The sequence below is a fragment of the Vibrio sp. 10N.261.55.A7 genome, from assembly GCF_002877365.1.
In the GTDB taxonomy this organism is placed as follows: domain Bacteria; phylum Pseudomonadota; class Gammaproteobacteria; order Enterobacterales; family Vibrionaceae; genus Vibrio.
Window position 1 is genome coordinate 2,129 of record NZ_MCWZ01000235.1, and the last position, 56,453, is coordinate 58,581.

52 protein-coding genes and 1 tRNA gene are annotated in these 56,453 nt (G+C 44.3%); 16 read left to right on the top strand and 37 right to left on the bottom strand.

All coding sequences use genetic code 11. From position 1 onward, the window contains the following. Both BCU12_RS10980 and BCU12_RS10985 read left to right on the top strand, forming a co-directional pair. Positions 1-1,926: copper-translocating P-type ATPase (locus BCU12_RS10980; protein WP_102404308.1), on the top strand; the 1,926-nt coding region annotated here is incomplete at its 5' end. Positions 1,927-1,934: 8 nt separating this feature from the next. After that, on the top strand, positions 1,935-2,375 hold the full coding sequence (locus tag BCU12_RS10985) for a DUF411 domain-containing protein (RefSeq protein ID WP_102404309.1): 441 nt from the start codon (positions 1,935-1,937) through the stop codon (positions 2,373-2,375). A 104-nt stretch (positions 2,376-2,479) separates the two neighbouring features. Here the strand turns inward: BCU12_RS10985 and BCU12_RS10990 are convergent, their stop codons facing one another. Next, positions 2,480-3,166, bottom strand: coding sequence for an oligogalacturonate-specific porin KdgM family protein (locus BCU12_RS10990; protein WP_102404310.1), 687 nt, complete (start codon positions 3,164-3,166; stop codon positions 2,480-2,482). 504 nt (positions 3,167-3,670) lie between these two features. On the opposite strand from BCU12_RS10990, the gene BCU12_RS10995 reads away from it, so the two are divergent. Next, positions 3,671-4,537, top strand: a complete 867-nt coding sequence (locus BCU12_RS10995; RefSeq protein ID WP_102404311.1) for a TraB/GumN family protein — start codon at positions 3,671-3,673, stop codon at positions 4,535-4,537. Positions 4,538-4,685: 148 nt separating this feature from the next. Here the strand turns inward: BCU12_RS10995 and BCU12_RS11000 are convergent, their stop codons facing one another. Together BCU12_RS11000 and BCU12_RS11005 are read right to left on the bottom strand one after the other, a co-directional pair. Next, a complete protein-coding gene (locus BCU12_RS11000) occupies positions 4,686-7,337 on the bottom strand; it encodes a beta-N-acetylhexosaminidase (protein WP_102404312.1) in 2,652 nt (883 codons plus the stop codon). 657 nt (positions 7,338-7,994) lie between these two features. Then, positions 7,995-8,071: transfer RNA gene (locus tag BCU12_RS11005), tRNA-Pro, on the bottom strand. 256 nt (positions 8,072-8,327) lie between these two features. On the opposite strand from BCU12_RS11005, the gene BCU12_RS11010 reads away from it, so the two are divergent. From BCU12_RS11010 to rluF, 3 genes are all read left to right on the top strand, one after another. Next, complete coding sequence (locus BCU12_RS11010) at positions 8,328-8,468, top strand: DUF3149 domain-containing protein (protein ID WP_102404313.1); 141 nt, start codon at positions 8,328-8,330, stop codon at positions 8,466-8,468. Positions 8,469-8,676: 208 nt separating this feature from the next. Further along, positions 8,677-9,258, top strand: a complete 582-nt coding sequence (gene smrA, locus BCU12_RS11015) for a DNA endonuclease SmrA (RefSeq protein ID WP_102404314.1) — start codon at positions 8,677-8,679, stop codon at positions 9,256-9,258. Positions 9,259-9,350: 92 nt separating this feature from the next. Continuing rightward, complete coding sequence (rluF, locus tag BCU12_RS11020; RefSeq protein ID WP_102404315.1) at positions 9,351-10,424, top strand: 23S rRNA pseudouridine(2604) synthase RluF; 1,074 nt, start codon at positions 9,351-9,353, stop codon at positions 10,422-10,424. Between the two features lie 100 nt (positions 10,425-10,524). On the opposite strand, the gene upp is transcribed toward rluF, so the two are convergent. Then, a complete protein-coding gene (upp, locus tag BCU12_RS11025; RefSeq protein ID WP_102404316.1) occupies positions 10,525-11,151 on the bottom strand; it encodes a uracil phosphoribosyltransferase in 627 nt (208 codons plus the stop codon). Between the two features lie 177 nt (positions 11,152-11,328). Between upp and purM the strand changes: the two genes are divergently transcribed. After that, on the top strand, positions 11,329-12,369 hold the full coding sequence (gene purM, locus BCU12_RS11030) for a phosphoribosylformylglycinamidine cyclo-ligase (RefSeq protein WP_102404317.1): 1,041 nt from the start codon (positions 11,329-11,331) through the stop codon (positions 12,367-12,369). A 2-nt stretch (positions 12,370-12,371) separates the two neighbouring features. Continuing rightward, complete coding sequence (purN, locus tag BCU12_RS11035) at positions 12,372-13,007, top strand: phosphoribosylglycinamide formyltransferase (protein ID WP_102404318.1); 636 nt, start codon at positions 12,372-12,374, stop codon at positions 13,005-13,007. Positions 13,008-13,089: 82 nt separating this feature from the next. Here purN and BCU12_RS11040 read toward each other — a convergent pair whose 3' ends face one another. Further along, positions 13,090-13,932, bottom strand: coding sequence for a class II glutamine amidotransferase (locus BCU12_RS11040; protein ID WP_102404319.1), 843 nt, complete (start codon positions 13,930-13,932; stop codon positions 13,090-13,092). A 36-nt stretch (positions 13,933-13,968) separates the two neighbouring features. Further along, positions 13,969-14,544, bottom strand: a complete 576-nt coding sequence (gene lpcA / locus BCU12_RS11045) for a D-sedoheptulose 7-phosphate isomerase (RefSeq protein ID WP_102404320.1) — start codon at positions 14,542-14,544, stop codon at positions 13,969-13,971. 298 nt (positions 14,545-14,842) lie between these two features. Between lpcA and fadE the strand changes: the two genes are divergently transcribed. Then, complete coding sequence (gene fadE, locus BCU12_RS11050) at positions 14,843-17,290, top strand: acyl-CoA dehydrogenase FadE (RefSeq protein WP_102404321.1); 2,448 nt, start codon at positions 14,843-14,845, stop codon at positions 17,288-17,290. Between the two features lie 188 nt (positions 17,291-17,478). On the opposite strand, the gene BCU12_RS11055 is transcribed toward fadE, so the two are convergent. Together BCU12_RS11055 and dnaQ are read right to left on the bottom strand one after the other, a co-directional pair. Continuing rightward, positions 17,479-18,732, bottom strand: a complete 1,254-nt coding sequence (locus tag BCU12_RS11055) for a TIGR03503 family protein (RefSeq protein WP_102404322.1) — start codon at positions 18,730-18,732, stop codon at positions 17,479-17,481. Positions 18,733-18,756: 24 nt separating this feature from the next. Further along, positions 18,757-19,491 (bottom strand): DNA polymerase III subunit epsilon, encoded by a 735-nt coding sequence (gene dnaQ / locus BCU12_RS11060; protein ID WP_102404323.1) that lies wholly within the window; start codon positions 19,489-19,491, stop codon positions 18,757-18,759. 56 nt (positions 19,492-19,547) lie between these two features. Between dnaQ and rnhA the strand changes: the two genes are divergently transcribed. After that, positions 19,548-20,009: a ribonuclease HI gene (rnhA, locus tag BCU12_RS11065; RefSeq protein WP_102404324.1), complete on the top strand. Its 462-nt coding sequence runs from the start codon at positions 19,548-19,550 to the stop codon at positions 20,007-20,009. A 15-nt stretch (positions 20,010-20,024) separates the two neighbouring features. Here the strand turns inward: rnhA and BCU12_RS11070 are convergent, their stop codons facing one another. Beyond that, complete coding sequence (locus BCU12_RS11070; protein ID WP_102404325.1) at positions 20,025-20,765, bottom strand: class I SAM-dependent methyltransferase; 741 nt, start codon at positions 20,763-20,765, stop codon at positions 20,025-20,027. 36 nt (positions 20,766-20,801) lie between these two features. Between BCU12_RS11070 and gloB the strand changes: the two genes are divergently transcribed. From gloB to BCU12_RS11085, 3 genes are all read left to right on the top strand, one after another. Further along, positions 20,802-21,560, top strand: coding sequence for a hydroxyacylglutathione hydrolase (gene gloB, locus BCU12_RS11075; protein WP_102404326.1), 759 nt, complete (start codon positions 20,802-20,804; stop codon positions 21,558-21,560). Between the two features lie 70 nt (positions 21,561-21,630). Then, complete coding sequence (locus BCU12_RS11080) at positions 21,631-23,223, top strand: LysM peptidoglycan-binding domain-containing protein (RefSeq protein ID WP_102404327.1); 1,593 nt, start codon at positions 21,631-21,633, stop codon at positions 23,221-23,223. After that, positions 23,220-23,906, top strand: coding sequence for a YIP1 family protein (locus BCU12_RS11085; RefSeq protein ID WP_102404328.1), 687 nt, complete (start codon positions 23,220-23,222; stop codon positions 23,904-23,906). The genes BCU12_RS11080 and BCU12_RS11085 overlap by 4 nt, the downstream gene beginning before the upstream one ends. 4 nt (positions 23,907-23,910) lie before the next feature. Here BCU12_RS11085 and BCU12_RS11090 read toward each other — a convergent pair whose 3' ends face one another. The 21 genes from BCU12_RS11090 to rpsB all read right to left on the bottom strand — a co-directional run bounded on the left by BCU12_RS11090 (position 23,911) and on the right by rpsB (position 46,652). After that, complete coding sequence (locus tag BCU12_RS11090) at positions 23,911-24,750, bottom strand: endonuclease/exonuclease/phosphatase family protein (protein WP_102404329.1); 840 nt, start codon at positions 24,748-24,750, stop codon at positions 23,911-23,913. A 101-nt stretch (positions 24,751-24,851) separates the two neighbouring features. Next, positions 24,852-25,190 (bottom strand): nitrogen regulatory protein P-II, encoded by a 339-nt coding sequence (gene glnB / locus BCU12_RS11095; protein ID WP_198599315.1) that lies wholly within the window; start codon positions 25,188-25,190, stop codon positions 24,852-24,854. 121 nt (positions 25,191-25,311) lie between these two features. Further along, positions 25,312-25,623: a cytochrome c gene (locus tag BCU12_RS11100; RefSeq protein WP_102404331.1), complete on the bottom strand. Its 312-nt coding sequence runs from the start codon at positions 25,621-25,623 to the stop codon at positions 25,312-25,314. A gap of 61 nt (positions 25,624-25,684) precedes the next feature. Further along, a complete protein-coding gene (tilS, locus tag BCU12_RS11105) occupies positions 25,685-27,034 on the bottom strand; it encodes a tRNA lysidine(34) synthetase TilS (RefSeq protein WP_102404332.1) in 1,350 nt (449 codons plus the stop codon). A 157-nt stretch (positions 27,035-27,191) separates the two neighbouring features. Next, on the bottom strand, positions 27,192-28,151 hold the full coding sequence (accA, locus tag BCU12_RS11110; RefSeq protein ID WP_102404333.1) for an acetyl-CoA carboxylase carboxyl transferase subunit alpha: 960 nt from the start codon (positions 28,149-28,151) through the stop codon (positions 27,192-27,194). A 44-nt stretch (positions 28,152-28,195) separates the two neighbouring features. After that, positions 28,196-31,675 (bottom strand): DNA polymerase III subunit alpha, encoded by a 3,480-nt coding sequence (dnaE, locus tag BCU12_RS11115; protein WP_102404334.1) that lies wholly within the window; start codon positions 31,673-31,675, stop codon positions 28,196-28,198. A 122-nt stretch (positions 31,676-31,797) separates the two neighbouring features. After that, complete coding sequence (gene rnhB / locus BCU12_RS11120; protein WP_102404335.1) at positions 31,798-32,418, bottom strand: ribonuclease HII; 621 nt, start codon at positions 32,416-32,418, stop codon at positions 31,798-31,800. 41 nt (positions 32,419-32,459) lie between these two features. Continuing rightward, positions 32,460-33,623 carry a lipid-A-disaccharide synthase gene (gene lpxB / locus BCU12_RS11125; RefSeq protein WP_102404336.1) on the bottom strand — a complete coding sequence of 388 codons (1,164 nt, stop codon included), beginning with the start codon at positions 33,621-33,623 and terminating at the stop codon, positions 32,460-32,462. A gap of 79 nt (positions 33,624-33,702) precedes the next feature. Further along, positions 33,703-34,491, bottom strand: a complete 789-nt coding sequence (gene lpxA, locus BCU12_RS11130) for an acyl-ACP--UDP-N-acetylglucosamine O-acyltransferase (protein ID WP_102404337.1) — start codon at positions 34,489-34,491, stop codon at positions 33,703-33,705. 1 nt (position 34,492) lies between these two features. Then, on the bottom strand, positions 34,493-34,945 hold the full coding sequence (fabZ, locus tag BCU12_RS11135) for a 3-hydroxyacyl-ACP dehydratase FabZ (RefSeq protein ID WP_198599316.1): 453 nt from the start codon (positions 34,943-34,945) through the stop codon (positions 34,493-34,495). A 109-nt stretch (positions 34,946-35,054) separates the two neighbouring features. Further along, positions 35,055-36,086 carry a UDP-3-O-(3-hydroxymyristoyl)glucosamine N-acyltransferase gene (lpxD, locus tag BCU12_RS11140; protein WP_102404339.1) on the bottom strand — a complete coding sequence of 344 codons (1,032 nt, stop codon included), beginning with the start codon at positions 36,084-36,086 and terminating at the stop codon, positions 35,055-35,057. Between the two features lies 1 nt (position 36,087). Then, positions 36,088-36,588 carry an OmpH family outer membrane protein gene (locus BCU12_RS11145; RefSeq protein WP_198599318.1) on the bottom strand — a complete coding sequence of 167 codons (501 nt, stop codon included), beginning with the start codon at positions 36,586-36,588 and terminating at the stop codon, positions 36,088-36,090. 23 nt (positions 36,589-36,611) lie between these two features. Further along, positions 36,612-39,026: an outer membrane protein assembly factor BamA gene (bamA, locus tag BCU12_RS11150; protein WP_102404341.1), complete on the bottom strand. Its 2,415-nt coding sequence runs from the start codon at positions 39,024-39,026 to the stop codon at positions 36,612-36,614. A 45-nt stretch (positions 39,027-39,071) separates the two neighbouring features. Beyond that, positions 39,072-40,430 carry a sigma E protease regulator RseP gene (gene rseP, locus BCU12_RS11155; RefSeq protein WP_102404342.1) on the bottom strand — a complete coding sequence of 453 codons (1,359 nt, stop codon included), beginning with the start codon at positions 40,428-40,430 and terminating at the stop codon, positions 39,072-39,074. Continuing rightward, complete coding sequence (gene ispC, locus BCU12_RS11160) at positions 40,427-41,635, bottom strand: 1-deoxy-D-xylulose-5-phosphate reductoisomerase (RefSeq protein ID WP_102404343.1); 1,209 nt, start codon at positions 41,633-41,635, stop codon at positions 40,427-40,429. Before ispC ends, rseP begins: the two co-directional genes overlap by 4 nt. Positions 41,636-41,694: 59 nt before the next feature. Next, entirely contained in the window at positions 41,695-42,540 is an 846-nt protein-coding gene (locus BCU12_RS11165; protein WP_102404344.1) for a phosphatidate cytidylyltransferase, read from the bottom strand. A 13-nt stretch (positions 42,541-42,553) separates the two neighbouring features. Beyond that, on the bottom strand, positions 42,554-43,309 hold the full coding sequence (locus BCU12_RS11170; RefSeq protein ID WP_102404345.1) for an isoprenyl transferase: 756 nt from the start codon (positions 43,307-43,309) through the stop codon (positions 42,554-42,556). An 85-nt stretch (positions 43,310-43,394) separates the two neighbouring features. Continuing rightward, positions 43,395-43,952 carry a ribosome recycling factor gene (gene frr, locus BCU12_RS11175; protein ID WP_102404346.1) on the bottom strand — a complete coding sequence of 186 codons (558 nt, stop codon included), beginning with the start codon at positions 43,950-43,952 and terminating at the stop codon, positions 43,395-43,397. Between the two features lie 98 nt (positions 43,953-44,050). Continuing rightward, a complete protein-coding gene (gene pyrH, locus BCU12_RS11180; RefSeq protein WP_102404347.1) occupies positions 44,051-44,782 on the bottom strand; it encodes a UMP kinase in 732 nt (243 codons plus the stop codon). A gap of 162 nt (positions 44,783-44,944) precedes the next feature. After that, positions 44,945-45,790, bottom strand: a complete 846-nt coding sequence (gene tsf / locus BCU12_RS11185) for a translation elongation factor Ts (protein ID WP_102404348.1) — start codon at positions 45,788-45,790, stop codon at positions 44,945-44,947. A 130-nt stretch (positions 45,791-45,920) separates the two neighbouring features. Further along, entirely contained in the window at positions 45,921-46,652 is a 732-nt protein-coding gene (gene rpsB / locus BCU12_RS11190; protein WP_102404349.1) for a 30S ribosomal protein S2, read from the bottom strand. A 418-nt stretch (positions 46,653-47,070) separates the two neighbouring features. On the opposite strand from rpsB, the gene map reads away from it, so the two are divergent. From map to BCU12_RS11205, 3 genes are all read left to right on the top strand, one after another. After that, complete coding sequence (gene map / locus BCU12_RS11195) at positions 47,071-47,949, top strand: type I methionyl aminopeptidase (RefSeq protein ID WP_102404350.1); 879 nt, start codon at positions 47,071-47,073, stop codon at positions 47,947-47,949. A gap of 113 nt (positions 47,950-48,062) precedes the next feature. Continuing rightward, positions 48,063-50,687 (top strand): bifunctional uridylyltransferase/uridylyl-removing protein GlnD, encoded by a 2,625-nt coding sequence (glnD, locus tag BCU12_RS11200; protein WP_102404351.1) that lies wholly within the window; start codon positions 48,063-48,065, stop codon positions 50,685-50,687. A gap of 117 nt (positions 50,688-50,804) precedes the next feature. Then, the gene (locus BCU12_RS11205; RefSeq protein ID WP_102404352.1) at positions 50,805-51,188 is read left to right on the top strand and encodes a DUF3461 family protein; all 384 of its coding nucleotides are present in this window, start codon (positions 50,805-50,807) and stop codon (positions 51,186-51,188) included. Positions 51,189-51,271: 83 nt separating this feature from the next. Here BCU12_RS11205 and pgpA read toward each other — a convergent pair whose 3' ends face one another. From pgpA to BCU12_RS11240, 7 genes are all read right to left on the bottom strand, one after another. After that, entirely contained in the window at positions 51,272-51,772 is a 501-nt protein-coding gene (pgpA, locus tag BCU12_RS11210) for a phosphatidylglycerophosphatase A (RefSeq protein WP_102404353.1), read from the bottom strand. After that, complete coding sequence (gene thiL, locus BCU12_RS11215; RefSeq protein ID WP_102404354.1) at positions 51,769-52,743, bottom strand: thiamine-phosphate kinase; 975 nt, start codon at positions 52,741-52,743, stop codon at positions 51,769-51,771. The genes pgpA and thiL overlap by 4 nt, the downstream gene beginning before the upstream one ends. 107 nt (positions 52,744-52,850) lie before the next feature. Beyond that, entirely contained in the window at positions 52,851-53,321 is a 471-nt protein-coding gene (nusB, locus tag BCU12_RS11220) for a transcription antitermination factor NusB (RefSeq protein WP_102404355.1), read from the bottom strand. Continuing rightward, a complete protein-coding gene (gene ribE / locus BCU12_RS11225) occupies positions 53,321-53,791 on the bottom strand; it encodes a 6,7-dimethyl-8-ribityllumazine synthase (RefSeq protein ID WP_102404356.1) in 471 nt (156 codons plus the stop codon). Before ribE ends, nusB begins: the two co-directional genes overlap by 1 nt. A gap of 218 nt (positions 53,792-54,009) precedes the next feature. Continuing rightward, a complete protein-coding gene (gene ribBA / locus BCU12_RS11230) occupies positions 54,010-55,119 on the bottom strand; it encodes a bifunctional 3,4-dihydroxy-2-butanone-4-phosphate synthase/GTP cyclohydrolase II (RefSeq protein WP_102404357.1) in 1,110 nt (369 codons plus the stop codon). Positions 55,120-55,236: 117 nt separating this feature from the next. Continuing rightward, positions 55,237-55,893 carry a riboflavin synthase gene (locus BCU12_RS11235; protein WP_102404358.1) on the bottom strand — a complete coding sequence of 219 codons (657 nt, stop codon included), beginning with the start codon at positions 55,891-55,893 and terminating at the stop codon, positions 55,237-55,239. A gap of 1 nt (position 55,894) precedes the next feature. Continuing rightward, positions 55,895-56,453: dihydrofolate reductase family protein (locus tag BCU12_RS11240; RefSeq protein WP_198599317.1), on the bottom strand; the 559-nt coding region annotated here is incomplete at its 5' end.

Consider the following 56,453-nt stretch of genomic DNA (forward strand, 5'->3'; position numbering starts at 1 on the left):
CCATTAATGGTTTGGGGAATGTTCGGTGGGAATATGATGATTCGACACACTGGTGACCAATATGCTTGGGGGGTAATCGGCTTTTTGTGTCTGCTGTTAATGTCAACTTCAGGACGCTTTTTTTACATTAACGCGTACCAAGCTTTTACCCATCGCCGCGCAACAATGGACAGCCTAGTCTCTTTAGGTACTGGCGCCGCTTGGATTTATTCCATGTTGATGGTTTTACTGCCCAGCGCATTCCCTGAAAGTGCACGCCATGTCTATTTTGAAGCCACGGCGATGATTTTGGGCCTCATCTCACTCGGTCACTACATTGAAGCCAAAGCCAAGGCCAAAACAACGCAATCGCTACAAGCCTTGATTAATCTGCAACCACAATCGGCCACGATCATTACTGAATCAGGTGACCAAGAAACCAAGCTCAGTTTAGTTGAAAAAGGGATGAAGCTAAGGATTCGACCAGGAGAAAAAATTCCCGTCGATGGAATCGTCATAACTGGCCATTCATTTGTGGATGAGTCAATGCTCACTGGCGAACCTATCCCTGTAGCAAAAGAGCCGAATAACGAACTGTCCGCAGGAACACTCAATCAAGATGGTAGCCTAACGATGGAAGCCACCGGGGTTGGTCAGCAAACCATGTTAGCGCGAATCATTCAGATGGTTCGTCGAGCTCAAAGCAGTAAACCAGAGATCGCCAAAATGGTGGATCACGTGGCTTCAATCTTCGTCCCTATTGTTATAGCCATTGCATTGCTCGCTACCACGATTTGGTACTTTGTCGGGCCTGAACCCAAACTAAGCTATATGCTGATCGTGGCAACCACGGTACTCATTATTGCTTGTCCGTGTGCGCTTGGCTTAGCCACCCCTCTTTCCATTACCGTCGGCGTCGGTAAAGCTGCCGAAATGGGTATTCTTATTAAAGATGCGGATGCACTCCAAACCGCGAGTAACATTACGACTGTCGTATTTGATAAAACAGGCACGCTCACTCAAGGCAAACCTCAGGTTCAGCACGTGTTTTCCTTTGGAATAGAGGAAGAAAAGCTCCTTCAATACGCTTACAGTGCAGAACTGCATTCAGAGCACCCACTGGCCAAATCAATTTGTTTGTTTGCTCAAGAAAAGAGCATCATTGCACTGCAAACCGATGGTTTTATAAACCTAAAAGGGAAAGGCGTTGAACTTCAATGTGATGGACACACACTCATGGTCTCATCTCTCGCTCATCTTAAATTTCTAGACATAGCAAAACATAACGCAAATAGCGCTATAGAACAGTGTCATCAAAACGCTTGGACACCGATTGCAATAACGTTAGATAACACATTGATTGGTATCATTGCCCTTTCCGACACCATCAAGCCAAGCGCAAAATCGGCCATTGCCGAACTTAAAAGACGAGATATCACTACCGTGATGCTCACCGGTGATAATGAATCCGTGGCTCACGCTATCGCCGAAGAACTGGATATAGATAAGGTCATTGCTCAAGTCCTCCCCGATGAGAAAGCTCAGCACATCATCGAACTTCAAAAAAATGGCGCTACCGTTGCCATGGTTGGCGACGGTGTCAATGACGCACCGGCTTTAGCTCAAGCTGAGCTTGGGATTGCCATGGGCAGTGGCAGTGATGTGGCCATCGAAAGTGCCCAAATGACATTATTGAATTCGTCCCCGTTAGCGGTAATCAATGCCATCGATTTATCCAAAGCAACGGTGACCAACATCAAACAAAACCTATTTGGAGCATTTATCTATAATTCTCTCGGAATTCCAATTGCGGCGGGAGTCTTATTCCCCGTTTTTGGCTTTCTATTAAGTCCAGTTGTTGCCGGCGCAGCTATGGCGCTGTCTTCTATCACAGTTGTTAGCAATGCAAATCGCTTACGACTTTTTAAATCCAAACTCAACCAGTAGAGGTCATCATGAAACTAAACACTCTGGCTATTGTTCTAGCCTCAAGCTTCTCTGCAAATGTACTTGCAGCAGATGTCATAAACCATAAGTCCCCTTATTGTGGATGCTGTGGAGATTGGACAAAACACATGATTGAAGCAGGCTATACCGTTAAAGAAGAACTCCATAAGAATATGAATCCAATAAAGGAAAGGTTTGGTATTACGCCTGAACTCGCATCTTGCCATACGGCCGAAATAGACGGGTACGTTTTTGAAGGACATATTCCTGCGGAGGACATTACCGCGTTTTTAGAAAACCCACCTAAAAATGCCAAAGGGCTTGCAGTACCAGGAATGCCACTGGGCTCACCAGGAATGGTGTACGGAGAGGAACGCGATGAATACTCGGTCTATGCGTTCAATGAGAAAGGGCAGGTCTTCGAATACCGTCACTACGAAGGAAAGTAACCAACGGATATCATAGACAGAAAAGCAGATTAAAAAAAGAGCCTAGCACATTGCTAGGCTCTCTTGTTTGAACTTTAGTTTGGACAAACTAAACTCAGGCTTGATTAGAAGCCGTAAGAAGCACCGAATACGAATGCTGTGTTTTCTTTCTTATCTGAACCATCTTCGTTCTTAGCACCGTGACCTTGGCTACGTAGCTCGAAGTATGGTTGAACGCCAGTGCGAGTCCATGTAGCGCGGAACTCGTGATCCATCGTGTTATCGCTGTTATCAACAGATACGTATACGTTGTTGTACGCTAGCGCTACTGGAGCGTCTTCTAGTGTGTAACCGATACGGTTGTCAAAACGAAGTTGATCGTTGTCGCTGTCTTTGATGTTGTGGTAACGAGTACGATTGCTGATTGCAATACCGTTATCGAAGTTGTAGCCAATCTTAACTAAAGGACGGTTTTGAACAGTTTCACCGTTGTTCAGTAGGTGGTGGTAACCAACAGCAACCCAAAGATTATCATTGAATGAATAGCTTTGCTCTACACCCAAAGTAATGTAAGGCGTTGTACCAGCACCTTCGTTAAACTCACCTTCGTAGCTGCCTAGAGAGATACCATCAAACTCAGTCAGTAGCGTTGTACCTGTTTCGAAAGTGTGGCCAGCTTCTAGAGTCGACGTCGCATTAGGGTTTTTGTTTTCGCTGTGGAATTGCACATTACCTGTAACGTAAGAAGAACCAGCGAATGCGCTTGAAGCGAAAGCAAGAGAAAGTGCGCTTAGAGCGATAATTTTTTTCATGTTTAACTGCCTTAATATTTTGTACGACTATCTCGGTATTTCACTTACCACTAGCCGTAATTATTTGGATGCCTTCCTAGCTTGGGGTGGATAATTGCAATATTTAATTCGGAAGTAAAAATAAACACATCAACACAGTGATCTTGATCACCTTCTTAATACGCAGAAATAATTAATATCAGAGAATCAACGAGTTAACGGAGCAGCAATACAACAAGGAAAAACACAAAGTGATTTAGATCGACTTAAAGGTAATTCAAAGACCACAAAACAAGGTCTAAATCACACCGCTTTTAGCTTATTTTTGTTTAATAATAATAATTGAGGGTAGGCATTGGATCTTAATCACACATTTACTCGATCAATGCATGGGTCTGAATCGTGGTTTCAGTTGACTTTGTCGCACAAGCCAGTTAACACGGCCCTCGTTTTGCTGCATTGCTTGGCATCCAGTTCGAGCACCGCTATTCTTTAGAGCTCCTCTATCTCTGACTCGGTATAATCATGCGATTTCTTCAATTTCTTTTTCTCTTCATCATCTATAGTCCGTTAGCCCTGAGCGAACCGTTACATTGGCTAGCAACAAAGGGAGATAAACAGTTGATGATTTTAGGGTCTGTCCATGTGGGGAATGAAAACATGTACCCACTTCCTAAGCGCATAACTGACTTTTTAGAAAGCAGTGACGGGCTTATTCTTGAAGCGGATACGCGAAAAACGCACGATATCCAATACCCTCAGTCAGATTATTCCGTCCAGGATGTTCTCAATGACATTCAACTCAACCAACTTCGGAATATAGAAAAAGAGCTGAATATCAGCCTAGCGACCTTAGACGCCCTTCCACCCTGGACGGCGGCTTTGGCAATTCAGGTTGGAAAGCTAGACCAACTGGGTTATCAAGCGAGCCAAGGCGTTGACCATATACTGTTGTACGACGCGTACTTTAAAGAAATAGACATTATTCCGTTGGAAACGATGCAATTTCAGATCGACTTAATTGCCAATTTACCCAACGATGGAGAAGACTTATTACTCGCTGCGATAAAGGAATACCATCAAACAGAAAAGATGACATCTTGCTTAACTGAAAGCTGGATTGCTGGTGATATAGACAAGCTCAATGAGTTTGCTGAAGCGAGTGAATTCTCAGAAGACTTTTCAAAACTCTTCATCACCGACCGAAATAGTGACTGGGCGACGAAACTCAATAGTCAAGAATTTCTAACCGACACATCCGGACAATACTTAGTCGTGGTGGGCACATTGCACCTTGTAGGCAACAACAGCCTTATAGATGAACTAAAAGATCAAGGGTTTTCAGTTGAGAAGCTTTCCAAAAGTCGTTCCGTAAACTGTGACTTTTACTAACATCGGTTTCATCTAATTTCGACGTTTACTCATATCTACTTCAACTAGCGTCAACTTCACACTTACACAGACGATAAAGCCAACCCGCGGCAGAAGAAATAAAGCCTCCCAACTTCGGGAGGCTTTATCGTTAAACGCTCATATACGTTTATTGCACACTGGTCACTCGGCTAGAGCGCTCACCCGATGCGGATACCGAACGAATAAACACTGTGCCTTCAACACTCGGACGTTTCTCATCTGAGTAGGTCATCCAGTTTTCCTCATCGAATGAGTATTCCAACGCCACGCCAGGGAATGACGAGTTCATTGCAAGCTCGCCATCGGTCACCAAACCACCAGGCACCGGTAAGCGATAATCAATCCCGGATTTTTCAAGCTTAGCCAGCTCTCTCTGACCGAGTAGGTTCGCAAAACGTGTCCAATCGTCGTGAAGATTTGCTTGATCCACAAGCTGAGTGTTTTGCGAATATTCTACGCCAACTTTATAGTCATTTTCCCACTCAGCTCGGTGCCATGCACGCTCAGCGGCGGCAAGCACTCGAGGAAAGACCATGTATTCGTATTGTTCATCTGTTCGAACTGTTTCAGACCAAAGCTGAGCAGATAACCCATAGAATGGTTTGGCTTCAACTTCGCCTTTACCAGTGAAGCCATTGCCATCACGATCTAACGATGTTTCAGCGTTTTGCGGCATATTCTCAGGTGCAAAAGCAAACATCTTACGCGTATCCGTTGCGCGGGTTGCCCAGTAGTACCCTCGCTCTTTGGCATCGACTTCATATGGGAAGTCCATGTAGAGGTAATCAGGGTTAGAGACAATAACGTCATACCCTTTCAAGGCTTCCTCGTACACGGAAGCGCTTCCTCCCCAATACAGTGGATCCCAGAAATTGACACGGGTATTCTCAGTCGCAAATACATCGGCACCCTCGCTGTATTTCAATCCGTCTTGCCACGCTTGGAAATTTGGAATGCCTTTCTCCGCGACAATTTTTGACACTTCTTCAGCAAAATGGCTCGGTAAGTGACCAAAGTCGCTAACGACGCCTTCAGCAATCAAATTCTGACACTGAGGGGATTTCGCAAATGGTTTGTCTTGTTGACTAAGATCGATATTACCTTTCCAGTCGATTTTTTCTTCCACATTGATGTCTTGGAAGCCTGCGCCTAACTTGATGTTCTTTGCTTCGTCACCACCAAAGTGCCAGGTGCTGAGTGGCGTACCAACTTCCGCATGCATGGCAGCGACTTCACTGATCACTTTATCAACAAAGCGCGTTGACGAATCTAAGCAAGGGTTAATGAAGCTTTTCTTGTCGTAAAACTGCACCGTTGTGACGTTTGACGTATCTTGCGGGTCCATCAATCGATATTCGTTCGCCGCTTGCTCGTTACCTTCGCTCATGAAACGTTCATAACGCGCTTCCATTGAGACTACGGCAGCTCTTGCGTGAGCCGGCATATCTAGCTCTGGAATGACTTCAATGTTACGCGCTTTTGCGTATTTTAAGATGTCGATATAGTCAGTACGTGTAAAGTGACCCGATCCAAAGTTGTCCGATGTCGGTCCTGAACCTAGCTGAGGCAACAGGCACGTTTTTTCATCTAAGTCGAAACAACGTTTCGCGCCAATGTCCGTGAGTTCTGGTAAACCAGGGATTTCAAGTCTCCATCCTTCGTCATCCGTTAGGTGAAGGTGAAGCTTATTCATTTTGTACGCCGCCATTTGGTCAAGCGTGGCAAAAATCGCTTCCTTTGTATGGAAATTACGCGCAACGTCAACCATGATTCCACGGTAATCAAAACGCGGGGCATCTTGGATGATTAACTTAGGAAGCGTTTGGATATTCTGGCTATCGATGAGACCAAAGACGGACTGAATCGCGTGGAACGAGCCAGCTTTATCAAACGCTTTGATCGACACACCTGAGTCATTGATCTCTAACTCATACGCACCCTTTACCGCAAGCTCTGTCGGAAAGTGCTCTGGTACTACCGTCACATCAACAGGTAACTCACCACTCACATTTAAACCCAACACTTCGGCGCGTGTTTTCAGGGCATCATATTGGTCTGCTTCGAAGCTGCTTTCTGGCAAAGCAATACCATTTGAAATATTGACTTCGCCACCTGTCGCCTCTACATGAAGTGGAGAAGGCAATAGTGTTGTTGATACATCTTGAGCAGCAACGTCAGCATTTTTTTCAAAACGAGAAATGGCAGTGGCAATAACATTGTTGTCTGTTGGCGTACGTTTAACATTCTCGCCTTCAAGACCTGTAACGAATGAAGCGACGTCTTCAGTATTCAGCGATGCAATCAATTTTGGCTCACTGTTAGGCGCAGTGACAAAAGCTCCTGGCATAAAGTCCGTTTCAAATAGCTGCCAGAACTCACCAATCATTGGAATGACCACTTCTTCGTCTGCCGCGAAGCCTTGGAATTTTTCAGTTGGCTCAAGCTTGTGTAAATCGCCCGTCACTCGAGTCACTTTGAATTGCTCGTTGTCTACATCAAGTACAAGTCGGATACTGTGGAAATAAATCGCCCAATCTTTTGAATCGATTGCTTTTCCATCATTGTGAAGGGTCATGTTGACTTTATTACATGAAGCAAACTCCGCTCCTAAGTCCTGACAGGCTAACCCATCCACCGCACCGTGGTTCGTTAATACGTGATATTGAATATCAAGATTATTCGCAAGCGAATCAACGACCTTCTGCTCTGACGTTTGAAAAGAAGAACAACCTGATAAGGTCGCTAGTACTGACGCTGCAATAATAGAATGTTTTAACATCTTACTTACCCTAAAGTGGATCAAACATGGGAAATCAAATCGCTTTCCCTAAAAGTTACCGTCAAATTATCAGAACTTATTTCTAGCCGTAAAATAAATAAATCACCAAAATGATCCACTTCACAATTCATTTGATTTTAGGGAAATAAAAACAATAAAAATCAACACCATAACTTCACCGTCAAATTCAACAATTTACTATTGACGTTTTTTTCCGGTGATATTTATCACAGAAAAACACCCACTCTGAACATTAGGATTTGTCCAAGATCACAGTAAAAAAATATCGAAAACGATACTGAATCATAACCCAAACAATAATTGGGAGATTGGTCACTAAAATGTGCTCGTTAAATAACGTTAATCCGGTGGTTTTTAACGTTTTTGCAGCGCTGTATTTAACAAGCACTCATTGGAGAGTTCTGCCCACAAATGGGCGGCAAGGGTGATGAATAAGAGAAGTCGGTTACTAAAAATGAACTTGTGTGGAATATAGAGACAAAGCCAAGCAGTTCGTTAGACATTTGCAGAGGTTTAAACCACCTTATAGATTGGCTTCATATTAAGCCGATTCTATTTTCGATCTCGCATGCCCTTAATATTGGAAACGCCGAAAACGCAAAAGGCCGTAGCATTTCTGCTACGGCCTTTCTAATGTGGTCGGTGAAGAGGGATTCGAACCCCCGACCCTCTGGTCCCAAACCAGATGCGCTACCAAGCTGCGCTATTCACCGAGATGTTAATCAGCTATTCGCTGTCAACGGATGCGTATATTACTCATTATCTAGGTTAACGCAAGCCATTTGACGCTTTATTTTCTAATTAAACAATCGTTCGATTAATAACTATTCAAATCGGTAATAATGTGATGAAAAACACATCACTCCATTTAAAGTATTCATTGCCGTTATAGGTGTTGATCTAGATCAGTAACGAGCAATTAACCTCTGCGTAACATTGAACCCATGTATCCACGCTAGGAAATTAATTATGGATTTTTGGCTTCAACTTCTATTTGGAAACGCAGTCGGCTTATCTTCAATGATCGTCATCTTTATCACGATTGGCCTGATGGTATTTTTTAGTGGCTTCTTCTTATATAAGATACTAAAAGCAGAAGCTCCTCAATAGCGTGAAAAGTGCTTCATTCGATCCTACACAAACTCACATGTAGGTTATTCGCAAATGAAAGCAAACCAGACACAGCGAATTTGAAACATACACTGCAGTGAAGCGGAGTCGGAATTCTATCCACTCCGCTTTTGCCATTTAAAATTTTATAGACACCCTCCGCTATCCCAATTAATCTTCTCTGTACCTAGATTAATTGGAAATCACTATGCCTCAAGATGACGATTTTTCTCTTTTTCAAGAAATGATGGGAGATGTAAAGCCCATCACTCACGACACCGCTGAACTCAAAAAAGAACATAAGATTTCGGCAGGACAAGAAGCCAGACAACAAGCAGCCATGTGGCTTACCGAAGACGACCCAGAATACCTTTCTATCGACTACGCGCCCATGCTGAAACCTGAAGACATGGTTGAATACAAGCAAGATGGTATTCAGCACGGTGTTTACAAAAAGCTAAGGCTTGGAAAATACCCGATTCAAGCCAAACTGGACCTTCATAAGAAATCGCTAAAAGAAGCACGCGAAGAAGTGATCAAATTTCTTAAGCAATGCTTGCGCCTCGACATCCGTACCGTTCTCATTGTTCACGGTAAAGGCGCGCACTCTAACCCTCCCGCCTTAATGAAGAGCCATTTGGCTAACTGGGTGACACAGATTAGAGACGTTCAATGCGCGCACAGTGCTCAACAATTTCACGGCGGCACAGGTGCAATGTATCTAATGCTCAGAAAAAGCGACGAGAAAAAAGCCGACAATCGAGAGCGCCATCAAAAACGAATGGGATAAGCGAAGCGTAAGTGCTACACTCCGCCCAAATAATAAGCAGCTTCCTGCTTCACTGTCATCAAATCCGTTGTGAAACGTAACGAGGTATTCAAATGTCTACACACCACGATCCATCTTCAAGTCAAACTCAAGCATCCACCAACGGGAAACGCTTGAATAAGTTCATCAGCGAAACAGGTTTTTGCTCTCGCCGTGAGGCTGACCGACTGATCGAACAAGGCCGAGTCACCATCAATGGCCGAAAACCAGAAATGGGCACAAAAGTTCTTGATGGCGATGATGTTTGTATCGATGACAAGCCAGTTCGTTCAAAAGAAAAGCCTATCTATATTGCTCTCAACAAACCAACCGGTATTACTTGCACCACAGAGCGTGATATTCCAGGTAATATCGTCGACTTCATTGGCCATCACAAGCGTATATTTCCTATCGGACGTCTAGATAAACCATCTGACGGTTTGATTTTCCTGACCAATGACGGCGACATCGTCAACAAAATCTTGCGTGCGGGTAATAATCACGAAAAAGAGTATGTGGTTCGTGTCGATAAGCCGATCACTGAGAAATTCTTAACGCACATGGCGGCAGGGGTTCACATTCTTGATACCGTGACGCTACCGTGTAAAGTGACCAAAGAAACCAAGTTCTCTTTTCGCATTGTCTTGACGCAGGGCCTTAACCGCCAAATCCGTCGTATGTGTGAAGAGTTAGGCTATGAAGTCTTTAAACTTCGCCGTGTTCGTATTATGAACATCTCAATCGATGACATTCCAAACGGTAAGTGGCGCTATCTTAGCGATGCGGAAGTCAGTGAAATTCATGCGATGTGTGAGGATTCAAGCGGTACGGAAGATGCGTCTAAGAACGATGCTAAAGGTGTTCGCATACGCCGAGCCACCGATGCAAAACTCTTTGATAGCCGAGAAGAGAACCAAACAAGCACGGCAAGACGTAACCAAAAAACGCGCACGTTCAAAGGCAACAATGCAGATGAGTTTCGTCGTGGGCCGAATGCCAAGCGCGGCTCTAACGAAAGCAAAAATAAGAAAAGCTATCATGGCAAAGCGCCCGTTCGACCTGATCAGGGCAATCAAGATCACTCGAACCAAGCCTCAAATGGCGCACCGAAAAGACGTAAGCCGGGTACGTTAAGCCTGAATAAGTAATTCATCCTCTTCAAGCGACATTGCAGATAATAAAAAAGGGAGCATCCGCTCCCTTTGTCGTTTTGGTATCAATTTTTATTATTAAACAAAGACTTAACGTCTACTTTGTACCAAAAATCTTATCACCCGCATCCCCAAGACCAGGAACGATATAACCTTTATCGTTAAGCTTCTCATCAATAGCAGCAGTGTAAAGCTCTACATCAGGGTGTGCTTTCTTAAGCGCTTCAATGCCTTCTGGAGCAGCCACTAAAACCAATACTTTGAATTGACTGCAGCCTTTCTCTTTAAGAAGGTCAATCGTTGCAATCATTGATCCGCCAGTCGCGAGCATTGGGTCAACAACCAGAGCAATACGCTCATCAATGTTTGAAGCAAGTTTGTTGAAGTAAGGGACAGGTTCTAGCGTTTCTTCATCGCGATAGATACCGACAACGCTGATACGAGCACTTGGCATATGCTCAAGTACGCCATCCATCATGCCTAGGCCAGCACGCAAAATTGGAACAACCGTTACTTTTTTACCTTTTAGCTGCTCAACTTCTACAGAACCGTTCCAACCTTCGATACTGACTGTTTCTGTTTCAAAATCAGCAGTGGCTTCATAAGTAAGCAAGCTACCTACTTCCGTTGCTAACTCACGAAAACGTTTCGTGCTGATGTCACCTTCTCGCATTAAACCAATTTTGTGTCTTACAAGAGGGTGTTTAACTTCAACCACTTTCATTTTCATCTCCGACAATTTAGATACTTTTAAATAAACCGCCAGATTATACACGATAACGAAATGGAATTCAGGTGCAGTAGATCAATAAAAAAACCTACGCAAACGTTTGCTCTTTATGATTAAGCACTGGTAGAATAGCGCCGTTTTCATATCCAACTTAAACCCGAGGACTTCCCTGTGAGCGGTAATAACTCTTCTCTTAGCTACAAAGACGCTGGTGTTGACATTGATGCAGGTAACGCGCTTGTTGACCGAATTAAAGGTGCAGTAAAACGCACTCGTCGCCCTGAAGTTATGGGTGGCATTGGTGGGTTCGGTGCTCTATGTGAGCTACCAACGAACTACAAACAACCTGTTTTAGTATCAGGGACTGACGGCGTAGGTACAAAACTTCGTCTTGCTCTGGATATGAACAAGCACGACACCATCGGTATCGACCTTGTTGCGATGTGTGTGAACGACCTGATTGTTCAAGGTGGTGAGCCACTATTCTTCCTAGACTACTACGCAACGGGCAAGCTAGACGTTGATACAGCGGCTGACGTTGTTACGGGTATTGCTGAAGGTTGTGTTCAAGCTGGTTGTTCACTCATTGGTGGTGAAACGGCTGAAATGCCTGGTATGTATGAAGGCGAAGACTACGACGTTGCTGGCTTCTGTGTCGGTGTTGTCGAAAAAGAAGAGATCATTGACGGAACAAAAGTAGCGGCCGGTGATGCATTAATCGCTGTTGGCTCTAGTGGTCCACACTCTAATGGTTACTCTCTTATCCGTAAGATTCTAGAAGTATCTGGCGCAGATAAGAACGAGCAACTAGAAGGTCGCACAATTGGTGAGCACCTTTTAGAACCAACGAAAATTTACATTAAATCAGCACTTAAGATGATAGCAGAGCATGACATTCATGCCATCTCTCACATCACAGGTGGTGGTTTCTGGGAAAACATCCCACGCGTACTTCCAGAAGGTACGAAAGCAGTGGTTGATGGTTCAAGCTGGGAATGGCCTGCCATCTTCAACTGGCTACAAGAAAAAGGCAACGTAACAACGCACGAAATGTACCGCACATTTAACTGTGGTGTTGGCCTTGTTGTTGCGCTACCTAAAGACCAAGCTGAAGCGGCGGTAAAACTTCTTCAACAAGAAGATGAAAACGCTTGGGTTATTGGTGAAATCGCTCAAGCAGAAGCTGGCGAAGAACAGGTAGAGATTAAGTAAATATGAAAAGCATTGTTGTTTTAGTTTCAGGGAATGGTTCGAACTTGCAAGCGATTATCGATGCGTGTGAAACCAGTATTGATAGTGGCAAGGTAACGGCTGTTTTTTCAAACAAAGCAGATGCTTATGCTCTTAAACGAGCAGAAAAGGCAGGGGCTGCAGGTGTCTTTATCGATCCTAAAGCCTTTGATACTCGCGACGCATTTGACAGGGAATTGATGCGTCAGATGGATGAGTATCAACCTGATCTTATTATACTGGCTGGCTACATGCGTATTCTAAGTGGTGAGTTTGTTCGCCACTTCCTAGGGCGTATGATCAATATCCACCCTTCTTTGTTGCCTAAGTACCCAGGGCTCAACACTTATCAACGCGCAATTCACGCGGGTGATGAAGAGCACGGTACAAGCGTTCATTTTGTCACTGAGCAACTTGACGGTGGCCCAGTGATTCTGCAGGCAAAAGTGCCAATTTTCGACGAAGATAATGTCGAAGTGCTGACAGATCGCGTTCAAACTCAAGAGCACAAGATCTATCCGCTTGTCGCACAATGGTTTGTAGACGGTCGACTGAAGATGGAAAATGGGAAAGCGTTCCTAGATGGCAATAAACTTGGCATCCACGGCTACGCAGAATAGTCACCACAGCGTTAGTACAGTAAAAATGGAAAAGGGTTGATGTGCAAACATCAACCCTTTTTATTTACGCATGAAACCATCATTACAATGGCTGAGTGGGTGCCTGAGACTTAGGCTTCGCCTCTGCAAAAGCAACATCTTCTAATCGATGTGCATTTCCATCAATCAGTTCGCCAAAATGGAAAACCGCGTACTCACTAGGCTTCATTCGATGCCATACTTCATTATCCGTGAGCGGCTGAGTCGCAACCACGGTCACGACATCGTTAGGTGTGGTCTCTTCCTGAAAATTAATCGTCACATCTTCGTCAATCAAGCTCGCTTTACCGAAAGGTGCACGACGTGTAATCCAATACAAATGGTTCGTGCAGTACGTCATCACATACTCACCATCAGACAAAAGCATATTAAATACGCCCTTATCTTTCAGCTTGTTACAGCATTCGGCTATGTATTGAAGTGCACCCACCATATCTTGAGGTGGTTCTGGGTAACGTTCTTCCAGTTGCTTTAAAATCCAGCAAAATGTCAGTTCGCTGTCCGTTTCACCCACAGGCCTGAATCGACCCGAAATGAGATCATCGTAATCAGACAATTGGCCATTATGCGCAAATGTCCAGTAACGGCCCCATAATTCTCGTGTAAATGGATGAGTATTTTCAAGGTTCACAGAACCTCGGTTTGCTTGCCTAATGTGGCTAACAACCGCTCGGCTCTTAATTGGGTAGCTTTGTACTAACTCTGCGATCTTAGAGTCACAGCTTGGCTTTGGATCTTTAAACGTTCGAAAGCCTTTCCCTTCATAAAAAGTGATTCCCCAGCCATCACGGTGTGGGCCGGTATTGCCGCCTCTTTGTATCAACCCTGTGAAACTGAAGCATATATCTGTTGGCACATTGGCGCTCATTCCGAGCAATTCACACATGTTTCATTAAATCCTTTTCTTCTAAAATTGGCGTCGTTATGCCATTTCTTTTTCAATCAGCTGAATCACAATATGGATAATCTTAATATGAATCTCTTGGATTCTGTCAGCATAACCAAAGTGTGGGACACGAATCTCGATATCCGCAAGTCCGGCCATTTTCCCGCCGTCTTTACCCGTCAATGCAATGGTCTTCATTCCTTTCGCCTTCGCCGCATCGATCGCCTTCAAGATATTACCCGAATTGCCCGATGTCGAAAGGCCAAACAGCACATCACCCGATGCGCCAACCGCTTCCACATAACGCGAAAATACCGATTCATAGCCAAAATCATTACTTACGCATGAGATATGGCTTGGATCTGATATCGCAATACCAGGATAACCAGGGCGATTCTCACGGTAACGGCCGGTTAGCTCTTCCGCGAAGTGCATTGCATCACAATGCGAACCACCATTGCCACAAGAGAGCACTTTGCCACCCTGTTTAAATGAGTCGGCAATTAACTTCGCTGCAGCTTCAATCTGAGCTAAGTTATTTTCATCACTTAAAAACGCATTCAATACTTCGGCAGCTTCTGTTAATTCGTTTTTAATTAGATCCTGATACATGGCTATATTCTCATTTTAATATTGGAGTAAATGTAAGCACGGTTACAAATTTTATCTATCCCTGAGTTTACTGAAACAATCTCTAGTGTCGATAGCTACACCCTAAGAATTCCACTTCCGAGCGTTTTTACTGAATGTAAATCGCTGCCTACTGCTCATAATTAGAACTTTAACTCTACTTGGATCACTTTTTAATCACATTGGTATTTTACATTTCGTTAATATTTTGATTACACTTAACTGGTTAGACCTCTTACAAGATTACAGCGCGGTATTCGTGCTAGATAAGGAAAACAACATGGAAATCTTGCTCTCTATACTCAGTTTCGTGGCAATAGTCTCTCTCTGCCTGTACCACAGAAGCTCATTACTGCTATCGTTATCGGCGCTCACTGTCACTATGTTTGCTCTATCCGTTTGGGGCAGTGCGGGTCTATTAAGTTGGGCACTCTACATTGCTGCTATCGCAGTTTTTGCAGTGCCTTCCGTTAGACAATCTTTGATCAGTAAAACGGCCTTACAGCTGTTTAAGAAAGTGCTCCCTGCGATGTCACAGACTGAAAAAGAGGCATTGGATGCTGGTACTGTATGGTGGGAAGCAGAACTGTTTAAGGGAAAGCCAAACTGGCAAGAACTCCATAACATCGCTGCCCCTAAGCTATCGAAAGAAGAGCAAGACTTTCTTGATGGCCCAGTCAACGAAGTGTGTGCCATGGTTAACGATTATCATGTGACACATGAATTAGCAGACCTTCCACCCGAAGTTTGGCAGTACCTTAAAGATCATAAATTCTTTGCCATGATCATTAAGAAAAAATACGGTGGATTGGAATTTTCAGCCTACGCTCAATCTTTGGTTCTACAAAAGCTGACAGGCGTTTCCAGTGTACTTTCATCAACGGTAGGCGTACCTAACTCATTAGGCCCTGGTGAATTACTGCAACACTACGGAACAGAAGAGCAAAAAGACCATTACCTTCCACGCCTAGCCACTGGACTTGAGATCCCTTGTTTTGCCCTAACAAGCCCTGAAGCTGGCTCTGATGCAGGTTCAATTCCTGATTACGGTATTGTTTGTAAAGGTAAGTGGAAAGGCAAGCAAGTACTTGGCATGCGACTCACTTGGAACAAGCGTTATATAACACTGGCACCAGTGGCAACCGTTCTTGGTCTCGCGTTTAAACTGCGTGACCCTGATGGATTACTGGGTGACAAACCAGAGTTAGGCATTACTTGTGCTTTGATCCCAACCGATCTTAAAGGTGTCGAGATTGGGAATCGCCACTTCCCTCTCAATGTGCCATTCCAAAACGGCCCAACTCAAGGTGATGACATTTTCGTTCCTATCGATTTCATCATTGGTGGCGAGAAAATGGCTGGCCAAGGTTGGAGAATGTTGGTTGAGTGCCTGTCAGTAGGTCGTGGTATTACCCTGCCGTCTAACTCGACGGGCGGTATCAAGTCGGCGGCAATGGCAACTGGTGCATACTCTCGAATTCGTCGTCAGTTCAAACAGCCAATTGGCCAGATGGAAGGGGTTGAAGAGCCTTTAGCTCGCTTAGCGGGTAATGCCTATGTGATGGATTCAGCCAGCAGCCTGACGGTAGCGGGAATCGACCTGGGTCAAAAACCATCCGTTATTTCAGCGATCGTTAAATACCACTGTACCCATCGTGGACAACGCAGTGTTATTGACGCAATGGATATTGTTGGCGGTAAAGGAATCTGCTTAGGCCCATCAAACTTCCTTGCTCGCGGTTACCAAGGCTCACCGATCGCTATTACAGTTGAAGGTGCAAACATTCTGACACGTTCTTTGATTATTTACGGCCAAGGTGCGATTCGCTGTCACCCTTATGTACTTGACGAAATGAACGCTGCTCACTCTGACAAAGCCAATGCGTTAGATGACTTTGATAAGGCGCTAGCCGGTCATGTTACATTTACGATGAGTAACCTAGTCAGAAGCATTTGGTTTGGTTTGAGCGACGGATTAGGCTCTCAAGCGCCGACCAAAGATTTTACTAAACGCTACTACCAACAGCTGAACCGCTACAGTGCGAATATGGCTCTATTGTCAGATATTTCAATGGTGATACTAGGTGGCTCACTCAAGCGAAAAGAACGTATGTCCGCTCGTTTAGGGGATATTTTGAGTCAACTTTACTTGAGCTCAGCAACGCTAAAACGTTTTGATGAAGATGGCCGTCCTCTTGAAGATAAAGCCATGGTTGATTGGGGGCTTCAAGACAGCTTACAGCAGACAGAAGTCGCGATTGATGAGTTCCTAGCAAACTTCCCTAATCGCATTGTTGCTTCCGCACTGCGAGTTCTGATCATGCCTTTCGGACGTGTAAGACGTGCGCCAAGTGACAAGCTAGATAGCAAGGTAGCGAAGATCATCCAAACACCAAGCGCGACTCGTTCTAGAATTGGTCGTAACCAGTACCTTGAAGACACACCATTTAACCCGGTTGGTCGTATTGAGAAAGCACTCGAGGTTATTCTTGAAGCCGAGCTTGTGTTTGACAAAGTCTGCAAAGGCCTGTCTCAGCGTCGTGCTTTCGTTGCCCTTGATAAGGTCGCGGAACTTGGCTTAGAAAACAAGCTAATCTCCGAGAGCGAAGCGAAACTGCTGATCAATGCCGAAAAAGAACGTCTCTATGTGATTAACGTTGATGATTTCGCTCCTGAAGAACTTGCAGCGGTAAAGTCACCATACCCAAGCATGGAAAGCGTCGCATAGAATTGGGGTAAACAGATACAACGACTCTAAACAAAAAGGCGGCAAACCGAATAATGGGTTTGCCGCCTTTCTTTTCTCTCTAGCTCTATAGAGCAAGTTTCACTTTTAAGGCTATACGTCTATCTATTCGCTCGTTTCTGGCCTTCACCATCCACTCACACTCGATAGTTATCCCTTTTCAATCGCCTCTATTTCTTCGGCATATCTAACTGCATTTCAGGCATGGCGACCTTTGAGGCTTTAAGCTTGCGTCTAACAAACCAAACACCCAAACCCAATATAATAGCTAAGACGTTGCCGACACCAATAATGATAAAACTACGCATTCTGGCCGCTTCTTTGGCCTCTTTAATCCGCAGCTCCTCCATCATTTCTTGCTGTTTACGCTGTTGCTCTTCCTGAATCAATCGTGTTTGTTCAAAGTCCACAGCTTCAAGAACACTGTATGTTTGATCACTCAAGGTAAAGGTTAGTGGACGACCAGTTGCCATATCACTGGCATAGACTTTACCATCCCATCGATAGTTACCCACCTCTTCACTGCTCGGAATAGAAACGTCTAACTTCTGCTGCTCTTCTACTGCGCTCGCAGAAACCGATATCATTTCATCCTGCGTGTTCCAGTGATCAATCTGAGTCGCTAAACTTCCCGGCTTTATCATCCCTTGCTCACCAGAAAGCACAATTTGGTGTGCAACATCAGGCTCGCGAGACTGAATAAAGGTATGCTGTATAGGTGGCGGGTAAACTAAGACCTCTTGCTCCTGTGCTCGCAAGAATATGCCATTTCCTGACGTGATCCTAACTCGATACTTTCCCGGCTGCGTCGAAATAGGCAAAGCAACCGTAAAGACGCCATCACCAGCAACTTCATCAAGCCCAGTCCCGTCATCAGAAAAAATACCCATAACCTCAGGCACCGGCTTCGCCTCTTTAATCAGATCCTCTTCATTCTCTACAAATTTTGTGAAGGTGATCTTGAGGTTAACTCGGTCGAGAAAGTCACGAAGGACTAAGGGCTCGCCATCAGAGGTTAACTTGGCTGTGAATTTGATCTCTTCGCCTTGGTAAAGTCGAGTTGGGAAGCGATCACTATCCAGTTTCAGATGGGAAATAAGAAGGATTTGATTCTTTGGCGTGACTTTGCCTACTGCCTGCCAAGGGCCTGGCATAGGGTTCTCAACGGATATGATGTCCATTGCGGATTCCTGATACCACTTTACATTATCAGGGCTTCGCCAAGCGTAGTATTTCCGACCGTCAGGCCTAACGAGTACAACAGGCTGTGAAGACTGTTCGCGGTAAATAACAAAGGTAATTTGCTTGATGGTCGGATCGACTCGAAACCGATTATCAAGCAATGACATTGAGGATTCCTCGCTCGCTAAGCTGTGACTGACACACATGAGCAAGCTCACGAATGCAATTAGTATCCTCAACATCTTCTCTCCTGTTTTAAAAGTAGGTTATTGTCTCCATAGACAACTGCCACTTTCCTCTACAATATCAAGCCTTTCTTGATGGGCTTCTATTTCATCGGCCGTTGCCATTAAAACCTTTAACGCTTTTCGCCCTTCAGCAAAACGTTTTATGGCAACACCACTGATTCCACCCGCTTCTGAACTGAATTGCAACGATGTTTGCCCGCCTGTCATGGCTAAATAGACATCGGCCAATATCTCGGCATCGAGCAATGCGCCGTGAAGAATACGCGCCGAAGTATCAATCGTATAATGCTTTGCTAATGAGTCGAGGTTTTTCCTAGCCGGCATGTTTGGCATGCGTTTCGCCATGGCTAAGGTATCGGTTACGTCGCAGTAATCCGTGGTTTCCTTAGTATCGCCAAACATACGGAACTCATGGTCCATAAAGCCCACATCAAAGGGCGCATTATGTGCGACAAGTTCCGCGCCTTTGATGAAATCAACAAACTCTTGGTGTACTTCGCTATAAACAGGCTTATCTTTTAGAAACTCATCAGTGATACCGTGAACTTCTATCGCATCAGGCTGAATTTCACGATCGGGTTTAATGTATACATGGAAATGTCGACCGGTTAATTTCCTATCGATGATCTCAACCGCACCAATTTCAATAATACGGTGCCCTTGATAAGTCGGCCCACCTTCCCTGTTCATACCCGTCGTTTCGGTATCGAGAACGATGATACGTTTCTGCTCTAAATTGTTACTGGTATTCATATTTAGTTGTGTGTCAGACTATGTGAATAATACGCTTAACCCAATAGTATCAAATCATGACGAAACAAGTTGAAATTTTCACTGATGGCTCTTGTTTAGGCAACCCTGGCCCCGGTGGCTATGGCATAGTGCTGCGCTATAAAAACACGGAAAAAACCTTAGCAAAAGGTTATACGCTCACCACCAACAACCGAATGGAAATGCTAGCGGCGGTTGTTGCTTTGCAAACACTTAAAGAGTCATGCAATGTCGTTCTCACAACCGACAGCCAATATGTTAGACAAGGAATCACCCAGTGGATCCATAACTGGAAAAAGCGTGGTTGGCAAACGTCTGCGAAAAAACCGGTTAAAAACGCTGACCTTTGGCAAGCGCTGGACAAAGAAACAGCTCGCCACACGGTCGATTGGCGCTGGGTGAAAGGTCATGCCGGCCATCGTGAGAACGAAATGTGTGATGAACTCGCAAGAACGGCTGCAGAAAACCCAACCGACGAAGACACAGGGTATGAAGCCTAGTCAGTAAGCGCCCGATTACTCTTTGCTAGCCACTCGATTAACACGATAATTCACACTAACAGGTGACAAACGACGTTTTAGCCGCCAATGTGGTTTTATCGGTTTCAATGGATAGGTTCGTTTTCTCGCCACAATGAAGTAAAGGCTACCCATCGGGCTAATCCAATCTCCGAGACTGTTCTCACACCAGGTCCAAACCGTTTGATACCTCTGTATTGGAAATAATGCAAAGGTGTCACTTTCAATGATTTGATAGTTCAGCAGCCCTAGCCAGTCCTTGACTCGATGCGGCGTAAACATTCGACCGCTCCAAGGTAAGTTGTTTTTTCGCCAAGGAAACAAGCTCGATAGACCCGTAAAGCTAATTGGATTAAAGCCGGTAATGATTAGGTAGCCATCATCGATCATAGCCCTGTCAACTTCTCTCAACATTCGATGAGGATCATTGCAGTAATCCAATTGGTGAGCCATAACTACAGCATCAAAACTTTTCTCTAGAAAAGGAAGATCGTAACCGTCAGCAATCACGTTATGAAGTGGGTTTTTAATATCCAAATTGACTTGGTGTTGAATATTGCAGTGTTGGCTCGCAAGTTCACAACTTAAGCCGCCAAGTTTAAGCATATGATAGCCAAATAACTTTGGACACCATTCGTCAAGGCGTGTTTGAATAGCACCTTTTACCCACTCACCATTCTTTAACTGTGTCCAAGAGTGTGGTTTTTGAAGCTTTTTTTCATTGCGTGCTGGATTCATGATTGACTGGCTTCTACCGAAAAACGGGAACTCACAATGTTACATATCAAAAGCATACCTGCATTTAACGACAATTACATCTGGGTGATAGAAAATAGCGACGGTCGTTGTGCTGTGGTTGATCCTGGTGATGCAAAGCCCGTTCTAAACTATCTAGAAGAAAACAGATTAACCCTTGAAGCCATACTCATTACTCACCACCATCATGACCATATTGGTGGCATCCCAGAGCTTGTTCGCCAATTTCCAACCATAGACGTCATTGGCCCAGTAAAAGAGCCCATCCCAACAGTAACGCATACCGTCAAGGGCGGGGAAACGATCAAGCTATTTGAAGAGTCCTATACGGTGCTAGATCTTGCAGGTCATACACTCGGACATATTGGCTATATTGGCGGTGGATATCTATTTTGTGGCGATACCCTTTTTTCAGCGGGATGCGGCCGAGTCACAGAAGGCACCTACGAACAAATGTATAAAGCGTTATCCACTTTAAAGGCCTTACCGAAAGAAACTAAAGTGTGCTGTGCGCATGAATATACCGCAGCCAATGTTGCATTTGCCTTAGCGGTTGAACCAGAGAATGAACATCTGCAGAAGTATCGAGATGAGGTCAATCGGATGCGCGCTCAAAACCAATCAACCTTGCCAAGCACACTTAAGCAAGAGATGCTCATCAACCCTTTTCTTCGATGTGAAGAGGCAAAGGTGGTCAAATCAATACAGAATCGCACTCAAAACATTGATCCACTCTCGGTATTTTCCGCTTTACGTGAGTGGAAGAACGAATTTTAACACATTCTAACTTGTCACTTGTGGGGGCAGACCAGTATTATCAGCAGCTGTTTTGAAAAAGGGCTGTTACATGCAAGTAAAATACAGCTGGGTTTTAGCACTATTGCTAGCAGGATGCCAAACAACCCAGCCACCAGAATCAACCGCTACTGTTGATGAGTCAAATGCACCTCAAACAACGGAAAGCTCGTCAACGTCACCACTCTCAGATGCTGAAAATAACACCACCTACTCTGAGCAACTAACAGCCGTTGACGTTACTCCTGAGATAACACCACAAACTCAGCAGGATGTCTGGCAACGTATCGGCATGCAGCTTCACATGGAGATACCCGATGATAAGACGGTTGATTACTACCGTACTTGGTATCTCAAGCATCCAAATCACCTGAAAACGGTGTCAAAAAGGGCTGAACCTTTTCTTTATCTCATTGTTGAAGAAATTGAAAAGCGAGAACTCCCTCTAGAACTCGCGCTGCTTCCAATTGTAGAAAGCTCTTTTGATGCCTTCGCTTATTCACATGGCAGCGCTGCTGGTTTGTGGCAATTTGTTCCTGCAACTGGTGAGTACTACGGTCTAGAGCAGAACTTTTGGTACGATGGCCGCCGTGATGTGGTGGCAGCAACAGATGCCGCCTTAACGTACCTATCCAGATTAAACGCTCGCTTTGACGGTAATTGGAATCACGCGATTGCGGCCTACAACAGCGGTGGTGGTCGTGTTAACAGCGCTATTAGAAAAAATCGAAATCTAGGAAAACCAACGGACTTTTTCTCTCTGGATCTTCCTAAAGAAACCAGTGGTTACGTACCAAAACTGCTCGCTTTGGCCGACATCATTGCAAACCAAGAGCACTACGGCATTGAAATTCCCGCAATCGCCAACAAACAGGTATTAGAATTAGTTGATCCTAAAGAACAGTTAGATCTCGCTATCGCCGCTAACTACGCAAATATCACCGTTAAAGAGCTTCAAAGTTTGAATCCTGCCTATAACCAGTGGGCAACCGCACCAGATGAACATCAACAGATGCTTCTCCCTATCGATTCGGTGGAAACCTTTACTCAAAAGGTTGAAGAGAATCAAGGTAAAGGGATGCGACTGGTTCGCTATAAAGTCCAATCCGGCGATTCACTCAGCGTACTGGCGAATAAATACAACACCACGACACGAGTGATTCAAACGGCGAATGGCCTATCCAGCCACAGCATTCGTGTTGGTCAGCACTTAATGATTCCAACCTCGACACAAGATGAGAAAGCCTACGCGCTAAGCTCAGCCAATAGACTGGCGCAAACTCAGTCTCGATCTCGAGGCCAGTATCAACTGACTCATACGGTTCAAAGTGGCGATAGCCTATGGACAATTGCAAGGGCAAATAAAGTGTCTCATCAGTCACTTGCTAAGTGGAATGGTATGGGACCGAGAGATACGCTACGCATCGGCCAGAAGCTTGTCATTTGGAAGAACAATTCAGATGGCGCGATCATCCGAACGGTTTTCTATAAAGTACGCTCGGGTGACACCATCAGTGGTATCGCAAGCAAGTTCAAAGTGCAAAGCAATGATATCGTGAAATGGAATGAACTGAACAAAAGCAAGTATTTGCAACCAGGTCAAAAACTGAAGTTGTATGTTGATGTCACGAAGGTGAGCGTATGATGCCGTCTAGTAATCCATTAGTGATGCTCATCGACATATTCAGAGCGCCTTCATCAGCGTTCGTCACACTTCATAAGCACGCAGTGTGGGGGTGGCAGCCGTATTTGTTCTTGATACTCAGCCCCTTTCTATTTTGGGGCTCTTATTTTGACATAGTTAACTTTGATTGGCTTTACGCTGAACTGTCTGTTCAACTCGCCGAAACGAATCCAGCGCAGCTTGAATTACTGGACGCCAATACTTTGATGGCCAGTGAAATCATTTCAGATATTCTCGGTCGAACGACAACCATCTTCATTTTGGCGCTGTGGTTTAACCTTGCAACCAAATCAAGCAGACAACCTCAAGGTTTCTGGCGCTGGTTTGCAGCAAGCTCAGTCATCATGTTCCCTGCAGTTATTGGTGACTTTGCGAGTTATGCCAGCGTGTTACTTAAGCACGGTCAAGTCATGACTTATGCAGCCGATCTCAATAGTCTTAATGGTTTACTTAAATTACCGTTAACTCATGACTGGTCACAATTTGCGAGCACGGTACCACTGCTTCTTCCTTGGTATATTGTTCTGGGATACGCGGCTGTATTGACGTGGACTGAGTTTGAACGCGGGCAAGCTATTGTGGTATCGGCCTTGCCATGGGTGGGATACTTGGTGATTTTGGCACTCTATACCGCCATCAGTTAAGCGTTTATAGAGAAAAGCTCACGATTAACGGATTGTGGTCAGAGGCACTACTCATTGGTGCCTCTGCTTTATCAACAGTCATCCCTCGATAAAATACATGATCAAGAGCTAAACCATTCAGAAATTGGGTTCTCTCGTCAGGGTCAAAGTCAACCGCTTTCAGTTCCAATGGCAGCATGACTTTTCGCATCTCTCCGAGCCTTTCATCGCTCCAACTGTTAAAGTCCCCTGCGAATATTATTGGCCCGCTATGCTCGGAAAGAGCGGTTGATAATGCAGATAACTGTTTCTGGTACTCAGCAACCCCATACGAAAAATTTACCGCATGAATGTTCACAACCGCAAGTTCCTCACCCGTTGATAGCGAGTAAAGTGAGAATAATGCGGATTTAGGTAACCTCAACCAAGGCTCCTGTTCTGTATAGGCACAAGCTATTGACGGGGGTTCAGTTGCAACCGTTAGAACACCCGCAGAGACGCCCATCGCTTTAAATGCTTCAACCTGATTTGCGTGCCAGTTACTGTCTCTAACCCAACCTTTTAATGATTCTGTCATGCTGGCTTCTTGCAACAAGACCAACTGACGAGATTCAGATAGCTTAGCAAGTTCTTCATACCAATCATCACGGTTCTGCTTGTAAATATTCCATACCAAAACATCTAATTGTCCATTCTCATCAATCGGTGAAGTCGACGATTCTGTGAGGCATTTCAGCTGAGGTTGGAGCTCGGAGTTGATAGTAGAGACATTGGGCTGGCTCGGGATGTTAAATATAGAATAAGCAGAGAGGGTTCCTATACAGGCAAGGATTAGAGTGAAAACAGCCAAGTACTTTTGTTTCATAATAACTACACTCTCCTCCTCATTAGCCTCTACTTAGCAGCTAGACCTGTAGATGCTTTAGCGTACCAAACGCCCAATAAAAGAAAGGAGCCATAAGGCCCCTAGATTGCGTCTTCGTCTTCTTCGCCAGTACGAATACGAACCACACGTTCAACATCAGTAATGAAGATCTTACCATCACCGATTTTCCCTGTTTGAGCGGTTTCGATAATAGAATCGACACACTGCTCAGCGACATCATCGGTGACGACAATCTCAAGCTTTACCTTAGGCAGAAAATCAACCATGTACTCGGCACCGCGGTACAGTTCGGTATGCCCTTTTTGGCGACCAAAACCTTTTACTTCAGAAACGGTCATTCCCGTGATACCGACTTCTGCGAGTGCTTCTCGAACATCATCTAACTTAAACGGTTTAATAATGGCTTCAATTTTTTTCATCTTCATCCCTTAAAGGTCAATAACTTGCTCATTATTGACTAGCTGTAGGCAACAATCAACATATGACTGTTGCCTAACAAAAAGCCCAAGCAAAGAGCTTGGGCTTCATTCAAAAATCTGTTTATTTTAAGCTTGAGTAGTATGCCGCTAGGTTTACAATATCTTCATCACTTAACATTGCAGCCATCGGTTGCATGACTGCAGACTGACCGCCGTTACGCTCTTTATTTTTATATGCTTTTATTGAAGAAACTAGATACTGCTCGTTTTGTCCCTTAAGGTGAGGGTAGCCAGGGATCATTGCCATCCCGTCTGCACCATGACATGCGGCACAGATGGCTGATTTTACTTTACCAGCCGCTGCGTCACCAGCAACTGCTGTTCCGCTTAATAAGCCCATTCCTAGAATAATTCCAATTGCTACATTTTTCATTGCTGTTCCCTGTTCTTATTTTAATACGTTCTAATTCTAACTAATTGTACACAAAATCGAACTATTTTATCCACATGACTTCACAATCTTGCCCTTGATAGGACTTGTCCACAAAAAGTCCAAGTACTGCAACTACCCTTCCTTCATTCATCAATATCGGCGTCCGACGTCTTAACCAACTAGGTACTTGATACTCTTGAAATAGCTTTTTAAGTTTACGACTGTGGCCACGTTCAACGGGATGGGCGCAGAGCCCTTTCGGGTCAAAGATCACCTCTAGAGTGCCTTTAAAATCAGCGGTAATTGTCATCTTAGAGCCTCTCAATTCAGTGATTTTCGTCTCTGTGCTTTTCACCTCGGCATTTGAAGACAGACCAACTTCACCCAATCCATCTGGCAGAGTGAGCGAAGCATCTAGCGTCAGAGTCGCGCTCCAGGAGCTCACATCAGTCATTAGCGGAATCAGATAAAGGCGACCATTGAATCGCTTCACTTGTCCACCCGATACGTTAAGCTCAGGGTTCGCATCCTGCTGCGCCATGATGATTTCTGAAAGAATCAACTGTATATGTTGGCGGCTTGGCATTAAGAAACCGCATTGCTTAAACCACATACGGATCAAACGCTGCTGAGTTAAATAGCTATGCCTTAAAAGCGGTTGAATACTGAGACTAGAATCGGTTTCAATCATTTCATCTAGAATAGGAGATAGCAATTCATCTAGTAATGTCTCTTGCTCGGCACATAGCGCTGCACTCCGCTGTACCGATTGATGAAACGAAGGCCAACGTTTTAAAAGTGGTGGGGTAATGGTATGACGGATAAAATTTCGGTCAAAACGAGTGTCCCGGTTACTTTCATCTTCAATCCATTCAAGGTCACGTTCACGGGAGTACTGCTCGATCATCGCCCTTGTTGACTGAAGTAACGGGCGAACCAGGACACCTTTTGCAAATGGCATTCTTTCTGCCATTGAAGAGAGTCCTTTTGGTCCACTTCCTCTTTTTAGCGCGAGCATGAAGGTTTCAAGTTGGTCATCGCTATGCTGACCAGTTAACAGCAGATCATCTTCTTCAAGATACTTTGCCAACGCTTTGTAACGAGCGTCTCTTGCGAGCTTCTCAATACTCTGTCCATGGCTAACATCTAAATCAACGTGTTCGATATAAAGCGGTATTGAATGGGAATCACACCACACTTCGCATTGTTTAGCCCAATCATCGGCATTGCTGCTTAAACCATGATGGACATGCACAGCAAGACACTCTCGCCCTGTCTGGTTTCTATACTGAGCCATTAGTTCAAGCAACACGCGAGAGTCAACACCGCCACTCAAGCCCAAGACAAGCCGTGACCGACGCTGAAGGTGGCGCTCAATAACCTGAGAAAAAAGTGAAAATAGTGTGCTCATACCCGACTCTACTCATCCATATGCTGAAGCATTTTACGTTAATCCAAGCCTACGACCAAATCTCAGGCATTAAAAAGGGCTAATCAAGTTAGCCCTTTTTACGTATCTAGAAATAATAACAATACGACGAATCATACTGTTATTGAGGTTAGGTTAATTAACAGTAACCGTAACTCATTAGGCGTTGGTAACGACGTTCTCGCAATGACTCATGGTCAAGCTGCTCAAGATCTTCCAATTGCTTAAGGAGCGTTGCCTTGATGTTCTGAGATACCGCCTCGTAGTCACGGTGCGCGCCACCTAATGGCTCCTCAATGATCTCATCAATGAGTTCAAGCTCTTTCAATCGAGGAGCAATAAGGCCCATCGCTTCAGCAGCTTGTGGTGCTTTATCAGAGTCACGCCAAAGAATTGAAGCACAACCTTCTGGAGAGATGACTGAATACGTTGAATACTGAAGCATATTTACGTAGTCACCGACACCAATCGCCAGCGCACCACCAGAACCGCCTTCACCAACAACGTTACAGATAATCGGTACTTTCAAGCCAGCCATAACCTTTAAGTTCTTTGCGATAGCTTCAGATTGACCACGCTCTTCCGCGCCAACGCCTGGGTAAGCACCCGCAGTATCGATAAAGGTAATGATAGGCATTTTAAAGCGCTCTGCCATTTCCATAAGGCGCAAAGCCTTACGATAACCTTCAGGTTTTGGCATACCAAAGTTACGCTTTACTTTCTCTTTGGTTTCACGGCCCTTTTGGTGACCAATGACCATAACAGGGCGGCCTTCTAGGCGAGCAATGCCACCCACAATGGCTTTATCATCAGCAAAAGCACGATCACCCGCTAGCTCTTCAAACTCAGTAAAAACTGTTTCTACGTAGTTAAGAGTATATGGGCGCTGTGGATGACGAGCTAACTGAGCCGTTTCCCAAGCACCTAAATCATTAAATATTTTCTTTTTCAGTTCTAAACTTTTCTTTTCAAGCTGCTGAATTTCTTTATCTAAATCAACGGCCGTATCACCGCCGTGACGAGATACATCACGTAACGCTTCAATTTTTGCTTCTAGTTCAGCGATTGGCTTTTCAAATTCAAGAAAGTTGAGGCTCATCTATTGATCCTTTATCTACTTAGCGTCCATTTTGAGGCTAAATTTTAGTTAAATTCGAGTTCGACTTGGTTACGACCAAGCAACTGTTTCAATTCATCAAGTAATAGATCACTTGGCGTTACTCGCCATTCAGTCCCAAGCGTCAAGCGGGCACGTGCATCTAATCGTTGGTAATATATATTGACAGGGACAGTCCCTGCTCGATGAGGCTCTAGTATTTGGCTAAAGCGCTCAAAAAATTGGTTGTCTATTTGGGATTCATTAATAGAAACAGATAATCCGCGAGCGTATTTCTCACGTGCAGTTCCTAAATCCAATAGTTCGCGCGCTGACATTTTAAGACCACCATTGAAATCATCAAAGCTGACCTGTCCCGAAATGATTAAAATTTTGTCTTTTTCTAACAATTCTGCGTACCGATCCAGCGCATCGGAGTACAACATGACCTCCATTCTTCCAGAACGATCATCAATTGTCATTAAACCAATTCGTGCTCCGCGCTTTGTTGTCATCACTCGAGCGGCAATCACAAGCCCAGCTATGGTTACGGATTGATCTCGGCGCGTTGGCGTAGCATCTTTCAATCGGCAACTTGTGTACTTACCCAGTTCTTTTAAATAGGCATTGATTGGGTGACCTGTTAAATACAATCCAAGCGTATCTCTTTCGCCTTCCAGCCACACTTTTTCTGGCCAAGGCTCAACCTTGGTGTATTTGTTCTCAATGACATCAGGTTCATCCGTTAACACACCAAACATGTCACTTTGACCAAACGCTTCCGCTTGGTGATGTTGGCTAGCGCCTTTAACCGCATCGTTCAATGACGCCATTAGCGCCGCTCTGTGTGGCCCTAATCTATCAAGCGCACCCGCATAGATGAGCTTTTCAATGACACGCTTATTTACTTTCTTTAAGTCAATGCGAGCACAGAAATCAAACAGATCTTTAAAGTGACCGCCACGGTTACGAGCCTCAAGAATCGCTTCAATTGGGCCTTCACCTACGCCTTTAATTGCGCCAATACCGTAGACAATCGCCCCTGTTTCATCGACATTAAATCGATAAAGACCGGCGTTAATGTCCGGTGGAAGCAATCGAAGCTTCATACGAATACATTCATCGACTAAGCCAATGACTTTCTCCGTGTTATCCATATCGGCAGTCATAACAGCGGCCATGAATTCCGCAGGGTAGTGCGTTTTTAACCACAGAGTTTGGTATGAAACAAGTGCGTACGCGGCAGAGTGAGATTTGTTAAAACCGTAGCCGGCAAACTTTTCTACCAAGTCGAAGATTTTCATCGACAGTTCGCCGTCGACGCCGTTGGCTATCGCCCCCTCTTTAAAGGTGCCACGTTGCTTCGCCATCTCTTCCGGCTTTTTCTTACCCATCGCACGACGAAGCATATCGGCGCCACCAAGGGTGTAGCCTGCAAGGATCTGCGCGATCTGCATTACCTGCTCTTGGTACAGAATAATGCCGTACGTAGGCTCTAAAGTCTCTTTTAATGAATCATGTTGCCATGTTTCATCTGGATAAGAGACCGCTTCTCGTCCGTGCTTTCGGTCGATAAAGTTATCTACCATGCCTGACTGTAGCGGGCCAGGACGGAAAAGCGCAACCAGTGCGATAATATCTTCAAAACAATCGGGTTGAAGACGTTTGATCAAGTCTTTCATGCCGCGCGACTCAAGCTGAAACACCGCTGTGGTCTCTGAGTTTTGTAGCAAATCAAAAGACGCTTTGTCATCAAGAGGGATCGACTCAATGCGTACTGGATCTTTCCCTTCTCGTTCCAAGCGAGGATTGACTAAGCCTAGAGCCCAATCAATGATCGTTAGTGTACGTAACCCTAAGAAATCGAATTTAACAAGGCCTGCCGTTTCGACATCGTTTTTATCAAACTGCGTAACAGGGAAGTTACCTTCCGCATCTGCGTAGATCGGAGCAAAATCGGTGATGGTTGTGGGCGATATAACAACGCCACCCGCATGTTTACCCGCATTTCGAGTACACCCTTCTAAGATACGACACTTATCAATCAGCTCTTTAACTTCATCGTCATTATTATAAAGTTCAGGGAGAGCCGGCTCGGCATCAAAAGCTTTCGCTAGCGTCATACCTGGATCGGGTGGAATCAATTTAGATAGGCGGTCGACAAAACCAAATGGGTGCCCAAGGACTCGGCCAACATCGCGAATAACGGCTTTGGCTGCCATAGTACCAAAGGTGATGATCTGAGATACCGCATCACGCCCGTACATTTCAGCTACGTGGTCAATCACTTGGTCACGCTTGTCCATGCAGAAGTCGATATCAAAATCGGGCATCGATACACGTTCAGGGTTCAGGAATCGTTCGAACAGAAGATCGTATTCAAGTGGGTCAAGATCGGTAATATCGAGTGCGTAAGCCACTAATGAGCCCGCACCAGATCCTCGCCCTGGGCCTACAGGTACGTCATTGTCTTTCGACCACTGGATAAACTCCATGACGATAAGGAAATAGCCGGGGAATCCCATATTATTGACAACTTCAAGTTCGATTTGCAGGCGCTCATCGTATTCAGGGCGTTTTTCTGCTCGAACTTTTTCATCAGGGAATAAAAATGCCAGTCGACGCTCTAAGCCTTCTTGTGATTTCTTAATCAAGAAGTCTTCAATTTTTAAACCTTCCGTTGGGAAATTTGGTAGGAAATACTCGCCTAGTCTCACCGTCACATTACATCGCTTTGCTATCTCAACGCTGTTTTGAAGCGCTTCAGGTATATCCGCGAATAGCTCACACATCTCCTCTTCAGTACGGAGGTATTGTTGAGCACTGTAATTTTTTGGTCGACGAGGGTCTTCAAGTGTAAAGCCATCATGGATCGCAACTCGGATCTCGTGCGCCTCAAAAAAGTCTTCGCTAAGAAATACAACTTCATTGGTTGCGACAACAGGTAGATCACGTTGTTCGGCAAGCTCTACAGCAAAATGGAGATAGGTCTCTTCGTCGACTCTTCCCGTTCGAGTTAATTCGAGAAAGAATCGATCTTCAAAGTGTGTTTTATAAAATGCAACACACTCTTCAACCAATTCATTATTGCCTTTGAGCAAAGCCTTACCAATTTCACCGTGCTTTGCACCAGATAAAATAATCAGCCCTTCACCGAGATCAATAAGCCACTCTTTATCCATCACTGGCTGGTGCTGAACATGACCTCGTAGATACGCTTTTGAGATCAATTTCGTTAGATTGTTATAGCCAGTGTTGTTGAAAGCTAAGATAGTTAAGCGCGACAACTCATCGCCAAACTCTTTCGATTGAACGGCAAAGTCAGCCCCGATAATGGGCTTAATTCCACAATTGTGTGCGGTGCCATAGAACTTCACCAAACCACACAGGTTAGTAAAATCGGTCAGAGCCATCGCAGGCATGCCCATTTCAGCGACTTTTTTCACCAGTGGCGGCACTTTGGAGAGGCCATCGACCATGGAGAAGTCACTGTGAACACGAAGGTGGATAAACTTTGGATCTGACATGAATGTTTTCCTAACCGGCTAGAGTTATCCCTATACCGTAAATTTCATCGATAAAATGCTGACGCTATTTTACGCCATTAGCTCTAGGAATAAAGAGCAAGTCTGGTTAAATCAAATTAAGGCTATTGGATACCCAAAACCTTCTTCACTGGCTTAAAGCTTTTTCTATGTTCATCAATAACACCAAACTGTTCGATTGCTGCAAAATGCGCCTTTGTTGGGTAGCCTTTATGCTTCGCAAAGCAAAATTGTGGGTGACGTTTATCCAACTCTTCCATCTCTTGGTCTCGAACAACTTTAGCGATGATCGAAGCAGCACTGATCTCTGCAACTCGCAGATCACCCTTAACCACGGCAAGAGAATCCATGTCTAGTTTCGGCGTCTTGTTGCCATCGATAAGAGCTAGGTCAGGTTGAAGAGATAAACCCGCTATTGCTCGCTGCATTGCGACCATTGTCGCTTGCAAAATATTGATTTCATCAATCTCTTTGGGAGAACAGCGACCAACCGACCATGCCAGTGCTTTTTCTTTTATTTCAGGAAACAGTGCTAGACGCTTTTTTTCTGAAAGCTTTTTAGAATCATTCAACCCTTCTATAGGATTATGGGGATCCAAGATCACGGCTGCCGTCACCACATCACCAACCAGTGGGCCTCGCCCGACTTCATCAACACCGGCAACATGGATATAGCCTTGAGGGTATTCAAATGGAGGTAGTTCTTTTTTATCTGTCGCTGCCATTGTGCTTCTCTAATCGGGTTTCTCGATCCCTATAACAATAGTTATCGATTGACTAACTTTAATACTGCTTTCGCTGCTTGTTGATCCGCATCTTTTTGTATCCACTGATGCATTTCGGTAAATGTTTTGATCAACTCGGAGTTATCCCCCTCTAATATTTGTACCATCGCCGGGTACAAAAAGTCAGGGTGACACTCCTCTTGTATGTATTCTTTAACCAGCTCTTTACCGGCCAAGACATTTGGCAACGATACGAACTCGGTAATAGAGAGTTTTTGCGCGATCCAGCCCGTCAGTTTATTGACTTGATAACCAACAACCATAGGACGTTTCACCAACATACACTCTAAGGCAACCGTTCCTGAAGCCAACAAAACGGCATCAGCCGCCGTCATGACATTACGTGCCGTATCTTCAATGATCACAAAATCAAGCTCAGGTGCTGTTTCTTTCCAGATGCTTTCAAACTGTTCACGACGCTTTTTGTTCACCGCGGCGACAATAAAGCCCATGTCAGGGTATTTTTTATGAATACGTTGGCATGTTTCAATAAATGGCTTAGCAATAAGCCCAACTTCACCACCTCGGCTGCCTGGCAATACAGCAAGCCATTTTTTGTCTTGGTCTAGCTGTAAAAGCTCCCGAGCCTGAAATTGATCGCTTTGAAGAGGAATGGCATCTGCGAGAGTATGACCGATGAATTCGCAGGCGACGTTGTATTTGTCGTAGAACGCTTTTTCAAACGGTAGAAATGCCAATACAAGATCAGTCGCCGCATCAATTTTAAAGATACGTTTCGGTCGCCAGGCCCAAACCGAAGGACTGACGTAATGGACCGTTTTGATGCCATTGTCTTTTAGCGTTTTTTCTAATCGGAGGTTAAAATCAGGTGCATCAATACCGACAAACACATCAACAGGGTTATTGATGAAATAGCTCACAAGCTCTTTCTTGACCTTAATCAACCGAGATAATCGACCAAGAACTTCTACTAATCCCATGACGGCGAGTTCTTCCATATCAAACAATGACTCGCAGCCTTGGGCCATCATTTTAGGGCCACCAATGCCAACAAATTCAGCATCTGGATACTGCTGCTTGATAGAACGAATGAACCCTTCTCCGAGGGTGTCGCCCGACAGTTCGCCTACGACGATGCCAATTCTTAATGGCTTATTGGTTTGAGCCGCTTTATCTTGAGGCATAGCGCACCTAATATCCTTTTTCTTAAAACAAAAAAGATCGCCTAAACGCTGCGATCTTTTATCTCACGACTCATTGACGCTAGCGGATGATGCCGCGCTCTGAATTTTCAAGCATATCTATCATTGGTTTAATGGAAGCGTATTCATTCGCCATTTCACTCAACACAGGTTTGGCTTCTTCAAGCGTCTTACCTGTGCGATAAATCTCTTTATATGCCTTTTGTAGAGCTCGGATTTCCGCTCTTTCAAAACCATTGCGCTTCAGGCCGACCAAGTTCAATCCAAACGGTGTTGCATGATTACCTTGAGCAAGAACATACGGTAGTACGTCTTGTACAACAGCAGAACAACCACCGATGTATGCGTAAGCACCAATTGAACAGAACGGGTGAATTGCGGACAGTGCCATAACACCGGCATAATCACCAACAGTGACGTGACCACCTAAAATGGCGTTGTTACCAATGTGAGTGTGGTTACCAACAATGACATCATGCGCAATGTGCGCATTCACACACAACAAGTTGTCATCGCCAATGACGGTCGTCGCTTTATCCTGTGTCGTACCACGATGGATTTGTACGCTTTCACGAATCACATTGCGGTCACCGACAACAACGGTTGTCTCTTCTCCACCATATTTCTTATCTTGGTTTTCTTCACCAATGATGGCATAGGGAAAGATACGATTATCTTTACCAATTGTTGTGTTGCCCTTGATTACTATGTGCGACATAACCTCGGTATTTTCACCAATCACCACTTTGCCAGAAATATAGGTAAATGGGCCAACTTTTACATTCGCTTCAATAGTAACATCACCCTCAATCACTGCTGATGGGTGGATTTTCGCAGATTCGTGAATCATATTAGAACTCTCGGCGAGCACATTTTAGCTCGGCTGAACACACAACATCGCCATCGACTTTCGCTACGCCATTAAAGGCTGCTATTCCACGACGCTCTTTAATAAATTCAACTTCGATAATCAACTGGTCGCCAGGAACGACTGGTTTACGAAACTTTGCTTTATCGACACTTGCGAAATAGTAAAGCTCGTTATCAGCAGGGGCACCAAATGATTTAAAACCTAATAACCCGGTAGCCTGAGCCATTGCTTCAAGAATAAGCACGCCAGGGAATACAGGCAACTGTGGAAAGTGACCGGTGAACTGAGGTTCGTTTACTGATACATTTTTAATCGCTGTCAGGTATTTCCCTTCTTCATAATTTGTCACTCGGTCGATCAATAAGAAAGGGTAGCGATGAGGAAGTAACTCCTGAATTTCAGTAATGTTCATCGTTTTATTTTCACTAGTCAAAGTCATATTCCTATTCGTAAAGCTCAAAAATTATTATTCATTCGATATTGTTCAATATGATAGACGAAAAAGACTCGCTTTTCGCGAGCCTTTAACTGGAAAGTTGGAATTAGGATTCCGTTTTCGGCGTCAATTGTTTCTCTACCGCTTTCAGGCGTTTATTCATATCGTCAATCCGATGGACACGAGTTGCCGTCTTACGCCACTCTTTATTCGGTTGTAATGGGATGCCCGATGAATACATTCCTTTCTCAGAAATGCCTCTCATCACCATACCCATACCCGTAATCGTCACACCATCAACTATCTCAATGTGGCCATTAATAACGGTACCACCGCCGATAATGCAATATTTACCGATCGTTGTACTGCCAGCAACTATCGTACCACCCGCCATAGCGGTACCATATCCGATGTGCACGTTATGAGCGATCTGGATCTGGTTATCGATAATGACGTTGTCTTCGATAATCGTATCTTCAAGTGCACCACGGTCAATGGTCGTACATGAACCAATCTCGACTCGGCTGCCAATGACAACCGTGCCCAGTTGAGGGATTTTTATCCACTCGCCTTTCTCATTGGCGTAACCAAATCCATCCGCACCAATGACAGTGTTCGCTTGAATTAAGCAGTCATCGCCAATGCGCACAGAATGATAAACAACAACATTCGCCCACAACTGGCTATTTTTTCCGATAGTAGCGTTTTTACCAACAAAGCACCCCGCACCAATGATGGTGTTATCACCCAGCGTTACACCAGATTCAATGGTTGCATTAGCTCCAATTGAAACATTACTACCAAGCACCACATCAGATGCGATAACCGCAGACTCTGAAATAGAACTCGCGGCTTTTGGTGTCGTATCTAGTGCTTGAGCAACCTTAGCAAAAGCAACATAAGGGTCATCAACAACCAGAACATTGCCTTTGAAGTGCTCTCGCTGGGCTTCTTTTAACATCACGACACTAGCATCACATTCAGCTAAGTGCTTTGCATACTTAACGTTAGATAAAAAAGTCACGTGACCTTTTTGAGCTTTATCCATAGGCGCTACTGAAGAAACCACTTCATTGGTGTCTCCGTGCAGCACTCCCCCGGTAATAGCAGCCAATTCGGCTAAAGTTATTTTTTGCATATTATTTTAGTGATTCGATCACTTTTTCTGAGATATCAAGTTCAGGTTTAGCATACTGTAGTGCTTGTGCTTCAACAATTAAGTCAAAACCTTCTTTCTCTGCCACTTTTGTTACTGCATCTTGAATCATCTTAAATAGCTTTTGCTTCTCTTCTGCTTCGCGACGAGCCGATGCTTTTTCTAGAGACTGACCTTTAATCTTAAAGTTACTTTCCAGCTGGCTAATTTCAACACGTAACTTCTCTACTTCTGACTCACTCAACAGTGAGCCATCACGATTCAGTGTTTCCATCTTAGTTTGAGCTTGCGCTTGAATTGACTTAAGCTCTGCAGCGCGATCTTTAAACTCTTCCTGCATCTTTTGCAAAACAACTTCTCGTTGAGGCAATGCTTGGAAAACTTGTGCAGAGTTTACATAACCTACTTTTTGAGCCGCTTCTGCTGCTTGAGCGAAGAAAGAAGAACTTAAGACTACAAGGCTAACACCAGCCGCTTTCATGATATTTTTCAAAATAGTTTCCTTTATTAGAAGGTTCTGCCAATGGTGAATGTGAAGGTTTCTTTATCATCCCCTTCATAACTCTTAAGTGGTGTCGCCAGTGAGAAGACCAAAGGTCCCATTGGAGACATCCATTGTAATGCTGCGCCAAAAGACGCTCTGTAATTCTTAGGATCAGAGTAATCATAGTAATACTGACTACCATACTTAGCCCCTGATTCTCGGTAATCGAATTCAGTATCCCAAACACTCGCTGCATCAACAAAAAGACTCGTACGTATTTGGCTTCTCACTTCATCAGAAGCAAATGGTGTAGGCACAATTAACTCGACACTTGCCAATGCAATCGCGTTACCACCGACTGAGTCGTTTGTCGCGGTATCAGCACCATTGTTTGAGCCTGAGTAGTCTCGGTAAACCGCTTTAGGACCCGCAGAATTAGAACCGAAGCCACGTAAAGTCGTATAACCACCAGCGTAGTAGTTCTCGTAGAATGGGAATAGGTTATCCTGCCCATCCGTCTGACCATAGCCGTTACCGTAACCCAAACGTCCACGCATCAATAGTGCGAAGCTATGCTTCTGCGTCAATGGGAAATACTGTCTGATATCATACTGCACTTTAAAGTACTGAACGTCAGAACCAGGTACGGTCATTTTGTAAAATGCTCGTTGATGGTTACCTGCTGTCGGGAAATAACCGCGGTTCAGATTATTTCGTGTCCATGAAATATTGATATCAAAATCATTCGTGTTTAACGACCCTTCGCTATCAATATTTTTTGCCTGAGAAGCAAGGAATTGCTCAACTTGCAAGTAAGGTGACAAGTTACCGATTTTGTTATGAGTGTATCCCGCGCCCAGCTCGAAGAAGTTCAGCTCATTAGCCCAACTACCAAGAGTCATACTCGCGCCATAACTCTCATTGGTATAATCAACGATACCAGCTTCAGATGCCTCAAATTCGTTGTAAAATATCTTACCACCGAGACTCACGCCATCTAGTGTCCAGTAAGGATCACGATAGTCTAAGCTAATATTCTTTTGGTAATCGTTCATCATGGCATTAATGCCGACACGGTTACCTGACCCAACGAAGTTATCTTGTTGAAGACCCACCTGGAAACTTACGCCAGACTCTGTACCGTAGCCAACACCAAAGTTGATGCTGCCCGAGTTTGCTTCTTTAACATTATAAACCAAGTCAACTTGGTCTTCGCTGCCAGGAACACGGACGGTTTGTACATCCACCGTCTCAAAGAAGCCTAACCGGTTAAGACGTGTTTTACCTGTTTCAATGGATTTAGAATTTAACCAACTGCCTTCCATTTGACGCATCTCGCGTCGCATGACTTCATCACGAGTAGAGTTATTGCCTATAAATCGAATATCACGAACATAGATTCGATTGCCCGCTTCAACATTGATCACTAGCGAGACTTCATTCGTTTCATCGTCGAATTCTGGAATCGTTCGTACTTGAGGGTAAGCATAGCCAGCCTCACCAAGGACACGTTTTATCTCTTCTTCCAACTGAGTGACCGACGAACCATTGTAAGTGGAGCCATCTTCAAACGGCACCATCTCTCTAAATTCTGATTCTTTCCCTATCAACTCACCACGGAAATTTACGTCTTTGATGGAGTAAACGTCTCCCTCATCTACACCTAAAGTGATATAAACGCCTTTTTTGTCCGGTGAAATAGCAACCTGAGTGGAGTCTACCTGAAATTTCAAAAAACCACGGTCTAAGTAAAAAGAACGTAGTGCTTCTAAGTCACCGGCGAGTACTTGTTTTTGATACTTGTCATCAGAGAGAAAGTTCCACCACGCGACATCAACATTCAGATTGAAACGACCTACCAGCTCTTTGTCATTAAAGGCTTCATTTCCGATGAAGTTAATCTGCTTTATTTTCGCAGAAACCCCTTCAGTAAATACGAATTTAAGGTCAGAGCGGTTACGAGGCAGTGGCGTTACAACAGCTTGAACCGTTGCATTGTATTTACCCACGCTATAGTAAAAGTCCTCTAGGCCCTTTTCGATGTTAGACAATGAAGTGCGGTCTAGAGCCTCACCTTGTCTGATACCTGAAGCATCAAGGTTTTGCTGTAACTGCTCTTCTTTAATCGCTTTATTACCAGAAAACGAGATACTCGCAATGGTTGGTCGCTCTTTGACTTGAATGACAAGAACGTCTTCATCCCTTAGGACTTGTACATCTTCAAAGTTACCAGAGGCATAAAGTGACTTAATGATCTCCGCAACATTTTGACTATCAATGTCGTCACCGATTCGAACCGGCATTTGAAGCAGCGCAGCACCCAACGCCACACGTTGAAGGCCTTCAATTTTAATATCTTGAACAACGAAGTTCTCTGAGCCATTTGCCGAAACACTTGTCGCTAACAAGGTTGCAAACAGAATTTTTTTAATCGCCATATTTTTTTAAGTTATTCCTTCACTGCACTACTACCTGAGCTCAACTTACAGGCGAGAAAAGTCATTAAAGATTGCGATTGCCATTACTGACAATATTATTGCACCACCAATCCGGTATCCAGTTTCTTGTACCTTTTCAGGAACAGGACGTCGAATAACGGCTTCAACAGCGAAAAAGAGTAAATGACCGCCATCAAGCATTGGCAATGGCACTAAGTTAATAATGCCTAAATTGATACTGATTAATGCCAAAAAGCCTAAAAAGTAGACTAAGCCGTAATCGGCGGTTGTACCCGCCCCTTTTGCAATTGAAATGGGGCCGCTTAAATTGTTTAAGCCAACGTCTCCCACAACAAGCTTCTTCAGCATGGTTGCAGTCAAACTGATCACTTGCCCAGTTTTTTCTATCGACTTACCGATAGAATCAATTACACCATATTGCAGATCAAATCGATAGTTTTCAGGCCATTCTGAGACTTCTGGAGCGATTCCGGCAAAACCAATCGACTGACCCTGACTATCTTGACGTATACCAGGCGTGAGTGTTAACGATACTGAGCGCTCATTTCTCATCACTAGGAGTTCGATAGCGCTTTCTGGATTCGCTTGAATCACACGAACCAATTCCTGCCAGTTATCTAGAGTCACGCCATCAGCAGCGACCACTGTATCACCAACCAATAACCCAGCGCGCTCCCCTGCACCGCCTTCAGATACATTAACAAGAGTCATTAGAATATCTGGAGTATAAGGACTAAAACCCAATGTCTTCAGTGCAGACTGCGTTTCTGGATTAAAGTTCCATTCAGTTAAATCAAGTGTTTTAATTTCCGTCAATCCAATGCCATTTTCTGTAGAAACTGTGAGGGTAAGCTCTTCATCGCCAATATGTGAGATAATTCCCATATTGACGGATTCCCAATCCACTGTATTTACACCAGAAACAGCTTTAAGCTCCATACCTGGTTCTAAACCAGCATTCGCAGCAATAGAATACGGAGTCACCTCACCGACTACGGGTTTAACCGCTGGAATTCCGATAAGGAAAACAGCCCAATAGGCAAAAATAGCAAACAGAAAATTAAAGACAGGTCCCGCTGCGACAATTGCGGTTCTCTGTAGCAATGGTTTCTTATCAAAAGCGACGTCATATTGCTCTGGTGGCACATCATCTACTCGACTGTCAACCATCTTGACGTAACCACCAAGAGGGATCATCGATATACTGTACTCAGTGCCATCTTTGCCTTGTTTTTTCCACAACGCCTTACCGAAACCAATAGAGAATTTTTCTACTTTCACTCCGCAACGACGTGCGACCCAAAAGTGACCAAACTCATGAACGGCAACCAGAATACCCAGAGCGATTACAAATGAAGCGAAGTTCCATATTATTCCAGTCATACTTTTTGCTCTCGCAATATTTGATGAGTCATCTCACGCGCCATCTTATCGACCTCAAGTAAGCTTTCCAAGTCTAACGGTACACTATAAGAATCAGTTGCGCAGACTTTAGACATCACCCTTTCATTAATTCGAGCGATATCCGTAAACCCGAGCTTCTTCTGCAAGAATGCATCGACATTAATTTCATTGGCCGCATTCAGAGCAGTAGTGAGATGCTGTCCTTCAAAGCACGCATCAATAGCCAACTTTAAGCAAGGGTATCGAGAGTAGTCTGGCTCTAAGAAGGTCAGCTCTCCTAGCTGAGTAAAATCCAATGGCGACACGCCTGAATCTACTCTATCAGGATAAGCCATAGCCGATGCAATTGGCGTAGCCATATCCGGTTCACCCATTTGAGCAAGTACCGAACCATCACGATATTGCACCATTGAATGGATGACAGATTGTGGATGAATAATCACTTTTAGCTCAGGTTTCGTTGCATTAAACAACCATTTAGCTTCTATGTACTCCAAGCCTTTGTTCATCATCGTCGCAGAGTCAACTGAGATTTTTGGTCCCATAGACCAATTAGGATGCGCAATGGCTTGTTCTGGCGTTACAGAAGGCAATGACTTAACGTCAGTATATCGAAATGGTCCACCAGAACCGGTGAGCAAAATACTTTGTATGCCATGCTCACCAAGCTGGCAATGCCCCAAGTTAGTTTGAATTTCACTTGGCAAACATTGGAAAATAGCATTGTGTTCGCTATCGACAGGCAAGAGTTCAGCACCGTGCTCTTTTACCGCATCCACAAACAACTGTCCTGACATAACAAGTGCTTCTTTATTGGCTAGTAACACTCTTTTGCCTGCTTTAATTGCAGACATCGTCGGCAACAATCCTGCCGCACCTACAATCGCAGCCATAACAGTATCAACTTCTGAGAACTCAGAAACGTGACATATCGCTTCTTGTCCAGCCAAGACTTCAATACGAGGGTGGCTAGAGTTCAATCTCACTTTGAGTGCGTGCGCAGCATCCAGATCAGCCATCACTGCATACTTGGGTTGCCATTTATGGCACAGGTGCACCATCTTCTCGACGTTACGACTAGCAACAAGCGCTACGATTGAGAAATGTTCAGGGTTTTTCTCGACGACTTTTAATGTACTCGCGCCAATGGAACCTGTGGCACCTAAAATTGTTAGCTTACGCATAGCTCTAACCGTAGTGTTGATGATGAGTTTGAACACTCACTCATACTTAAAAATTGAATCTATGACAATACAAAGTATAGAAGTGCGAATACAGGAAATGCAGCGGTCAGGCTGTCAATTCGGTCAAGAATACCACCATGGCCGGGAATGATATTACTGCTGTCTTTAATACCCGAAACACGCTTAAACATACTCTCAACGAGGTCACCTAAAACAGAGATAATCACAGTGATGAGTGTAATGACTATCATCGCTGTAGCGCTAGAGAACTCTAACTCAAACCACCCTGCGGTAAACCAAGCAACAATAACAGCGGTGATTATGCCGCCAATAAGGCCTTCAATCGTTTTATTCGGGCTTACGGATGGCGCCATCTTACGTTTGCCGAAACTGCGTCCAGCAAAATAGGCACCACTATCAGCGGCCCATACGATGAGGCAAACGAACAATACCAACTTGGCACCATAGTAAGCGTCCGTTTCTATTCCCTGCGCTCTCAATAAGATAGCACTCCATAGAAACGGGAGAAGCGTGAGCAAACCAAATACGTGTCTAAGCAAATTAGACCCTTGCCAAGATTGGCTAGAGCGCGGGTAAGTAATGGCAAGTGCACTGGCATATAGCCACCATGCTCCACCAATACCCAAAATGAAATAATGAACAGGTTGAATCGTATTGAGACTAGTCGCGTCGGTCGAAATCAGTAAAAAACTGATGAGAGAAACTATGATTGAAGGGACAAGAGCACTCACTCTGGATTTGTGCTCAACAAACTGAGTCCATTCCCAGAAGCCTATTCCTGTAACAACCGCCAAAGCGAGAATAAATAGCGCTAACGGTAGCTCGAAAATCCCAAGAATGACCAGTGGAGCCAAAATGAGTGCGGTTATAATTCGTTGCTTCAAACTAATGAATCCTTTATTGATTTTCCATCAGTGCTTTAATTTGATTCCCCGTACAACCAAAACGTCGTTCACGGTTCACAAACCAAGTCACAGCTTCTATTAAGCTATCTTCACTAAACTCTGGCCAGTAGATAGGAGTAAAATAAAGCTCTGCATAGGCAATTTGCCAAAGCATAAAGTTACTAATTCGGCACTCTCCTCCAGTACGAATTAGAAGGTCAACGTCAGGAATATCTGACATCGATAAGTGGGAAGCAATGAGCTCATCATTCACATGCGCGGCTTCAAGCTTACCTTCTTCAACCTCTGTCGCTATTTTCTTTACCGCTTGAGTAAGGTCCCATTGCCCTCCATAGTTGGCAGCAATGTTCACGACCATCCCAGTATTGGCTGCGGTTTTCTTTTCAGCTTGGGCAATTTTTTTCTGTAAGCGCTCACTAAAACGTGTTTTATCACCAATGACTCTTAAGCGGAGGTTGTTCTTATGTAATTTATTTATTTCGGTAGAAAGTACCGTGATGAACAGTTCCATTAGCACGCCAACTTCTTCTTCTGGGCGGCGCCAGTTTTCACTGCTAAAAGCAAATAACGTTACAGCTTCAATACCAAGCTTAGCTGCGCTACTAATGGTTTTTCTTACCGCCGCAACACCATTCTTATGTCCAAAAACACGTGGTTTCCCCTGAGCTTCAGCCCAGCGTCCATTACCATCCATTATAACGGCAATATGTTTAGGTAGCGCTTCAAAAGATAACTGTGTATTTGACATAGAAGGTTGTTCGGTGGGTTTTAATTAGAAATTAAAAAAGCGCTATGCCATTTACATAGCGCTTCAAATAGAAAAGAGAAAAGTCTTAAACTTCCATTAACTCTTTTTCTTTTCCAGCGAGCGTTTCATCAACTTTCTTGATTGCAGCGTCAGTTAGCTTTTGAATCTCATCTTGCGCTTTGCGATCATCATCTTCAGAGATCTCTTTATCTTTAAGAAGCGCTTTTAGATCGCCATTTGCATCACGCCTAATATTACGGATTGCAACACGGCCGCCTTCAGCTTCGCCGCGTACGATTTTAACGAGGTCTTTACGACGCTCTTCTGTTAGCGGTGGAAGTGGTACACGAATAACCGTACCCGCAGACATTGGGTTCAACCCCAAATCAGAGGCAAGAATTGCTTTTTCGACTTTAGGAGCAAGCTCACGATCAAAAACAGTAATGGCTAATGTACGTGCATCTTCAGCAACAACGTTTGCTACTTGGTTCAATGGTGTTGGTGCACCATAGTACTCTACAGAGAGGCCAGCCAGTAAACTTGGGTGTGCACGGCCAGTACGGATTTTAGTAAGGTTATTCTTTAGCGCTTCTACGCTTTTTTCCATGCGCTCTTGCGCGTCTGTTTTAATCTCGTTGATCACAATTTCACCTTGATTTGTGTTCTTAGTCTAAGAAAGCTGATTGGGGCCTAAACTTTAGGTTAACCATCACCAACAGATAATCAATGATGGCTTAGACATTACTCAGAATCGCTGATCAATGTACCTTCAGTTTCACCCATAACCACGCGACGTAATGCGCCTGGCTTATTCATGTTAAATACTCGAATTGGCATTTTATGATCACGCGCTAGCGTAAATGCCGCCAAATCCATCACTTTAAGTTCTTTCTCAAGAATCGTGTTATATGAAAGAGTATCATATAATTCTGCATCTGGGTTAGCGACAGGGTCAGCAGTAAAGACACCGTCTACTTTTGTTGCTTTTAAAACAACATCCGCTTCGATTTCAATACCACGTAAACATGCTGCTGAGTCCGTTGTAAAGAATGGGTTACCTGTACCCGCAGAGAAGATTACAACACGACCATGACGAAGTTGGCTGATGGCATCTGCCCAGTTGTAGTCATCACACACGCCTTTTAGAGGAATGGCCGACATTACACGAGCATTAACGTACGCACGGTGTAGAGCATCACGCATTGCTAATCCGTTCATCACTGTTGCTAGCATCCCCATATGGTCACCAACAACACGGTTCATTCCAGCTTCCGCAAGGCCAGCTCCACGGAATAGGTTACCACCACCAATGACTACACCAACTTGAACACCAAGTTCAACCAGTTCTTTTATTTCTTGAGCCATGCGGTCTAAGATTGCTGGATCAATACCAAAACCTTCTTCGCCTTGTAGCGCTTCGCCACTCAGTTTTAACAGGATACGTTGATACGCTGGTTTAGGGTTCGTAGTCATGGAGTTTACCTTCCAAAAAAGTGATAGTGTTGATTAACAGTCATGAATAAACATTAGAAGCGTTTAGAAAACAATATTTATTGATCACTGTAAATCTTCATCTGCTTGTCGTAAAAAGACCGCAGCCTAGGCTACGGTCTAATAATTAAGCAAGCAAAAGGATTAACCTTTTTGAACCGCTGCTACTTCGTCAGCAAAGCTCATTTCTTCTGCTTTCTCGATACCTTCACCAACTTCTAGGCGTACGAAGTTAGATACTGTAGCGCCTTTCTCTTTCAGCATGTCACCAACAGTTTTCTTAGGTTCCATGATGAAAGCTTGACCTGTTAGAGAGATTTCGCCCGTGAATTTCTTCATACGGCCAACAACCATTTTCTCTGCGATCTCAGCAGGTTTGCCTTCGTTCATTGCGATTTCAACTTGAACTGCTTTTTCTTTCTCAACAACGTCAGCAGGTACGTCAGTTGGGTTCAAGTAGTCAGGCTTAGAAGCAGCAACGTGCATAGCAACGTGCTTAAGTGTTTCAGCTTCGCCTTCACCAGCAACAACAACACCGATTTTCTCACCGTGACGGTAAGAAGCTAGTGCAACACCTTCAACGTATTCTACGCGACGGATGCTGATGTTCTCGCCAATCTTAGTCACTAGAGCAATACGTGCTTCTTCAAACTTAGCTTGAAGTGCAGCGATATCTAGACGCTCAGCTAGTGCAGCTACAGCTACTTCTTCAGCAAACGCTAGGAAACCAGCATCTTTTGCTACGAAGTCTGTTTGACAGTTTACTTCAAGAAGAGCTGCAACACCGCCCTCTTCTTTGATGATGATTGCGCCTTCAGCTGCAACGTTACCAGCTTTTTTAGCTGCTTTCGCTGCGCCAGATTTACGCATATTTTCAATCGCTAGCTCAATGTCGCCTTCAGCAGCAACAAGTGCTTTTTTACATTCCATCATGCCCGCAGCTGTGCGTTCACGAAGTTCTTTTACTAGAGCAGCAGTAACAGTTGCCATTCTCTATTCCTCAGTTAATTCGAAATAAGGTAAAAATCAGGGGCCTATATTGGGCCCCTGATGCTAACTAATACTTAATCGATGCACGCTTTATAAGTGTACACCCATTTAGCATGGCTCAGAGCCGCTATTATTCAGCTTCTACGAAACCGTCTTTCTCACCAGCTAGAGCAGCAACATCTTTGTTACGACCTTCAACAACTGTTTGTGCAACAGCGTTTAGGTAAAGTTGTACTGCACGGATAGCATCATCGTTACCAGGGATAACGAAGTCAACACCGTCTGGGTTAGAGTTAGTATCAACAACAGCGTAAACTGGGATACCTAGGTTGTTAGCTTCTTTAACTGCAATGTGCTCGTGATCAGCATCGATTACGAATAGAGCGTCAGGTAGGCCGCCCATATCTTTGATACCACCAAGTGATTTCTCTAGCTTCTCCATTTCGCGAGTACGCATTAGAGCTTCTTTCTTAGTTAGTTTATCAAATGTACCGTCTTGAGCTTGAGCTTCTAGCTCTTTAAGACGTTTGATTGACTGACGAACAGTTTTGTAGTTTGTTAGCATACCGCCTAACCAGCGGTTGTTAACGTAAAACTGGTTGCTTGCAACAGCAGCTTCTTTAACAGCTTCAGACGCAGCGCGCTTAGTACCAACAAAAAGAACTTTACCTTTCTTCTCGCCAACTTTAGCTAGTTCAGCTAGAGCGTCGTTGAACATTGGTACAGTTTTTTCTAGGTTGATGATATGAACTTTGTTACGAGCACCAAAGATGAATGGCTTCATTTTTGGGTTCCAGTAACGAGTTTGGTGACCGAAGTGAACACCAGCTTTAAGCATATCGCGCATTGATACAGTTGCCATTTTAAAATCCTCTATGGGGTTAGGCCTCCACACTCCCCATGAATCCGACCCCTAACATCCATTTACCAAATGCAAATGGTTTTATTGTTGAGGCACCCCGGAACATGTGACGGAATGTGTGTGATTTAAATTAAAGTGTGTGGAATACAACAATCAACCTCGCAGACAACTTCTAGCAGGGCTAGAGAATCAGAGACAATTGACCGTTATTCCGGCGCGCTTTATACCATATTTTCGTCCCATATGGCTAGTAAAAAATCCAGTTCCCGCCACTTACTCGGCTTGATATATACTGATAGCAACTAACATAGAGTAAGAATCCACTACATGGAGACAAATACACATTCCAATCACTTCCTGATAGAATGCGAATCATTATTGTCGAGAGCTCCTATAAACTGGTCGAGAATTAGCGCAAATGTCTATAAAAATCAAAAACCAACAAGAAATTGAAAGAATGCGTATTGCTGGAAAACTGGCAGCCGAAATTCTAGAAATGATCGAACCTTACATTAAAGAGGGTGTGACAACTGATGAGTTAAACACCATCTGTCACGATTATGCGACAAATAAAGGCGCCTATTCAGCTCCTTTGGATTATCACGGATTCCCGAAATCTATTTGTACGTCTATCAATCATATTGTGTGTCACGGTATTCCAGCTTCACACGATGAAAAAGGCAGCAATGGCCAACTAAAACCTGCCGTTCTGAAAAATGGCGATATCCTAAATGTCGATATTACCGTCATCATTCCAGATGAAGAAGGGGCAGATTTAAGCACACGTCCGCAAGGCTATCATGGCGATACGTCTAAGATGTTCCTAGTTGGTGAGACCTCACCTGCAGACAAACGTTTATGCATGGTTGCACAAGAAGCTCTTTACATCGGCATGCGTAAAGTAAAGCCAGGCGCAACCGTTGGTGATATCGGTACCGCTATCGAAAAGTACATTAAAGAGAATAACAAAAAGAATCCACGAAATAAGTTCTCTATCGTGAGAGATTTCTGTGGTCACGGTATCGGCAATGAGTTTCACGAAGAACCTCAAGTGGTTCACTACAAGAATACAGACCGACGAGTATTAAAAGAAGGCATGTGCTTCACCATTGAACCAATGATCAATGCAGGCAAATTTGGCTGTACGGTCGACGTGGAAGATGATTGGACGGTTTACACGGGTGACAGCAAAAACTCGGCTCAATGGGAGCACACACTGCTCGTTACGGCTAATGGCTGCGAAGTATTGACCCTTCGAAATGAAGAGCAAATCCCTAGGCATTTGAAAAACGCCTAACCACTCAAACTACTTACTCTAAATATCCCTGCCTCTCAGGGATATTTTTTTATTCGCTTCTATCTGATAGATTAATAACCATGCCCATATTATAACTGCATGGATTGCGCTATATGCTGTATCAATCGCCACAAACCTTCTCCACAGAACAGCTTACGATCTCATCGCTCAAAGAGCAGCTTGAGCTATTTTCTGAATACCAAAAAGAAGAGTTCCTCACTCACCACCCCATTAATGATCTGGTCATCGGACGATCCGATTACATGGATCTGTTGCTGCATAGGCTTTGGATTGAGTATGGCTTTGATAGCTTGCCGAATATCAGCCTAGTTGCGGTCGGAGGGTATGGCCGTGGTGAACTGCATCCTTTGTCTGACATCGACATACTCATTGTTTCCAAAAAGACCCTACCTGAAGCTCTCGGTGTCAAGGTCAGCGCCTTCATCACTCTGTTATGGGATCTTAGACTCGAGGTCGGCCACGCAGTTCGAACCATTGATGAGTGTATCGCGATCGGGAAAGAGGATTTAACGGTTGCGACGAATCTACAAGAAGCACGATTGCTTTGTGGATGCGAAGATACGTTCTCCAAACTTTTCGGGCAAATAAACTCTTCCTCATTTTGGCCAAGCGACGACTTTTATAAGGCTAAGATTCGGGAACAAAAAGAGCGCCACGCTCGTTACCATGACACAGCATATAACCTAGAGCCTGATATTAAATCAACGCCTGGGGGCCTAAGAGATATCCATACGCTAAGCTGGGTTGCTAGGCGACATTTTGGCGCGACCTCTCTGCTAGAGATGAGTAAGTATGGGTTTCTTACTGACGCAGAATACCGAGAGCTTGTTGAATGTCAGGATTTCTTATGGCGAGTACGCTTCGGTTTGCATGTCGAACTCAAACGTTACGACAATCGACTCACCTTTGGGCATCAAGCGCAAGTCGCTGAAAGCCTCGGTTTCTGTGGTGAAGGCAACCGTGGTGTTGAAATGATGATGAAGGAGTTCTATCGAACGCTTCGACGTGTTTCAGAATTGAACAAAATGTTACTCAAGCTGTTTGATCAAGCCATATTAGACAATGGCATTGAGTACAAAGCGGAAATCTTAAGCGATGATTTCCAGCGTCGTGGAAGGCTTATAGAAGCAAGAAAGCCTGCTCTATTTCAAGCTAGGCCAGAGACCATTCTTGATATGTTCATTCATATTGCCAACGACTCAAGCATTGAAGGCGTTGCGCCAGCGACAATGAGACAGCTTCGCACGGCGCGAAGAAGATTAAATAAGTTTCTTCATGTCATCCCAGCCGCTCGCGAGAAATTCATGGATTTGGTTCGTCATCCCAACTCTTTGCATAAAGCCTTTAGCCTGATGCACAAATTAGGTGTGCTTGCTAGCTATCTCCCACAATGGAGTCAAATAGTGGGTCAAATGCAGTTTGACCTATTCCATGTGTATACCGTCGATGAACACAGCATTCGCCTGTTGAAGCATATCAACACATTTGGCCAAGACAGTAACCGAGATAAGCACCCTATTTGTTGCGAGGTTTATCCTCGAATTCATAAAAAAGAGCTCTTGATTTTAGCCGCGATATTCCATGACATTGGCAAAGGACGAAATGGTGATCACTCAGAAATTGGAGCCGTCGAAGCCTATGAATTTGGCATTGAACATGGGCTCTCAAAGCCAGAAGCTAAACTCATCTCATGGCTAGTCCAAAATCACCTACTCATGTCGGTAACCGCGCAGCGCCGTGATATCTATGACCCAGAAGTAATCACTGAATTTGCCAAACAAGTTCGCGATGAGGAACGACTTGAGTATCTCGTTTGTCTCACCGTGGCGGATATATGCGCAACCAATCCCGACCTTTGGAACAGTTGGAAGCGAACACTTCTTGCGGAATTGTTCTACTCAACGCAAAGAGCGCTAAGACGAGGTTTGGAAAACCCTGTCGATGTTCGTGATCGAATTAGGCACAACCAACAGCTATCTTCCGCCCTTTTGCGTAAAGAAGGGTTCACAGCGCGAGAAATTGAAGTCTTGTGGCAACGATTTAAGGCCGATTACTTTTTACGTCACACACACAAGCAGATAGCTTGGCATTGTACTCACCTACTTAACCAAACGGACGACTCCAAACCGCTTATTCTCATCAGCGAAAAGGCCACGCGTGGTGGTACAGAAGTTTTCGTCTACGCGAGAGATCAGAATGCACTCTTCGCAACGGTGGTAGCAGAACTGGATAGACGTAACCTCAACGTCCACGATGCACAAGTCATGACAAGTAAAGATGGCTTTGTACTCGATACCTTTATGGTGCTTGATCAACATGGTGAAGCTATCGATGTGACGCGTCACAAGGCCGTGGTTAAACACCTTGCCCACGTTATTGAAGATGGCCGACAAACCAAGATTAAGACGCGCCGAACGCCTCGAAACCTTCAGCACTTTACTGTTAAAACTAAGGTTGAGTTTCTACCGACAAAGAGCAATAAACGCACCTTGATGGAGTTTGTCGCCCTTGATACACCAGGGTTGCTGGCCAAAGTGGGCGCTACCTTCGCCGATCTTCAAATTAGCCTGCACGCAGCCAAAATCACCACTATTGGTGAGCGAGCAGAAGATTTGTTTATTTTGACGAATGGACAAGGGGGAAGGCTTGATGAAGAAACCCAAATTCAGTTGCGAGAAAGGCTAGTTGAAAATATCGCAGAAGCTTCACCGATGTAAGCGCGATCTTGTCCACAAGTTGCGCAGCTTGTTTTATTGTCGCCTATCTACCACGATTATAGGCTGCTACATTAGTTAAGGTTTAATCAATTTTACAACACTAACTAGAGGTAGCCTATGTTTCCAAACCTCACAGGCTTAGGTATTCAAGACCCTAAGCAAATTGAGCGTTACTCGTTACGACAAGAAGCGCACAAGGATGTGTTAAAGATCTATTTCCACAAGCAAAAAGGTGAATTGTTCGCCAAAAGTGTTAAGTTCAAATACCCGCGTCAGGTTAAGAATGTCTTGGTTGATAGCGGCAGTCACCAATATAAAGAAGTGACAGAGATAAACCGCAACCTGACATTGGTTATCGATGAGCTAAATAAGATTACCAAGCCAGAGAAACTGGCGGAAATTGACGTAAAATCCAAGATACTGATGGACTTACGCCACCTTGAAAAAGTCGTTTCCAGTAAAATTGCGGAAATTGAATCTGATTTAGAGAAACTAAATTAGTCATCGTAAATTAACGCATAAAACGAAAAAGGTTCCCACTGGGAACCTTTCTACTTTATGTATCAACGCACGACTGAGTAACGCTACCAGCCTGCAAAAGAGCCTACAAAGTAGAGCGATATTGCGGCCATAATACCTGCAACAATATCATCAATCATTATCCCTAACCCACCGTGTACACGCTTATCTAGCCAACCAATTGGCCATGGTTTCACCATATCGAAGAAGCGAAATAGAACAAAGCCAGCGACAATCCACTTCCAATCAAAGATCGCAACACCGAGTAATGGAACAACCAACATGGTAATCCAAAAGCCTACAAACTCATCCCATACAATGGATCCATGATCATGCACTTTCATGTCATCAGAGGTGATCTGACAAATTTTAATGCCAATGAATGATGAAACAATAATAACGACAATGAAAAGCCAAAACGGGAGTTGAACGAGCAACAAATAAAATGGTACTGAGGCCAAAGTACCCATAGTGCCAGGAATAATCGGCGAAAGGCCACTACCGAAACCGGTCGCTAATAAATGCCAAGGGTTTTTCAAAGAGATAAGGGATAAAGGGTTGCTCATTGTTTTACCTTAAAATGATCGTATCCATTTACGTTCCAGTCTAACACTATACCTTTGTTGCGGAGCTCAAACGTACCGCTTGGTCGTATTTGTCCAATACAGGTAATCTTGGTACCAGTGTGGCTCAGCGCACTCTCAATGGAGCCTTTGTTCTCTTCTGGTACGGTGAAGCACAATTCGTACTCTTCACCACTGGTTAGAGCGTACTGTTGTGCAGTCACTTCGTCTTGTGTAAAGCCAAGTAACTCACTTGAGATAGGCAGCAAGCTCACATCTAGAGATGCACCAACATTGGATTTCGTTAATATGTGCTGAAGATCTGAAATCAATCCGTCTGATATGTCGATAGCGGAAGAGGCCAAATTGAGTAAAGCTTGACCCACAAGTACACGTGGAGAAGAGAGGTAATGCCTCTTTTCTAGCTCTTCAGAATGCTCTTTATGTTTAACATTTGAATCCAGAATAACATCAAGGCCAGCTTTGCTATCACCAAGATCACCCGTGACATAAACCCAGTCGCCAATACTTGCACCACTGCGCCTTAGTGCTTTTTCTTCGGGAACAAACCCTTGAACAGTAAGAGTAATACTCAATGGGCCTTTCGTTGTGTCACCACCAATCAATTGTATGCCAAAGTAATCGGCCAACTCAAAAAAGGCCTTACAGAATGGAGCTAGCCAAGCTTCATCAGGGTCAGGCATAGTCAACGCTAAAGAAACCCAAGCCGGTGTTGCGCCCATTGCTGATAAATCACTGATATTAGACGCAAGTGCTTTATGAGCAACCCAAGCTGGATTTGCATCAGGCAAAAAATGCGTGCCTGCCACAAGCGTGTCGGTGCTAATGGCAATAGAAACATTGTCAGGGCTTTTGACTAATGCACAATCATCGCCAGCGGCCAATAGAACATCTTTTCTATTCGATTGACGCCCCACAAAGTACTTATCAATGAGATTAAATTCACCAGACATAAAAGTTTCTCAAAGGGTTGTGTTTAGAGAGCCGATTTTACAGACTCTAGATGAACAGGACATAAAAAAGGCCAGCAATTTAGCTGACCTCTATTCAAAGTAACTCGTTACTTCTTTTTGCGTACATGTGGCGCGGCTTTATCAAGCACACCGTTCACAAACTTGTGGCTTTCTTCAGCAGCGAACACTTTTGCAAGTTCAATCGCTTCATTGATCACGACTTTGTAAGGAACATCTTCACGGCGCGTCATCTCGTACATAGCAAGACGAAGCAGAGCTAGCTCCATTAAATCTAAGTCCTGCATTGGACGAGATACGAATGGGCGAAGCTTGCTATCTAATTCCATGTGGCTTAGCGCAACACCAGTCAATAGATCGCGGAAATATGCTACATCAGTTTCCGGCGCAACTAGGGCAGGCTCTGCTGCATGATGTTCTTCTTCATCATACTTGCCACCAGAAATAAATTGTTCTTCAACAACGGCGACATTTTCTTTACTAATTTGCCAAGAATAAATTGCTTGTAAAGCAAATTGACGTGCATTACGACGTGCGGCTGGTTTCACACTGGCCCCCATTAGGAATCGATTTCAGAAAGAACGTTGATCATCTCAAGTGCGCTTAGTGCAGCTTCTGCACCTTTGTTACCAGCCTTGGTTCCTGCGCGTTCAATAGCTTGATCGATCGTATCAACAGTAAGAACACCAAATGCAACAGGAAGAGAGTATTCCATAGACACTTGTGCCAAACCTTTATTACATTCACTACAAACATAGTCGAAATGAGGCGTACCGCCACGAATGACTGTGCCTAAAGATACAATCGCATCAAATTGACCTGTCTTCGCTACGCGCTGAGCAACCAATGGGAGTTCAACGGCACCAGGACAACGAACAACAGTAATGTTGTCTTCGCTAACTTGTCCATGACGCTTCAAAGTATCGATTGCACCAGAAAGCAGGCTTTCGTTAATAAAACTGTTGAAACGAGCAATAACGATAGCAATTTTTGCATTTGGCGCTGGGAAGCCACCCTCGATCACTTTCATAAGCCTTCCTTTAACTATGTTCATCAAGTGAGAATCGCCGGATTCTAGCATAAAACTGTGAGCAATATCTAATAGATATTAAAGTTTATCCCGACCTTCGACGTGTCTAATTTAAATGTTTGATAGTGATAAAATATCACTTCTATCGATAAAAAAGGAAGCAAACGCTTCCCTTTATAATTCAAAAATCCGGTAGAGTTAATCACCTACCTGTCTTTTTATTCACACACGTATTCAACCACATTTAGGCCAAAACCACCAAGAGCGTGGTAACGTTTTGAGCTAGAAGACAATAAACGCATTTCCGCCACGCCTAAATCAGCCAGGATTTGAGAGCCTACACCGACACGGCGAGAGGTACCTTGTTTTTTGGCCATCGTTGGTGCTTCGCCTTTGTCTTGCGCTTCAAAGGTTTTCACTTTATGAATAAGCGCATCAGAGCTTTCTTCATTGCCTAAGATGACGAGTACGCCACCTTCATCGCCAATGCGCTTCATCGCGCTATCTAAGGTCCAGCTTCGCTCTGTACCGCGGTCTGAATGCAATAGATCAGTAAAAGTATCGTGTAAATGGACACGAACCAAAGGTGCCTTTTCCGTAATGCTACCTTTGACCATCGCATAGTGAATCTGATTATCGATGGTGTCTCGGAAAGTGACCAGTTCAAAATCACCGAATTCCGTAGGAAGATGACATTGAGCAACACGTTCGATCGTTGTTTCAGTATTATTTCGATATTCAATCAAGTCAGCAATGGTGCCTAACTTGATATCGTGTTTTTCAGCAAATACTTCCAAATCAGGACGGCGAGCCATAGTGCCATCGTCATTAAGGATCTCAACGATAACCGACGCAGGCTCTAATCCAGCTAAACGCCCTAAATCACACCCAGCTTCAGTGTGACCAGCACGCGTAAGTACACCCCCTTCTTGCGCTGTAAGCGGGAAGATATGCCCAGGCTGAACAAGATCAGCAGCCTTTGCTTCTTTTGCCACAGCCGCTTGTACAGTTAGCGCTCGATCGGCAGCGGAAATACCCGTAGTGACACCTTCTGCCGCTTCAATAGAGACCGTAAAGTTTGTCGTGAACTGAGCGTTGTTATCTTGCACCATTGGCGGAAGGCCAAGTCTTTCACAGCGCTCTTTCGTCATAGTCAGACAGATAAGACCTCGACCATAAGTCGCCATAAAGTTAATCGCTTCAGGGGTAATATGCTCCGCTGCCATGATCAAATCGCCTTCATTTTCACGATCTTCGTCATCCATTAAAATGACCATTTTACCCAGGCGAATATCTTCAATAATCTCTTCTGGCTTGCTAATTGACATACTTAATTCCTATTTAAATTTTTTGGCCTATCGATGTAACAGCACTGTTCTTCAAATCTGCATCATGGTAGAAGTTACAGTCCTTTTAGAGGGACTATCGCTCTATGTTATTCACGCTTAAGCAAAACCGTTTTGCTGTAAAAACTCCATACTTAAGCGAGAGCTTGGTTCATTCTGTTCTTTTTGGCTTTGCAGTAACCTTTCCATATAGCGTGCAAGGACATCAACTTCTAAGTTCACTTTGCGGCCAACCTGGAAATCATTAATGGTCGTCTCTTCGCCGGTATGAGGAACGATGGTAAGTTTAAACGCATTCTTACGCAGGTCATTCACCGTCAGGCTAATACCATCCACTGTTATCGACCCTTTCTCCGCCACATACTTGGACAGCTCAGCAGGCATGGCGACCCAAAACTCTATGGCTCGGCCTACTTGGTGTCGTTCAACAATCTCACCCACGCCATCGACGTGGCCAGAAACTATGTGTCCGCCAAAGCGAGTGGTGGGTAACATCGCTTTTTCAAGGTTGACACGGTCACCGGCTTGGTAGTCAATGAAACCTGTCTTATTTAACGTTTCCACAGAAAGGTCGGCGGTATAACTGTTTGAGTTGAAAGCAACCACAGTCAAACAAACACCATTAGTGGCGATACTGTCACCAAGTTGAACGTCGGACATATCAAGTGTTCCAACGTTAACTGTAACGCTGATGTCTTCACCTTTTGGTGTTATGGCTGCTAACGTGCCAACCGTTTCTACTATTCCTGTAAACATGCTATTTATCTTTTTTAATTAATGTTGCAACGATTCGAATATCTGGACCTATTTGACGAAGATCTTGAATCTCTAATTCATGCGTTTCGGTCATTGATTCTAACCCTAAGGCACCAAAAAGTCCTCGCCCATCACTGCCCATAAGTTTAGGCGCCAAATACAAAATCAGCTCATCAACCAATTCATCTTGAATAAGCGAGCGCGCTAACGTAGCACCGGCTTCAACCCAGAGGTGGTTGATATTATGAGAGCCAACTAACTCTTGGAAGGTGCTGGCTAAATCAATTCGTTGTTGAATAACCTTTGGAGTAATTTCACCGCTTTGGCCAACCCGAATGATGTCACCAGAAGTATTAAAAATCTTAAGGTTTTTAGTCAGCTCAGCCTTACGGTCAAGGATGACACGAACTGGTTGCCGTACATCAGACTCGTTATAAGTACTCTGAATACTGCTTGGCAGGTCGCTCCAACGAACATTCAGCGAAGCATCATCGTCTATCACTGTTTTACTGGTCGATAATATGGCACATGAACGAGCGCGATATTCTTGAACATTCTGT

Bases quoted from the DNA above. Each gene is read 5' to 3' on its own strand.
- BCU12_RS10985 (WP_102404309.1), top strand. From the start codon at position 1,935: ATGAAACTAAACACTCTGGCTATTGTTCTAGCCTCAAGCTTCTCTGCA.
- BCU12_RS10990 (WP_102404310.1), bottom strand. From the start codon at position 3,166: ATGAAAAAAATTATCGCTCTAAGCGCACTTTCTCTTGCTTTCGCTTCA.
- BCU12_RS10995 (WP_102404311.1), top strand. From the start codon at position 3,671: ATGCGATTTCTTCAATTTCTTTTTCTCTTCATCATCTATAGTCCGTTA.
- BCU12_RS11000 (WP_102404312.1), bottom strand. From the start codon at position 7,337: ATGTTAAAACATTCTATTATTGCAGCGTCAGTACTAGCGACCTTATCA.
- BCU12_RS11010 (WP_102404313.1), top strand. From the start codon at position 8,328: ATGGATTTTTGGCTTCAACTTCTATTTGGAAACGCAGTCGGCTTATCT.
- smrA (WP_102404314.1), top strand. From the start codon at position 8,677: ATGCCTCAAGATGACGATTTTTCTCTTTTTCAAGAAATGATGGGAGAT.
- rluF (WP_102404315.1), top strand. From the start codon at position 9,351: ATGTCTACACACCACGATCCATCTTCAAGTCAAACTCAAGCATCCACC.
- upp (WP_102404316.1), bottom strand. From the start codon at position 11,151: ATGAAAGTGGTTGAAGTTAAACACCCTCTTGTAAGACACAAAATTGGT.
- purN (WP_102404318.1), top strand. From the start codon at position 12,372: ATGAAAAGCATTGTTGTTTTAGTTTCAGGGAATGGTTCGAACTTGCAA.
- BCU12_RS11040 (WP_102404319.1), bottom strand. From the start codon at position 13,932: ATGTGTGAATTGCTCGGAATGAGCGCCAATGTGCCAACAGATATATGC.
- lpcA (WP_102404320.1), bottom strand. From the start codon at position 14,544: ATGTATCAGGATCTAATTAAAAACGAATTAACAGAAGCTGCCGAAGTA.
- fadE (WP_102404321.1), top strand. From the start codon at position 14,843: ATGGAAATCTTGCTCTCTATACTCAGTTTCGTGGCAATAGTCTCTCTC.
- BCU12_RS11055 (WP_102404322.1), bottom strand. From the start codon at position 18,732: ATGTTGAGGATACTAATTGCATTCGTGAGCTTGCTCATGTGTGTCAGT.
- dnaQ (WP_102404323.1), bottom strand. From the start codon at position 19,491: ATGAATACCAGTAACAATTTAGAGCAGAAACGTATCATCGTTCTCGAT.
- rnhA (WP_102404324.1), top strand. From the start codon at position 19,548: ATGACGAAACAAGTTGAAATTTTCACTGATGGCTCTTGTTTAGGCAAC.
- BCU12_RS11070 (WP_102404325.1), bottom strand. From the start codon at position 20,765: ATGAATCCAGCACGCAATGAAAAAAAGCTTCAAAAACCACACTCTTGG.
- gloB (WP_102404326.1), top strand. From the start codon at position 20,802: ATGTTACATATCAAAAGCATACCTGCATTTAACGACAATTACATCTGG.
- BCU12_RS11080 (WP_102404327.1), top strand. From the start codon at position 21,631: ATGCAAGTAAAATACAGCTGGGTTTTAGCACTATTGCTAGCAGGATGC.
- BCU12_RS11085 (WP_102404328.1), top strand. From the start codon at position 23,220: ATGATGCCGTCTAGTAATCCATTAGTGATGCTCATCGACATATTCAGA.
- BCU12_RS11090 (WP_102404329.1), bottom strand. From the start codon at position 24,750: ATGAAACAAAAGTACTTGGCTGTTTTCACTCTAATCCTTGCCTGTATA.
- glnB (WP_198599315.1), bottom strand. From the start codon at position 25,190: ATGAAAAAAATTGAAGCCATTATTAAACCGTTTAAGTTAGATGATGTT.
- BCU12_RS11100 (WP_102404331.1), bottom strand. From the start codon at position 25,623: ATGAAAAATGTAGCAATTGGAATTATTCTAGGAATGGGCTTATTAAGC.
- tilS (WP_102404332.1), bottom strand. From the start codon at position 27,034: ATGAGCACACTATTTTCACTTTTTTCTCAGGTTATTGAGCGCCACCTT.
- accA (WP_102404333.1), bottom strand. From the start codon at position 28,151: ATGAGCCTCAACTTTCTTGAATTTGAAAAGCCAATCGCTGAACTAGAA.
- dnaE (WP_102404334.1), bottom strand. From the start codon at position 31,675: ATGTCAGATCCAAAGTTTATCCACCTTCGTGTTCACAGTGACTTCTCC.
- rnhB (WP_102404335.1), bottom strand. From the start codon at position 32,418: ATGGCAGCGACAGATAAAAAAGAACTACCTCCATTTGAATACCCTCAA.
- lpxB (WP_102404336.1), bottom strand. From the start codon at position 33,623: ATGCCTCAAGATAAAGCGGCTCAAACCAATAAGCCATTAAGAATTGGC.
- lpxA (WP_102404337.1), bottom strand. From the start codon at position 34,491: ATGATTCACGAATCTGCGAAAATCCACCCATCAGCAGTGATTGAGGGT.
- lpxD (WP_102404339.1), bottom strand. From the start codon at position 36,086: ATGCAAAAAATAACTTTAGCCGAATTGGCTGCTATTACCGGGGGAGTG.
- bamA (WP_102404341.1), bottom strand. From the start codon at position 39,026: ATGGCGATTAAAAAAATTCTGTTTGCAACCTTGTTAGCGACAAGTGTT.
- rseP (WP_102404342.1), bottom strand. From the start codon at position 40,430: ATGACTGGAATAATATGGAACTTCGCTTCATTTGTAATCGCTCTGGGT.
- ispC (WP_102404343.1), bottom strand. From the start codon at position 41,635: ATGCGTAAGCTAACAATTTTAGGTGCCACAGGTTCCATTGGCGCGAGT.
- BCU12_RS11170 (WP_102404345.1), bottom strand. From the start codon at position 43,309: ATGTCAAATACACAGTTATCTTTTGAAGCGCTACCTAAACATATTGCC.
- pyrH (WP_102404347.1), bottom strand. From the start codon at position 44,782: ATGACTACGAACCCTAAACCAGCGTATCAACGTATCCTGTTAAAACTG.
- tsf (WP_102404348.1), bottom strand. From the start codon at position 45,790: ATGGCAACTGTTACTGCTGCTCTAGTAAAAGAACTTCGTGAACGCACA.
- rpsB (WP_102404349.1), bottom strand. From the start codon at position 46,652: ATGGCAACTGTATCAATGCGCGATATGCTTAAAGCTGGTGTTCACTTC.
- map (WP_102404350.1), top strand. From the start codon at position 47,071: ATGTCTATAAAAATCAAAAACCAACAAGAAATTGAAAGAATGCGTATT.
- glnD (WP_102404351.1), top strand. From the start codon at position 48,063: ATGCTGTATCAATCGCCACAAACCTTCTCCACAGAACAGCTTACGATC.
- BCU12_RS11205 (WP_102404352.1), top strand. From the start codon at position 50,805: ATGTTTCCAAACCTCACAGGCTTAGGTATTCAAGACCCTAAGCAAATT.
- pgpA (WP_102404353.1), bottom strand. From the start codon at position 51,772: ATGAGCAACCCTTTATCCCTTATCTCTTTGAAAAACCCTTGGCATTTA.
- thiL (WP_102404354.1), bottom strand. From the start codon at position 52,743: ATGTCTGGTGAATTTAATCTCATTGATAAGTACTTTGTGGGGCGTCAA.
- nusB (WP_102404355.1), bottom strand. From the start codon at position 53,321: ATGGGGGCCAGTGTGAAACCAGCCGCACGTCGTAATGCACGTCAATTT.
- ribE (WP_102404356.1), bottom strand. From the start codon at position 53,791: ATGAAAGTGATCGAGGGTGGCTTCCCAGCGCCAAATGCAAAAATTGCT.
- ribBA (WP_102404357.1), bottom strand. From the start codon at position 55,119: ATGTCAATTAGCAAGCCAGAAGAGATTATTGAAGATATTCGCCTGGGT.
- BCU12_RS11235 (WP_102404358.1), bottom strand. From the start codon at position 55,893: ATGTTTACAGGAATAGTAGAAACGGTTGGCACGTTAGCAGCCATAACA.